This window comes from Stenotrophomonas veracruzanensis (genome assembly GCF_032911525.1).
GTDB lineage: Bacteria > Pseudomonadota > Gammaproteobacteria > Xanthomonadales > Xanthomonadaceae > Stenotrophomonas > Stenotrophomonas africana.
This window is the reverse complement of sequence record NZ_JAWJTI010000007.1, coordinates 55,493-111,361: the sequence shown is the minus strand read 5'-3', so window position 1 is coordinate 111,361 and position 55,869 is coordinate 55,493. Positions and strand designations below refer to the sequence as shown.

Here is a 55,869-nt window from a genome sequence, read left to right as displayed (position 1 = left end):
GATCACGCATTCCACGCCGCTGACGCGGCCGATGCCGGCCACCACGCCCGCGGCAGGCACGGCGTCTTCGTACATGCCATGCGCGGCCAACGGCGCGATTTCCAGGAAGGCGCTGCCTGGGTCGAGCAGGGCGTCGATGCGGTCGCGCACCAGCAGCTTGCCGCGCGCGGTGTGCTTGGCGCGTGCGGCCTCGCTGCCGCCCAGTGCAGTGCGGGCAAGCGTGGCGTGCAGGGCATCAACCACGGCCTGCATGGCCGCGCGGTTGCTTTCAAACGTTTCGCTGCCCGGTTGCAGCTGGCTGTTCAGGACGGTCATCGCGGTGGCCTTACAGGGTGCGCTGGAACAGTTCGCGGCCGATCAGCATGCGGCGGATCTCCGAGGTGCCGGCGCCGATTTCATACAGCTTGGCGTCGCGCCACAAACGGCCGGTCGGATATTCGTTGATGTAGCCGTTGCCACCCAGGATCTGGATCGCCTGGCCGGTCAGCCAGGTGGCCTTCTCGGCGGCGTACAGGATGGCACCGGCGGCGTCCTGGCGGGTGGTGCGGCCCTGGTCGCAGGCGCGCGCCACGGCATAGACATACGCACGGCAGGCGCCCAGGCCCACGTACATGTCGGCGATCTTGGCCTGGATCAGCTGGAAGCTGCCGATCGCTTCACCGAACTGGTGGCGCTCGTGCACGTACGGCATCACCACGTCCATGGCCGCGGCCATCAGGCCCAGCGGGCCACCGGACAGCACCACGCGCTCATAGTCCAGGCCGGACATCAGCACGCGCACGCCACCGCCGACCTGGCCCAGCACGTTCTCTTCCGGCACTTCGCAGTCCTGGAACACCAGTTCGCAGGTGGGCGAGGAGCGCATGCCCAGCTTGTCCAGCTTCTGCGCGGTGGAAAAGCCCTTCATGCCCTTCTCGACCAGGAAGGCGGTGATGCCCTTGGCGCCGGCCTCCATGTCGGTCTTGGCATAGACCACCAGCACGTCGGCGTCCGGGCCGTTGGTGATCCACATCTTGTTGCCGTTGAGCACGTAGCGGTCGCCGCGCTTGTCGGCGCGCAGCTTCATCGACACCACGTCCGAACCGGCACCCGGCTCGCTCATCGCCAGCGCGCCGACCAGGCTGCCATTGCAGAGGCCGGGCAGGAAGCGCTGCTTCTGTTCTTCGTTGCCGTTCTTGCGCAGCTGGTTCACGCACAGGTTGGAGTGCGCGCCATAGGACAGGCCGATGCCACCGGAAGCGCGCGAGATTTCTTCCATCGCCACCACGTGGGCCAGGTAGCCCATGCCGGTACCACCGTATTCTTCCTCCACGGTGAGGCCGAGCAGGCCTTGTTCGCCCAGCTTCGGCCACAGAGCCAGCGGGAACTGGTTGGTGGCATCGGCCTCGGCGGCCAGCGGTGCGACCTCGGCGGCGGCAAAATGGGCCACGCTCTGGCGCAGCAGGTCGATGTCTTCGCCAAGGTCGAAGTTCAGGGATGGCACGTGCATTGTGGTGGCTCCACGGCGGGATGGCAGGAAATGGACGCACCCGGCGGGGGAGCGGGCGGCGGTCTGCAGGACCGCTGCCCACACGGGCGATTGGACCCCAGCGTAGCGGGGTTCAGGCAAGAAGTGAATACAAATTCAAAAATTGAAAATAGAATCAAAACATGGCCTATAAACGCTCTGCACTGATGGAAGAACGCCTGGCGGGCGCCCGTGAACGGATCCTGCTGGCCACTCGCGAGCTGGTCGCCACCGGCGGCTGGCGCAATGCCCCGGTGACGGCCGTAGCGACCCAGGCTGGGGTGTCCACCGGCCTGATCTACCGCCACTTCCCGTCCAAGGCCGAGCTGTTCGTGGAGGTGCTCAACGCCGCCGTGGCCCACGAGGTCGCGATCATGGAGCGCATCGCCAGTGGCCCGGAGGTGGCCAGCGAGCGCCTGCGGCTGGCGATCACCGCCTTCGTCCGCCGCGCCCTGGCCGGGCCGGGGCTGGCGCATGCCTTCATCGTCGAACCGGTCGACCCGGATGTGGAAGCCGAGCGCATGCGCGGTCGTCGCGCCTTCGGCGACGTGTTCCTGCGGCTGGTGGAGGAGGGCGTGGCGGCCGGTGAGCTGCCGGCGCAGGACGCGCATGTGGCCGCCGCCTGCCTGGTCGGTGCCTTCACCGAAGCGATGGTCGGCCCCACCGCGCCCAGCCGCGAAGCACACCGCGACGAGGACGCGCTGGTGGATGCGATCTGCAGCTTCTGCCTGCGCGCGATCGGCGCCCGGTAATTTGGTAGAGCCGGCCGCTGGCCGGCTTCTGCACGATCTATCCGGCGGGATGGCGATGCCGGCCAGCGGCCGGCACTACCGGGTGGGCATGCTGCGCCGCACCAGCGGTGACGCCTGTTGTCGCACGCAAAGCGCGTTCTATACTCGGCCCATCACGCAGTCGCTCAGCCGTGGTCCAACGACTATCAGCCAGGGGTAACGAAGAGTGCGGAATTACGATCTGGAGTTCCTGAAACGCTTCTCCATGGTGATCGCGCTGCTGGCGACCATCACCCTCGGCCTCATCCTCCTTGCCGCCTACATCCACACCCGGATTCCGCCCGAGGTGTCGCCGACCGCGGCCAAGCGCACCGAGCAGCGCATCTCGCCCACCGGTGCGGTCTATGCCGGCAGCACCGGCGCCGCCGCGCAGGCAGCGGCCAAGGCCGCCGCGCTGGCCAAGGCCGCGTCGCAGGTGGCCTACGGTGGCACCAAGGACGGCAAGGTCATCTTCGACAACCTGTGCACCGCCTGCCACACCACCGGTGTGGGCATGGCGCCGACGCTGGACCATTCGCACTGGGACAAGCGCATCGCACAGGGCAAGGACACCCTCTACAAGCACGCCATCGAGGGCTACACCGGCCCCGACGGCGGCATCATGCCGCCCAAGGGCGGCAACCCGGCGCTGACCGAGGAACAGATCCACGCCACCGTGGACTGGATGCTGGGCAACCTGAAGTAGGCGGCGAACGGCGAAACCGCGAAACCGCCGGTAGAGTCGACTGTCAGTCGACTGCTCTTCCCAACGCCGCCGAAAAACCCGCGCTGCGCGCGATAGTCGACTGACAGTCGACGCTACCCGCCGATCGCCCAATCGCCCCGGTCGTTCTCCGTCCGCCGCCGGGGGCTTTGCCGGCCAAGGCCAAAACCGCGCGCGTCGCTGGGGTTTCGCATTTCAGGGTTAGTCTGTGCGCCTCTTCCATGGAGTCGCCCGTTGATGCGCCGCCGTTCCCTCGCCCTTGCCCTGTCCCTGCTGCTGCCGGCCGGCGCCTTTGCCCAGGCCCAGGCCCAGCCGCAGGCCGCACCGGTCGCGTCGCCCTCCACCGCGCGCAGCAGCGCCACCGTGGTGCTGACCGCCGCGCCGGCCGACTGGCGTGCGCTGGATGGCCAGCGCGTGCGCATCGCCGCACCGCTCACCCTGGCCGGTACCGACGGCCTTGAGCGCTTTGGCCAGCTCACCGTGGCCTTCGATGGCCGCCTCTGGCAGCCCACCGAAGTGGCCGCGCCGGGTACTGCCGGCTACGAGCAGGTGATGGCCGACAACCAGCGCCGCCGCCTGGTGCTGGACGACGGCAGCGATGCCCGCGACCCGGCCAGCGTGGCCTACCTGCCGGCCCACCCGGTGCTGCGCACCGGCATGCAGCTGCGCAATGTGGAGGGCATCGTGCGCGTGGACGCACAGGGCCGTCCGCGCCTGCAGGTCGAAGGCGTGCTGAAGCTGCCGGAGCTGAAGCGTCCGGCGGTGCCGACCGTGCCGGGCAGCCTGCACGTGGCGGCCTTCAACCTGGAGAACTTCTTCAATGGTGACGGCCAGGGCGGTGGCTTCCCGACCCTGCGCGGCGCACGCACCCTGGACGAGCACAAGGCGCAGGTGGCCAAGCTGGTCACCACGGTCAACGCGCTGGGCGCCGATGTCGCCGCGCTGATGGAGCTGGAGAACGATGGCTATGGTCCGCAGTCGGCCATCGCCGAACTGGTCGATGCACTCAACCGCGACCGTGGCGCGCAGGGCGACTGGCGCTTCGTCGATGCCGGCAACGGCCCGGGCGACAACCCGATCCGGGTTGGCATCATCTACCGCAGCAGCCGCCTGCAGCCGCTGGGCAAGCCGGCCACGCTGACCGGTGGCCCGTTCGTCGAGCACAGCCGCGTGCCGCTGGCGCAGGCCTTCCAGGGCAAGCAGGGTGCGCCGTTCGTGGTGGTCGCCAACCACTTCAAGTCGAAGGGCTGCCGCGACGCCGCCGGTGCCGACGCCGACCGCAATGACAACCAGGGCTGCTGGAACGCGACCCGCGTGACCTCGGCGCAGCAGCTGCATGCCTGGCTGCAGACCGACCCGACCGGTACCGGAGCCAAGGACGCCGTGCTGCTGGGTGATTTCAATGCCTACGCGATGGAAGACCCGATCCGCGCCCTGCATGACCTGGGCTGGCAGGATGCTTTCAAGGTGGCCAAGGTCGAGCATCCCTACAGCTACGTCTACAACGGCTACAGCGGCCGCCTCGACCACGCGCTGCTGAGCCCGGGCATGGCCAAGCGCCTGCGCGGTGCCGCCGAATGGCACAGCAACGCCGACGAGCAGGACGCCAGCGGTTACCAGGGTCGCAACGTGCAGGGCCCGTGGCGCAGCTCCGACCACGACCCGCTGCTGCTGGGTTTCGACAGATAAGGTTCGCCAGGCCACGCCCGGCGACTCTACAGAAGGCAGGATCGTTCCGGGCTTACCCCCAGGCGATCAACCCGATCGCCAGCACCGCCAGCGCCAGCCCGGCGCGGTTCCACTTCGTGGTGGCCTCGCCGAAGGCGAACACGCCCACCAGCGCGCCCAGCACCACCACGCCGATGTTCATCCCGGCGAACACGGTGGCCGGGCTGTCCGGCATCGACTGGTGCGCGTGCACATAGAAAAGGATGTTGCCGCCATTGAGCAGGCCCAGCAGTGCACCCGCGCCGAGGTTGCGCCAGGCCAGTCGGCTGCGGCCACTGGCGTGCCGCCACAGCTGCACTGCCAGCATCAGCACGAAGGCGACGCTGAAACTGGCCAGCACCGCCGCCATCGACGGTGTGCCCGACAGCGCCACCTGCTTGAGCAGCACGTCCACCACCGCGAACCCGGCCCAGACGCCCAGCAGCCAGCCCCAGCCACCGGGTGAGGACGCCACGGCCGGGCCGCGCGGGCGCAGGCTGATCGCCACCATCGCCAGCAGGCCCAGGCCAAGCCCGGCCAGCTTCCAGGGCGTGGCGGTCTGGCCGAAGAACAGGAAGGCGGCGGCCAATGACAGCAGCAGCGACAGCCGCTGCGCCACGTCGCTGCGGACGATGCCGGCCACCGCCACCGCGCGGCCCAGCACCAGGAAGATCGACGGCAGCACCACCGCCAGCGCCAGCAATGACAGCCACGGGGCATGCGGCGCGCGCAGTGCGTCCAGTGGCGGCTGCAGTACCACGGCGGTGAGCGTTGCGGCCACCAGATAGTTCCAGGTGACCATCTGCGCAACATCCAGCTGGCGGCGTCCGGCCACCTTCAACACCACCGAAACCAGCACGCTGCAGATCACGGCCAAGGACAGGTAGAGCATGGGGCGGGCACAGGGCAGGGGCGGGGGACGGTATCATGGTGCCATGCACAAGCCTTCGTTCCCCGTCACCCCCGGCGAAACCGCCTGCCTCGAACTGGACGGCCCGGCCGGCCCGCTGGAAGTGGTCGTCGACCTGCCCAAGGCCGATGTGCCGGTGCAGCCGATCGTGGCCATCGTCTGCCATCCGCTGTCCACCGAGGGTGGCACGCTGCACAACAAGGTGGTCACCATGACCGCCACCACCCTGCGCGAGCTGGGTATCGCCACGGTGCGCTTCAACTTCCGCAGCGTGGGTGGTTCGGCCGGTGAGTTCGACCACGGCGTGGGCGAGCAGGATGACCTGAAGGCCGTCGCCGCCTGGGTGCGCAGCCAGCGTCCGGACGACCGCCTGTGGCTGGCCGGTTTCAGCTTCGGCGCGTTCGTTTCGTTGAAGGCCGCTGCCGCGCTGCAGCCCGAAGCGCTGATCTCGATCGCGCCGCCGGCCGGCCGCTGGGACTTCGATGGCATCGCGCCGCCGGCGCGCTGGCTGGTGATCCAGGGCGAGCAGGACGAGATCGTCGACCCGCAGGCCGTCTACCAGTGGCTGGACACGCTGGATTTCCCGCATGAGCTGGTGCGCATGCCCGAGACCAGCCATTTCTTCCACCGCAAGCTGATCGATCTGCGCGGCGCACTGACCCACGGCGTCAAGCACTGGCTGGGCGCGGCGGCATGAGTGCAACCGAGTTGACCCCGTCGCAGCGGTACGCGGAAGGGGTTGCCCGTGGCGACTGGCAGAACGACCCGGCCCAGCATGCGGCGCTGGCCGAGTTGGACCGCATCCACCTGGGCCTGCTGGACAGCGCCGAGGACGGCTGGCTGGACCGCCTGTCCTCGTTCTGGAAGAAGCCCGAGCCGGTCAAGGGCCTGTACTTCTGGGGCGGCGTCGGCCGCGGCAAGACTTTCCTGGTGGACCTGTTCTACGACGGGCTGCCGATCAAGCAGAAGTACCGCACCCATTTCCATCGTTTCATGCGCAGCATCCACGAGCGCCTGCGCGAGCACCAGGGCCAGAGCGACCCGCTGGCGAAGATCGCCCAGGAATGGCGCAGCAACCTGCGCGTGCTGGTGCTGGATGAATTCTTCGTCACCGACATCGGCGATGCGATGCTGCTGGCGCGGCTGCTGGAGCGCCTGTTTGCCGAGGGCGTGACCCTGGTCACCACCTCCAACACCGCGGTGGAGAACCTGTACCTCAACGGCCTGCAGCGCGAGAGCTTCCTGCCAGCCATCGGCCTGCTGCAGCGCTTCTGCGTGGAGCTGTACGCCGAGGGCACCGAGGATTACCGGATGCGCGCGCTGACCCGCTCGCCGGTGTACCGCGCCCCTTTGGCGGCCGACAGCGACGACTGGCTGGCCACGCGTTGGAACGAATTGAGCGGCGGCCAGCCGGCCAAGCCCGGCAACATCGAGATCGAGGGCCGCAAGATCCCGGTGCGTGGCCGCGGCAAGAGCATTGCCTGGTTCGATTTCGCCGCGCTGTGCGAAGGCCCGCGCGGGCCCTCGGATTACATCGAGATCGCGCACGAGTTCAACACGGTGCTGCTGGGCGGCATTCCCGCCTTCGACCGCCTGAACGAAGATGCCGCGCGCCGCTTTGTCAACCTGATCGACGAGCTGTACGACCGCCACGTCAACCTGGTCTGCACCGCCAGCACCTCGCCGATCGAGCTGTACACCGGCCAGCGCCTGCAGGGCGCGTTCGAGCGCACCGCCTCGCGCCTGATCGAGATGCAAAGCGCCGAGTACCTGGGCACCCCGCACCGGGCGTGAGGGGTTCTGCTGGTTGTAGAGCCGAGCCCACGCTCGGCTGCTTCTGCATGATGTGCCGAAAAGGAGCCGAGCATGGGCTCGGCTCTACAGCAGCGCCGCGCAGTTATCGGGAGGGTGCAACGACATTCCCGCGCGGCCGCTCATCCGGCCCGGCCGACACATGCAGGCCCGAACCGCTGCCGTGCTCCACCCGTACGCTCTCGCCGCGCTCCAGCAGCCGCAGCGGCTGTCCCTGGTAACGCACTTCCAGCGCATCGTGGGCCTGCGCCAGTGACTGCACCAGCGGGCACAGGGCCATTGCTTTGGCTTCCAGCTGCTGGCTGCGCGCTTCCATGCGGCGGTCGACTTCGGCATCGAGGCGGTCGGCGCGGCGCTCCATGGCGCCGGCGCGGCCGGTGAACACCTGCCACAGCACGCTGCGGGTCATCGACCCGGCCATTGTCTCGGCCATCTGCTCGATGTGCGCGTCGAAGCCGTCGCCGAACGTCTCCTGCTCCCAGTAGCCTCGGCCCAGGCTGGCGTCGATCCAGGTCTGCATCTCGCCGCGCATCGCACGCATCTGGCGATTGCGGGACGTGCCGGTGATGGCCTCGAAGGCCGCGTCCAACGCATCGAAGGTGACCCCGGAGACTTCGTGGGCCAGCGCGGTGGCCGCCGGCATCAGCTGGCGGGCACCGGCCTCCATCTGCCGCAGGCGGGCGGCGTCGGCGGCGCTGACCGTGACCATCCTGCCGTCCAGGCTCAGCTCGCCGTCGTGGAACACCACTTCATGCGGCGCCTGCGGGCCATGCCGCAGCCAGATGCCGCCGCTGTCCACCAGCACGTCGTAGTCGGTATGGATGCCGCACTGGTCCGAACGCAGGTCCGGCCCTTCGGCGGCCAGCGCCGGGGCAATGAACAGGGCAGGCAGCAGGGCCAGCGCGGGCAACCGCAGGTGCATCGGAGCGTCCTTTTCCGGGAGCGAGCGGCCAGCATCCGCCGCCCGTCCGAGCGCGTCACCGGCCGGAAGTCACCCGTCCACCGGATTCCCACCGGCTGCCCACCACCTATCCACAGGGTTGTCCCTAGCCAGTTTCATCACTGTCATGTGAAGCTGTCATTGTTCCGTTTTCGCGGTGCGTTGTACCACCGCAATGACGCCTTTCGGGCTTGACTGCGCAGCCCGTTCCGGCAGGTCTGAAGCGTCTGATCCGGGCGCCGATGGCACGATCCTTGCGGCGCAAGGGATTGCCGAATTTCACTACATTTGGCGTTGACGGACCCCTTTACCCCCACTATCTTGTGGCCGTCGGTCGCAGCAACCCCAATTCCAGGGGTTGCCCGGGGTTCCCATCCGCGGTCGTCAACGGCAGTGGCAGGCGCAGGGTCTCATCCCCTGCGACGCCGTCCTGCCATCCTGGGCCGTCATGTCCCGGGCTGCGTCACCCCGATGCATCGAGCACCCCCAAATCACGCCAAGAGGACATACGCCGTGAGCACCGAATCCAGCGCCACCATCGAGAAGGAAAGCGAATTCCTGTTGACGTCGCCGCCGACGGCCAACGCGATGAGTGTGACCAAGCGCAACGGGACCACCGAACTGGTTGACCTGAACAAGATCGTGCGCGCGGTGCAGCGTTCCTCCGAAGGCCTGCACGCCGTCGATCCGATGCGCGTGGCCACCCGCACCATTTCCGGCCTGTACAACGGCGCCACCACCCGCGAGCTGGACGAACTGTCCATCCGCACCGCCGCCCTGCTGATCGGTGAAGAGCCCGAGTACGGCCGCCTCGCCGCGCGCCTGCTGGCCAACTACATCGCCAAGGAAGTCTCGGGCCAGGAAATCTATGCCTTCTCGCAGTCGGTCAGCCGTGGCCATGAAGTCGGCCTGATCAACGACCGCCTGCTGAACTTCGTGCAGACCAACGCACGCAAGCTCAACGATGCCATCGACATCTCGCTGGACCTGAACTTCGATTACTTCGGCCTGCGTACCCTGTACGACCGCTACCTGCTGCGCCACCCGCACACCCGCAAGGTGATCGAGACCCCGCAGCAGTTCTTCCTGCGCATCGCCAGCGCGCTGAGCGAGGACGTGTCCGAGACCCTGGCGCTGTACAAGCGCATGGGCAACCTGGACTACCTGCCGTCCAGCCCGACCCTGTTCAACTCCGGCACCACCCACGAGCAGCTGTCCTCGTGCTTCCTGCTGGATTCGCCGCAGGATTCGCTGGAGTCGATCTATTCCAAGTACGGCGACATCGCCCAGCTGTCGAAGTTCTCCGGCGGTATCGGCGTCAGCTACACCCGCGTGCGTTCGCGTGGCTCGCTCATCAAGTCGACCAACGGCCACTCCAACGGCATCGTGCCGTGGCTGAAGACCATGGATTCGTCCGTGGCCGCGGTGAACCAGGGCGGCAAGCGCAAGGGCGCGGCCTGCGTGTACCTGGAAACCTGGCACGCCGACATCGAGGACTTCCTCGAGCTGCGCGACAACACTGGTGACGAAGCCCGCCGTGCGCACAACCTGAACCTGGCCAACTGGGTGCCGGACCTGTTCATGAAGCGTGTCGAGGCCGACCAGGAATGGTCGCTGTTCGATCCGCGCGTCGTGCCGGAGTTCACCGACCTGTTCGGCGAAGCCTTCGAGGCCGCCTACCTGCAGGCCGAAGCCCAGGGCAAGGCCAACCGCACCATCTCCGCCCGCAAGCTGTACGCCCGCATGATGCGTACGCTGGCCGAGACCGGCAACGGCTGGATGACCTTCAAGGACAAGTGCAACCGCGCCAGCAACCAGACCCTGCGTCCGGGCAACGTGATCCACCTGTCCAACCTGTGCACGGAAATCCTGGAAGTCACCTCCAACGATGAAACCGCGGTGTGCAACCTGGGTTCGATCAACCTGGGCAACCACTTCGACGAGCACAACGAGTTCGACTTCGAGAAGCTGGCCGAGACCGTGCGCCTGGCCGTGCGCCAGCTCGACCGCGTCATCGACCTGAACTTCTACCCGATCGAAACCGCCCGCCGCGCCAACCTGCGCTGGCGTCCGGTCGGCCTGGGCTGCATGGGCCTGCAGGACGTGTTCTTCCGCAAGCGCCTGCCGTTCGACAGCGCCGAGGCCCGCGCCCTGTCGAAGAAGATCGCCGAAGCGATCTACTTCCACGCGCTGGAAACCTCCTGCGAGCTGGCCCAGGAACGCGGCAAGCACCCGTCGTTCAACGACACCCGTGCCGCCAGCGGCGAACTGCAGTTCGACGCCTGGAACGTGGTGCCGGAAGACACTGCACGCTGGGATGCCCTGCGCGCCCGCATCAAGGAACACGGCCTGCGCAACTCGCTGATGATCGCGATTGCACCGACCGCGACCATCGCCTCGATCGCCGGTTGCTACGAGTGCGTCGAGCCGCAGGTGTCCAACCTGTTCAAGCGCGAGACCCTGTCCGGTGACTTCCTGCAGGTCAACCGTTACCTGGTGAACGAGTTGAAGAAGCTGGGCCTGTGGACTGCCGACATGCGCGACGCCATCAAGCTGGCCGAAGGTTCCATCGCCGGCGTGGCACAGATTCCGGAAACGCTGCGCGAGGTCTACCGCACCGCGTGGGAGCTGCCGATGCGTTCGCTGATCGACATGGCCGCCGAGCGCGGCGCCTTCATCGACCAGTCGGCCTCGCTCAACCTGTTCATGGAAAGCCCGAACATCGGCGCGATGTCCTCCATGTACATGTACGCCTGGAAGCAGGGCATCAAGACCACCTACTACCTGCGTTCGCGCCCGGCCACCAAGATCGCCAAGACCACGGTGAGCGCTGCCGCGCCGGCCAAGGTGTTCAGCCCGGACGAAGCCATCGCCTGCTCGCTGGAAAACCCGGAAGCCTGCGAGGCCTGCCAGTAACACACCGCGCGGTGGGTGCCGACCGTTGGTCGGCACTCGAACATCTCGCACCTGTAGAGCCGAGCCATGCTCGGCTGCGGAAAAACACCCACGGTAGCGCCGGGCCATGCCCGGCGGCTCACCCAGGAATTCAAGGAAACACCCATGGCCGACAAGCCCAAGCAGATGCTGCTCGATCCCGGTTTTGAACTGACCCTGCGCCCGATGCGCTACCCGCAGTTCTATGACATGTACCGGAACGCGATCAAGAACACCTGGACGGTGGAAGAGATCAACTTCCAGATCGACATCACCGACCTGCACAGCAAGATGTCGCCGGGTGAGCGTCACCTGATCCACCGCCTGGTCGCGTTCTTCGCCACCGGCGACTCGATCGTGTCCAACAACCTGGTGCTGAACCTGTACCAGCACTTGAACGCGCCCGAAGCGCGCATGTACCTGTCGCGCCAGCTGTATGAAGAAGCGCTGCACGTGCAGTTCTACCTGACCCTGCTCGACAACTACCTGCCGGATCCGGAAGAGCGCGTCAAAGCCTTCGCCGCGGTAGAGAACATCGACTCGATCAAGAAGAAGGCCGATTTCTGCTTCAAGTGGATCGACTCGATCCAGGACCTGAAGCGCATCGAGACCCGTGCCGAGCGTCGCCAGTTCCTGCTCAACCAGATCTGCTTTGCCGCCTGCATCGAAGGCCTGTTCTTCTTCGCGGCGTTTGCCTACGTGTACTACTTCCGTTCGCGCGGCCTGCTGCCGGGCCTGGCCTCGGGCACCAACTGGGTGTTCCGCGACGAGAGCGCGCACATGGAGTTCGCGTTCGAATCGGTGCGCGTGGTGCGTGAGGAAGAGCCGGACCTGTTCGATGACGAGATGAAGCAGCAGGTCTACGACATGCTGGCCGAAGCTATCGAATGCGAAGTGCAGTTCGCCGAGGACGTTCTGTCCGGCGGCGTGGCCGGCATCTCGACCCGCGACATGCGCCAGTACCTGCAGCACTGCGCCGACCAGCACTTCGCCAAGCTGGGCATGGAAAAGAAGTACAACGTACGCAACCCGCTGCCGTTCATGGAACTGCAGGACGTGCAGGAACTGACCAACTTCTTCGAACGCCGCGTCTCGGCCTATCAGGTCGGCGTGCAGGGCGAAGTCGCCTTCGACATGAACTTCTGATCGAACCGGTCAGGCCTGTCGCAACGAAAAACCCCGGCCAACGCCGGGGTTTCTTGTTTCTGTAGCGTCGAGCCATGCTCGACTGGTCTTCGCAAACAGCAGTCGAGCACGGCTCGACTCTACAAGGAGCGGCTAGCGCCGCCCTTCCACCGCCATGCGCACCGCCAGCCCGGCCAGCACGGTGCCCATCAACCAGCGCTGCACCATCTGCCAAGTGGGGCGCGCGGCCAGGAATCCGGCGATGCTGCCGGCGGTCAGCGCGATCACGCCGTTCACGCTGACACTGACCAGGATCTGGGTGGAGCCCAGCACGATCGATTGCATCAGCACGCTGCCTTCGCTGTCCGGGTGCAGGAACTGCGGCAGCAGCGACAGGTACATCACCGCCACTTTCGGGTTCAGCAGATTGGTCAGGAAGCCCATGGTGAACAACTTGCGCGGGCTGTCCTGCGGCAGGTCACGCACTGCAAACGGCGAACGGCCGCCGGGCTTGAGTGCCTGCCAGGTCAGGTACAGCAGGTACAGCGCGCCACCGATGCGCAGCGCGTCGTAGGCGAACGGCACAGTCATCAGCAGGGCGGTGATGCCCAGTGCCGCACACAGCATGTAGAACACGAAGCCCAGCGCCACTCCGCCCAGCGAGATCAGGCCGGCCATCGGCCCCTGGCAGATCGAGCGCGAGATGACGTAGATCATGTTCGGCCCAGGGGTGAGCACCATGGCCAGCGAAACCAACGCAAAGGCCAGCAGGTCGGAAGTGGCGGGCATGGGCGGTCCTGGCAGTGGGCGTGGCGCAGTGTAACGCCTGCCGCAGGCGCGGCCTGCGCGGGCACCGCTGCCGGGTGACCGTTGTACGTGCATTCCGATGGCCATCACGCCGGTCGCTTAGAATCCGCAGCACCCCACACCGAAGCACCCCCATGACCCCGATCGCCGAGACCGTGCCGCCCACCGAAGTGCGCATGGCCGAAATCGTCTTTCCCAATCACACCAACCACCTTGGCACCCTGTTCGGCGGCCAGGCGCTGGCCTGGATGGACAAGGCCGCCTTCCTGGCCGCCGCCCGTTACTCGCGCCGTACCGTGGTGACCGCGCGCAGCGACCAGGTCGACTTCAAGCTGCCGATCCGCATCGGCCAGATGGTGGAAACCATCGGCCGCATCGTCGAAGTCGGCCGCAGTTCGATGAAGGTCGAGGTGGAACTGATCGCCGAAGACCTGCACAGCGGCGAGCGCAAGCTGTGCACCCGCGGCCACTTCGTGATGATCGCGCTGGACGAGGAAGGCCACCCGATCGCGGTGCCGCCGCTGCCGGCGGCCTGATGCGCCGGCTGAACCTGCGCTTGCGGGGGCACGGCCGCGCCCCCATCTGGCAGCCATGACCCCGCCACTGACCGACTTCATCGACCGCGCCCAGCGCCTGTTCGTGCTGACCGGCGCCGGCTGCAGCACCGCCTCGGGCATTCCCGATTACCGCGATACCGACGGTCAGTGGAAACGCACGCCGCCGGTGACCTACCAGGCCTTCATGGGCGAGGCGGCCACCCGCCAGCGCTACTGGGCGCGCAGCCTGCTGGGCTGGCCGCGCTTCGGCCTGGCCCGGCCCAACGGCACCCACCAGGCCCTGGCTGCCCTCGAACGCCGCGGCAAGCTGCAGGTGCTGCTGACCCAGAATGTGGACGGCCTGCACCAGCGTGCCGGCAGCCGGAACGTGATCGACCTGCACGGGCGGCTGGACCTGGTGCGCTGCATGGGCTGCGAGCGCCGCAGTGGTCGCGAGGAGTTCCAGCAGCGGCTGCTGGACGCCAATCCCGGCTGGGATGTGCTGGAGGCCGGCGTCGCCCCCGACGGTGATGCCGACCTGGAGACCGATTTCTCCACGTTCGTGGTGCCCGACTGCCCGCATTGCGGCGGCGTGTTGAAGCCGGACGTAGTGTTCTTCGGCGAGAACGTGCCGCGCGAACGCGTGGCGACGGTGCATGAGCACCTGCAGCAGGCCGACGCCGTGCTGGTGGTGGGCTCGTCGCTGATGGTCTATTCCGGCTTCCGCTTCGTGCAGGCCGCGGCCAGGGCAGGGCTGCCGGTGGCGGCGCTGAACCGTGGCCGCACCCGTGCCGACGACCTGCTGCAGTTCAAGGACGAGCGCGATTGCGCCGAGGCGCTGGCGTCGGTTATCGAACCACCGGCGGGGTAGAGTCGACTGTCAGTCGACTATCGCGCGCAGCGCGGGCCTTTCGACAGCCGTTGGAAAAGCAGTCGACTGTCAGTCGACGCTACCGACAACCCGTCCCCGCGAAACAGCGATCCATCCAGACGGTTGATCCAGGAGCCGCGCAGCGGTGCAATACGCACCCCCTACGTCGTTCATCACCGCCTTGAGCCAGCTGTTTTCGCCGATCTCGTTCGGTCCCCTGACCCTGTCCAACCGCATCGTCATCGCGCCGATGTGCCAGTATTCCGCCGAAGACGGCCGCGCCAGCGACTGGCACGCCATGCATCTGGGCAACCTGGCGCAGTCCGGTGCCGGCCTGCTGATCCTGGAAGCCACTGCCGTCGAACCGCGCGGCCGCATCAGCTGGGCCGACCTGGGCCTGTGGGATGACGGTACCGAAGCCGCACTGGCTCAGGTGCTGGCCAGCGTCCGCCGCTGGTCGCCGATGCCGCTGGGCATCCAGCTGGGCCATGCCGGCCGCAAGGCCTCTGTGAACCGCCCGTGGGACGGTGGTGGCCAGCTGCCGGCCGATGATGTGCGTGGCTGGGCCACCGTGGCGCCGTCGCCGCTGCCGTTCCATGCCGCCGACCCGGCACCGCAGGAACTGGATGAGGCCGGCATCGCCGAGGTCATCGCCGCCTTCGCCGCCAGCGCGGTGCGCGCCGAGCGCCTGGGCTTCGAGCTGATCGAGCTGCATGCCGCGCACGGTTATCTGCTGCACCAGTTCCTGTCGCCGCTGAGCAACCACCGCACCGATGGCTACGGTGGCTCGCTGCCGAACCGCCTGCGCCTGCTGGTGGAAGTGTTCGATGCGGTGCGTGCGGCGGTGTCCGACAAGGTCGCGGTGGGCGTGCGTATTTCCGCCAGCGACTGGGTCGATGGCGGTTGGGATCTGGTGCAGAGCGAAGCGCTGGCCCAGGTGCTGGACGCGCGCGGCTGCAATTTCCTGCATGTCTCCAGCGGCGGCCTGGACGAGCGCCAGAAGATCACCGTCGGTCCGGGCTACCAGGTACCGTTCGCAGCAGCGATCAAGGCCAAGGTGCGCATGCCGGTCATCGCCGTGGGCATGATCACCGAGCCCGAGCAGGCCGAATCGATCCTGCGCCATCGCCACGCCGATGCTGTGGCCCTGGCGCGCGGCATTCTCTACGACCCGCGCTGGCCGTGGCATGCCGCCGCCGCGCTGCGCGACAGCGTGGAACCGGCGCCGCAGTACCTGCGCTGCGAGCCGCGCGATGCGCGCGGCGTGTTCAAGACGCGCTGAGGTTCACACCCGCCAGGCCGGCGCCATGCCGGCCTGCAGGTGCTCGAACAGCGCGCGGATCTTGGCGGTGAAATCGCGGCGGTCGCTGACGCAGAAATAGACCTCCATCGGCTCCGGGCGCCATCCAGTGTCGGCGCCGAACACCGCCTGCAGGCGACCATCGCGCAGGTACGGCTCGGCCACGAAGGCGGCCAGCCGGGTGATGCCGGCACCGGCCGCGGCCAGCGTTGCCAGTGCATCGATGTCATCGCAGACCATGCTCGGCGGCAGCGCGGCGTCCACGCGCTGTCCATCCTTCAGCAGGCCCCAGCGCAGCGGCCGGCCATCGGTGGGGAAGCGGTGCAGCAGCCCGCGATGACCGCTCAGCTCGGAGGGCTGCTTCGGCGTGCCGTGTGCCTTCAGGTAGGCCGGTGAGGCACAGAACACGAAGGGCACGCGTGCCAGCTGCCGTGCGACAACGCCGTCCTCCAGCTGCGCCCCGATGCGGATGCTGGCGTCCACCGCCTCAGGACCATGCTGCACGGCGCGGTCGGTCAGGCGCAGCTCCAGCTGCAGCTGCGGGTAGCGTTGCTGCAGCGAAGGCAGCAACGGTGCCAGCACGTGGCGACCGAAGGCGCTGCTGCTGGCGATGCGCAGCGGCCCCGCCGGTTCGATGTCACCGGAGGTGACCATCGCCTGCGCGCGCGCCAGGTCGGCTTCGATGTGGCGCACCTGCGCCAGGTACAGCGCGCCGGCCTCGCTGAGGGCCAGCTGACGCGTACTTCGGTTCAGCAACCGTACGCCCAGGTGGGCCTCCAGACGGTTGATGTTCTGACCGACTGCGGTGGCGCTGATGCCAAGGATGCGGGCCGCGGCGGCAATGCTGCCGGTCTCTGCGGTGCGGGTGAAGCTGCGGATCAGTTGCAACAGGTTCATGACCGACCAGCTTGCCACGGGGAGTCCAAAGTATCGCTTGGGACTGAACCAAGCAGGTCGGTTGCATCCGTGATCATCCGGCCGCTGGGCAGGGCGCTGCCCTACACTGTGGCGATGCGCCCCGATTCCATTCTTACCCTGTCCTGCCCCGACCGCACCGGCATCGTCTACCGCGTGTCCGGCATGCTGTTCGACCACGGCTGCAACATCCTCGACGCCCAGCAGTTCGGTGATGAGGAAAGTGGCCGCTTCTTCCTGCGCGTGCACTTCGACCGCGATGCCGGCCTGCCGCTGGAGACCGTGCACGCGGCCATGGCCACGCTCGCCGAGGGCTTCGGCATGGATTGGCAGCTGCACGATGGCCGACGCCGCGCGCGCCTGCTGGTGCTGGTCAGCAAGCAGGGCCACTGCCTCAACGATCTGCTGTTCCGCGCCCACAGTGGCCAGCTGAAGGTGGACATCGCGGCGGTGGCGTCCAACCACGCCGACTTCGCGCCGCTGGCGGCGTCCTACCATGTGCCGTTCCACCACCTGCCGGTGACCGCCGATACACGCGCGGTGCAGGAGCAGCAGATCATCGACCTGGTCGAGCGCGAACGCATCGACCTGGTGGTGCTGGCGCGCTACATGCAGATCCTGTCACCCACGCTTTGCCGCGCGCTGGCTGGACGCGCGATCAACATCCACCACAGCTTCCTGCCCAGCTTCAAGGGCGCGCAGCCGTACCACCAGGCACACGCGCGCGGGGTCAAGATCATCGGCGCCACCGCGCACTACGTCACCGAGGACCTGGACGAAGGCCCGATCATCGAACAGGACGTGGCCCGCGTGGACCACGCGATGGCACCGCGCGAACTGGTGCGGCTGGGCAGCGATACCGAATCACTGGTGCTGGCACGCGCGGTGCGCCGCCATGTGGAGCACCGCATCCTGCTCAACGGGCATCGCACGGTGGTATTCCGGTAGGTGCCTTTCTGTAGAGCCGAGCCATGCTCGGCTGCAGTTCGGCCCAATGCCGTGAATCTGACGGATGAGCCGAGCATGGCTCGGCTCTACAGGGCAACTCAGACGATCGCGATCCCCGCCTTGCCCAGCGCCTCGCGCACCATCGCGTCGTTGGCTTCGGTCACCGGCCGGGTCAGCTCCCACAGGAACTTCACCCGGAAGCCGGACTTCACCGCGTCCTGCGCGCTCCACAGCACGCAGTAGTCACGGGCCAGGCCGCATACGTGCACTTCGCGAATGCGGCGTTCGTGCAGCCAGCCGGCCAGGCCGGTGGCCGGGCGCTCGCCATCGGGGCCATGGTTCTCTCGGAAGGCACTGTACGAATCCACCTGTTGGCGCGTGCCCTTGCGCAGGATCAGGTCGGCCACGGTCCAGTCCACGTCCGGGTGCAGGGCGGCACCGGCGCTGCCCTGCACGCAGTGGTCCGGCCACAGGGTCTGCGGCTGCGCATGCAGCAGGATGGTCTCGAAGGGGCGTTGGCCGGGGTGCTGGCTGGCGAACGAGGCGTGGTCGGCCGGGTGCCAGTCCTGGGTCGCCACCACGGTGCGGTAGCGGCGCTGCGCCAGCAGATCGGCAATCGGTGCCACCAGCGCATCGCCCTGATCGCAGGCCAGCGCACCGCCGGGCATGAAGTCCGGCTGCAGGTCGATCACCAGCAGGGCGACATCGGCGGGCAGGGCGGTCATGGCAGTTCCGGTACAACAGAAGGGGCGACCAGCGTGGCCGCCCCATGCCTGCACGTCAATCGCCCTGCGGCGTCTCAGCGTCCTGCCCGTAGTACAGCAGGCCGATCTTGATCCGTTCGCGCCCGTTCTCGCGGCGATGGCGGTTGGCATCGCGCAGTGAGTACACGCAGCCGCAGTATTCCTGCTGGTAGAACTGCTCGCGCTTGCTGATCTCGATCATGCGGCTGGCACCGCCGCCCTTGCGCCAGTTGTAGTCCCAGTACTGCAGGCCTTCATAGCGCGACGCGGCACGGATGCCGCAGTCGTTGATCTGCGCCATGTTCTTCCAGCGCGAGATGCCCAGCGACGAACTGATGGTGTCGTAGCCGTGCTCGTGCGCGTACAGCGCCGTGCGCTCGAAGCGCATGTCGAAGCACATCGTGCAGCGGATGCCGCGTTCGGGCTCGTTTTCCATGCCGCGGGCACGGCTGAACCAGTTGTCGGTGTCGTAGTCGCAGTCGATGAAGGGAATGCCCTGCTGCTCGGCGAAGCGGATGTTTTCCTGCTTGCGCAGTTCGTATTCCTTCACCGGATGGATGTTGGGGTTGTAGAAGAAGATCGCGTAGTCGATCCCGGAGGCGGTGATCGCCTCCATTACCTCGCCGGAGCAGGGCGCGCAGCACGAATGCAGCAGCAGGCGCTTGCCGTCGGCGGGCAGGGTCAGGGTGGGGCGTTTGAGCTCGGTCATCGTCAGGTACCGCATGGACCGCCGGCAACGGCGGTGGCCCATGCATCAGCGCGTGGGTGAACAGGTCTGGCCGGATACCGTGAACAGGACGCACGCGGCCGCATCGCCTGCACGCGCAGGACAACGACGGCCCCGGCAACCTCCCCGCGGAGATTCCAGGTCGAGTCAGGGGACGGTCGTGTCCCCCGGCCGGGGCCGGTATTCGGGCTGATGGACACGGGCCGCAGCCCACCTACTACCTGCCGCTTCCCAGGCGCGAGCCCAGTGCTGTTGGCAGGATTCGTTTCCATTCACCGCTGCGGGGCAGCTCCGGAATGGGCGCGCGAGGCGTCTTCACCGGATTCCCGTTTAAATCCCTGCCGCCATCAATGCCACGGCAGGGATACCTTCGGCGTGCCCACGGTGGACGCGTTGTGGGCGTGGGTCAAGGGGAACCATGCTTGACCCTATTGCCACCTACTCAAATCAGAGGTGCGGGAGTTGCGGGCAACGCAATCTGTACGGTGCCGGGTTGCGGAAGGCCCGCATATCGTGGATCGAGCTGCACCCCTTTCTCCCACACCCACTTCCCAAGTTCAGTTTGAGCGTGTGTCATATACGTTGCGATGTCATCGATCTCGCCAAAGGGGCCGTGAACATCCGAGTGCTGCAACTCTTGGAAAAGCTTTTGAATGATGGATTTGGCCTCCTCTGAGGCCTTTACCTGCAAGTACACGTTCAAAGGCTTGTCCTTATCAGCCTCATCTCCGTGGAGCAGCCGTTCAAAGTCAGGAATGCTAACGCGATGCCTGACTAGTATTCCAGCCTTCTGAGTGTTCCGTACCTCGTTCCATATCTTCTCGTTCTCTGTCCACATGCCATTCCCCTTGCCATTCTTGTTCTTCGGAGAGTCCAGGTCGTGAAGCACGCCGAAGTGAATCTTGAAATGGCGAAGAACTTTAATGATGGGAACGATGAGAGCTTTTCCTCTTGCGCGGATCGGCGTGACTTGGCTAGCAATTGCAGCATCTTCTTCGGTGGCCGCAGCTAGGAAGGCTGCATGCTCGGTATCGCCTTCAACGATAACGGGGTATGAGCCGAAGAAGACCTCTGAAAAGCTCGGGTCCATTTGCTGAAGTGCTTGCAGCCTGGACTTTTCATCTGCGTCAAATTCAATTTCATCCGAGCGGTATGTCTTTGTAGAGAGCGATCCAAGCTCACCTGCTGAGCGCTCTAGCCGCACGATAGTCGTGTGATCCTCAAATGGATTTACGAAGTATGGAGAGTGCGTTGTGAGCATCACCTGCCAGTCCTGACTCTTGGCAAGCTCATACAAGTATTTCTGAGCAGCGCGTGCTGCCATCGGGTGAAGCGCGTTCTCAGGTTCATCGATCAACAATAGGTATCCGGGGAAGGCGACGTCTTCCTTGTCCTCCGGAAGTGGAGCACCTTGCCCGTGTGCATCAATCTCAATCGATACTGCAGCAAGCCGAGCTTCCAAGTCAGCGACAACATCGCCCTTCTTTGGCTTTGCAATCGATTTCTTAAGGGTATCTCGCTCCTTCTCAAGGGTAGAGAGATGCTCGTTACGAGACCTATTCTGTCTCTCTAGTTCATTGTGAACCTGGAGGACTGCCCAAAAGAGGGCTCTCCTGGCGCCCGTTCCCTGAAGAGCTGCGCCAGTCCTAGTCTCGCCATCTAGAACGCTGATCTGCGATCCATTCTTCACCAGGTCGAAGAACTTGATGCTTGGAACTGCTGGTTTCAGATCGAGGCTAACGCCCAGATCAGGGAAGATTCCCTTGAATCCAGTGCTGACCCGGTCTGCGATAGAACCAAAATGCTCCATGTGGCTACTCGCCATTGCTTCCACTTGCCCTTGGATGCTCTTGACGGCAGCGCTTAGCGGAGATGACGGATCCTTGCTGGCGCGCTCAAGCTCGCGTTCAAGAGGGATCAACGCAAGCTTCAGAAGTTGATCCTGAGCACTAGTTGCATCATCGAGGGAGCCAATTCGAATTGGCTCCGGCAAGCGTGAACCAAAGACTGTGTCCAAGCCGGAAGCCTTCTCCACTTGATCCCAGTCGCCCTCGCCATTTGCAAGCTCGGGATTCCATGTCTGCCGGTTGGCATCATAGTTCGGTCCGGACCATTGCCAGCGGCTCTTTACAACTAGGTGTTCACCTTCTTTTGTCTTCCACTTCGAATGAACATTTCCAAGCCCGTCGGGAATGTGAACCCTTAGAACAACTTCCGACAATTGATCCGATGACGCGTGCTGGTGCCGGTCTGCATCAACACGAAACTTCCGGCCCTTTGCCAGTTCGTATGCATTGAGAACGGTCGACTTGCCGGCGTTATTGCGACCGACCAGACATACAATGTCGTCCAGATCTACGGTGACTCCATCGTTGCCGATGCAGCCGATGTTTCGGACTTCGATGCTTAAGAGTTTTGAGCGATTTTCCATAACAACTCCATGTAGTGGATTGAATTAGATGCTGTTGTTCTGAATCAGTGTGTAGCTTTGCCAGAGATTTGTTGTGTATATCACAGGAACACGAAGGCTTGGCCGTCCCCCGTGTTAGACCATTGTTGCAGCCGCCATTGGGAAGGAAGGCAAAACAAACCCTGCGCTAGGCGGTTTGCTGTGTGCTCTAAAGTCGGGCAATTCCACTCGATGCATGGTTCTTCGAAAGTCCCGCAGCACATTCATCGCTGGCCGAGCCGGAACACGCCCTCAAGACCCCGCCGCCGCCCGCGTGCGGATGTCGTCCATCCGCTGATCGTGCAGCAGGCGGCCGTTCTCCCACACGGTCACCATCGCGTCTTCGAAGCCGGTCGGCAGCGTTTCGTCACCGCTGGGAGGCAATGCCACCGTATGCAGGCTGCCGTCATCCAGGCGCCGCAGCAGGCGCATGCGGCCGCGCTTGCTGGCCTTGCCGGCGTCGGTGACCGGATCCTTGTAGACGTCGATCCACTCACCCTCGACCCTCGCCGCCGAGCACTTCAGTGCGAACTTCTGCGTATCGCGGTCCAGCCGCTGCAGCAGCGCACCGCCCATGCCGAAGGCTACGTTGTCGGCGGCGTAGCCGTCGTCGGTGATGCGCTGCAGGATTGCGCGGATGGTGTCCGGATTGATGCCATCGCCCTGGATCACCCGCACGTGGTTGAGCACGCGATAGCCCTTGCCGTTGATCAGGTGGCCGAAGGCTTCATCCAGCCGGCGCAGGCTTTCAGCCACCACCTCCACCGGGTCACCCGAGTCGGGACGGATGACCAGGGTAGCGCCCGAGGCGATCACTTCATCGCGCAGGGTGGTGCCCCAGTGCTCGCTGATGGCGCGGTAGATGTCATAGCTGTCCGACACCACCGCGACGATCGCACCGGGCTTGCCGAACTGGCGCAGCATGTTGCGGTAGGCGTCCACCTCGCGCTCGCGGCCCCAGCTGGTGATCGTGCTGTGCTCGGCGGCGGGAATCGAATAGCCGGCCATCGGCGCGTGATAGTGCGCGCGCGCCAGGCACAGCGCCGAGACCGTATCGGTGCCGAGGAAGTTGACCAGGTGCGCGGCACCGCCCAGCGCGGCCGATTCCAGGCTCGAGACACCGCGCGCGCCGAAGTCGTGCAGCTTGAACGGCAGCTGCCCCTGCGGGTCGTCGCTGGTCTGCTGCAGGAACGCGGCAATGGTCTGCCGTGCGTGCCAGCTGATGGTGGCCACGGTGACCGGGTACCACACGCGCAGCAGCAGCGTTTCCAGGTACGACGGCACCCAGAACGCGGCCGGATCGGTCGATTCGATGGTCATCAGGGCCTGGTGGGTGGGCACCACGCTGCCCTCGGGCACGGCGCGGATGCGCACCGGCAGGTGGCCGCCAAGCCGGTCGACGATATCGCGCCAGCCGTCCTGGTTGAACGGTTCGCCATGCGCGGCGAACACCGCAGCGGCGTCGTCGATGTCGGCGTGGGTGACCGGCCGTGCCAGCGCGTCCTTGAGGATCGCCTGCAGGCCGAAGAACACCGTGCGATCGTGCAGGCCGCCACGTGATTCGACGTAGAAGAACGTGGCATCGGTACCCGGCGGGTACTGCAGCCAGTGGCTGGCCTTGTAGCTGTCGGTGTTGAGAAGAAGATTATCGAGGTAGTGCATGACGGAAGCTCCTTCGCGTCGAGTGACACCAGCGGTCTATCCGCCAGTGGGGAGGCCGGGCCTGTCAGCCGCGGCCGAGGAAATACTCCAGGATGTGCAGGTGGTCTTCGAACAGCTGCGGGCCCATGTCCAGGGCTTCGCTTACCGGTATCCAGCGGGCCTTGTCGGCATCGTCGCCACCGCGCACCGGGGGCAGGTCACCGGCCGGGAATTCGAAGTGGAAACCGTGCGTAATGGTGCGGCCGCGCTGGCTGCGGTCGGGATGGTCGAAGACCTGCTGTCCCTTCAGCGAACCCTTCAGCACCGGCAGCGGAATCTTCAGCCGGGTCTCTTCGCGCAGTTCGCGCAGGCAGCTGTCGAGCAGGCTCTGTTCCTGGCCAACGAAGCCGCCGGGCAGCGCCCACAGCCCCTTGCCGGGTTCCGAGCGGCGCCGCACCAGCAGCACGTGGCCCGAATGCACCACCACCGCATCGGTGGTGACGAAGGTGGGCGCGTAGGGCGCATCCTTCCAGGCGGCCTTGTACTGTTCGATGAAGCGGTACTCGGCCACCAGCTGGCCATAGGCAGGCGCGCTCTTGCGGAACGCTTCGAGCATGTCGTACACCGGCGCCGGCACGTTGCCACGCAACATCAGCAGCGCGCCGTGGAAGTCGACGTCGCCGGCTTCGAACAGGTAACGCCGCAGCTCGGTGGCCGACAGGGTGGCGGTGTGCTGCACGTCCACCAGCGGCCACTGCGGGAATTCGCGCAGGTAATAGCTGGAGGCATCCTTGTCCATGCCGATCAGGCCCACCTTCGCATCGGCGGCGGCACCATCGTTGCGCAGGGCCTCGGCCACCTGGCGCTGCACGTTGGCGATCCACTGCGCTTCGTTGTAGAGGTGGTCGCGCAGCGGGCGGATCAGCAGGCGGTCGGTGTGGCCATCGAGGGCAGCCTGGATCATCACGGCGCGTTCGGCCACGGTCCAGGGATTGCGGAGGCTGCGGGGAGTATCGGCAGAACCGACCAGGAAGATCAGCTTGCGGGCCCGGCTCAGGGCCAGGCGGGCAACGGCGGCGTGGCCGTTGTGGAAGGGCTCGAATCGCCCGATGAAGACGAGATAGTCGAATTCCATGAGAATCCCTCATGTCGTTGTGGCAGCCGCGGGTCTGTCCCTTGGCTTGCTGCAGATGCTACGCCGATGGCGGGACGGGTCAAGCCTGCAGGCATGCCATCGGCTGAACGCCGCAGATTCCTGCCCGGACTGCGGTGGTGTTCTCAGGCCCTGAGAAGCCTCTGCGCCATACTGGTACCCACGCGGCGGACGGCATGCTCGGGGGCAAGACAGTGGCGGACAAGTACTGCGATCTGGTCATGAAAGGCGGCATCACCAGCGGCATCGTGTATCCCAATGCGGTACTGGCGCTGGCGCGCGAGTATCGCTTCAAGAGCATCGGCGGCACTTCGGCCGGCGCCATCGCCGCGGCGGTGGCGGCTGCGGCAGCGTGTGGTGATCGCCGTCAGCAGGCCGGCGAGCACCTGCCCGGCGATGCCGGCTATGGCGGGTTGTCGGCGGTATCGGCGCAGCTGTCGCGGCGCGGCTTCATCTACAGCCTGTTCCAGCCGGCGCGCGGCGCGCGCGCGGCCTATCGGCTGCTGGTGGTGCTGACCGGCAATGCCAGCCTGCCGCACAAGCTGCTGTGCCTGGCCGTTGCCGTGTTCGAGATCGCGCCGCTGGAAGTGCTGGTGTCGTTGGCGCTGCTGCTCGGCCTGGGCTGGTGGGGCGGTGGTTGGAGCGGCGTGGCGGCCACGCTGCTGCCGTCGCTGCTGTGTGCATATGGTGCCGGCGTAGCCGGTGCCGCGCTGCGGGTCGCGCGTGTGGCGCGGCGCAACCTGCTGGGCCTGTGCAGTGGACTCGGCCGCGATGCACGCACGCCGGCACTGACCGAGTGGCTGCACGAATGCCTGCAGCAGTTGTCCGGCAAGCCGCTGGATGCACCGCTCACCTTCGCCGACCTGCACGACGCGCCGCGCTATGCCGGCGAGCCGGACAGCCCGCATGCGATCAGCCTGCAGATGATCACCACCTGCGTGTCGCACAACGAGCCGCGTACGCTGCCGCTGGGTGGCGCGCAGTTCTGGTTCCTGCGCGAGGAATTCGAGCAGCTGTTCCCGGCCAGCGTGGTGCAGTGGCTGGTGACGCAGGCCGGCCCGCCGTTGGAGGTGGAAGGGCGGCAGTACTACCACCTGCCGCCGGGCCCGCAGCTGCCGGTGCTGGTGGCCACGCGCATGAGCCTGAGCTTCCCGCTGTTGATCAGCGCAGTGCCGCTGCACGAGCCCTCGCGGCGCGAGCGTCGCTGCGAACCGACCGCGCCGGCGGCCGACCCCGAGCACAACGTGGCCGACAGCATGGAAGGACTGACCAGCGCCGGGCAGGCTTGCGGTCCGGTGATCACCGCCTTCCGCATCTGCTGGTTCTCCGATGGTGGCATCAGCAGCAACTTCCCGATCCATCTGTTCGATGCCGCGTTGCCACGCTGGCCGACCTTCGCCATCAATCTGGTCTACCCGCAGCACGCCGAAGAGGTGAACCACGGCAGCAGTGGCCGCCAGTCGCTGGAACACGCCGTGTTCCTGCCCACCGAAAACCGACACGGCTGGCAGCGCACCTACCAGTCGATCGCCACACCGCTGGCGGCCGCCGAGCTGGGCCGCTTCCTGTTCGCGGTGGTGGCGACCATGCAGAACTGGCGCGATCTGCTGCAGGCGCGCGCGCCGGGCTACCGCGACCGCATCGTGCACGTCAGCCTGCAGGGCGACGAAGGTGGCATGAATCTGGACATGCCGCAGGAGGTGCTGTCCCGCATCGCCGACAAGGGCAGCCTGGCTGGTGCGCGCTTCTGTTCGTTCTCGTTCGAGAACCACTACTGGATCCGCTGGCGCAACCTGGCGTCGGCCTATCAGCGTTACACGCTGGAAGTGGCGCGAACCGACGACCCGGCGCAGCAGGTGCTGGCCTACCGCGCGGCGTACTCGATGGTTGCCCGCGGTGAACCGTCTCCGCCCTCGTACAAGCTGGGCTCGGAAGACAAGCGGCTGGCCTCGCAGCAGCTGTGGGGGTTGATGGTCGAGCAGGGCCGCAGCTGGGAGGACCTCGGCCCCGACCTCACTGACGGTGCACCACGCCCGCTGCCGCAGATGAAGGTGACGCCGATCTACTGACCCGGTAGTAGATCCACGCCATGCGTGGATGAATGTCCATCGAAATCGGATATTTCGAACATTCATCGAAGAGCATCCACGCATGGCGTGGATCTACCGTGTCGACCAAGGTCGACACCTACCAGGGCAATACGTCGTTCCGACAGATGGCAGGAAACTGTCGAAGGCGGGGTGGGTCCGGTTGCGGGGGTGTCCGCGGCATGGATGCCGCGGCCAAGCCCCCAAGGACGGGTTTACGGCGTCCCCCGCAACCGGATCCACCCTGCCATCCCACGGAAAGCCCGCTGTTGCTTTTGGTGTTGCCTTGGATTGAAGCAGGTGCAGGGCGCAGCCCTGCCGAACCAACCCTACCGCCCCGGCAACTGCGCGAACGCGCGCTGCATGCAGTCCTCGCGCGGGCACACCCGGCAACCCGGCCCGATCGAAACCGAATTGCCCGGGCTCTGCACATCCAGCCCCAGTGAGTACACCAGCCGCTCGGCATGCTGCAGGTCGCAGCCCAGCGCTACCGCGAAGGTCTTGCGTGGCTGGCCATGGCCGACCGGACCACTGCTGACCTGCCGCGCCAGCCAGAAATGCCGCCGCCCGTCGGGCATGCGCGCCGTCTGCGTAAGAATGCGGCCGGGCTGGTTGAACGCCTCGTAGACGATCCACAGCGGGCACGAACCACCCACCTGCGAGAAATGGAAATCGGTGGCCGAATGGCGCTTGGACACGTTGCCGGCGCGGTCCACGCGGATGAAAAAGAACGGCAGGCCGGGCGCACTGCGCCGCGCCAGCGTGCTCAGCCGATGGCAGACCGCTTCAAAGCCCACGCCGAACTGGTGAGCCAGCAGCTCGATGTCGTAGCTGCTGGCTTCGGCCGCCCGCAGGAAACGCATATACGGCATCACCAACGCACCGGCGAAGTAATTCGACAGGCCAATCCGCGCCTGCGCGATGCGTGCCTCATCGGTGAAGCCGGCACGTGCCACCACCGCATCGATCTGCGGCAGGTAGCCGTGCAGGGCCAGCTCGGCGGCCATCTGGAACGCCTGCTGGCCCGGCTCCAGGTAGTCCGGCAGCCACAACCGGCGCGTGCCCGCGTCGTACTGGCGTTTTTCGCGCCCGGCCTGCAGCGCGGCCACTTCCACCAGCACGCCATGGCGGTCGGCCAACAGCTGGCGCAGGCGCGGCGCCACGTGCCCGGGCGACAGCCCCCACTCGGCGAACAGGCGCTCGGCCAGCTCATCCAGCTCGGGAATGTGGTTGTGCATGCGGTTGAAGAACTCACGCACCTGGTCACCGGCGGGCAGGATGCTGCCGGCGCCGGGTTCACCCAGCTGGAACTCCAGGGCGGCGGCATGCTCACGCAGCGCCAGGTGGCGGCGGTGCAGGTCCAGCAACGCGCGGCTGACCTGCGGCAGGTTGCCGGCCAAGGCGCGCAGCTCGGTCGCGCTGACATCGGCCAGGCCGAGGTCGCGCAGGGTCTCGCCCAATGACTCCTGCAGCGCGGCGGGCTCATCTTCGTCGAACAGTGCGGAAACATCGCCCAATACCTCGCCCAGCTTCTTCTGCACGGCCGGGGTTAGCGGGCGCTTGTTGCGCTCGATCTGGTTCAGGTAGCTGGCCGATAGGCCCAAGGCGCGGGCCAGGTCCACCTGGCTGTAGCCACGCTGCTCGCGCAGCCGCAGCAGGCGCAGGCCAAGTTGCCGCTGTGTGGCTGAATAATTCACAGAATTAACATGAATCGTCTGGCGTGTTGGCCAGATTAAGCGGATTCAGCCCGGAAATCGAGGTGGGTGCTGTGAATAATGCCAAGCATCTTTCGCACCCCGTGGGATTTGTCGTCATGACTGTTGCAGCGCCCCGTATCCGCATGCTGATCGATGGCCAGTTCGTTGAATCGGCCACTTCCCACTGGCAGGACGTGATCAATCCGGCCACCCAGGACGTGCTGGCCAAGGTGCCGTTCGCCACCACCGGCGAAGTGGACGCCGCCGTCGCCGCCGCCAAGGAAGCCTTCAAGACCTGGCGCAAGACCCCCATCGGTACCCGCGCGCGCATCTTCCTGAAGTACCAGCAGCTGATCCGCGAGAACATGAGCGAGCTGGCCCACATCCTCACCGCCGAACAGGGCAAGACCCTGCCGGACGCCGAAGGCGATGTGTTCCGTGGCCTGGAAGTGGTCGAGCATGCCGCCGCCATCGGTAACCTGCAGCTGGGCGAGCTGGCCAACAACGTGGCCAATGGCGTGGATACCTACACGATCATGCAGCCGCTGGGCGTGTGCGCCGGCATCACCCCCTTCAACTTCCCGGCGATGATCCCGCTGTGGATGTTCCCGATGGCCATTGCCACCGGCAACACCTTCATCCTCAAGCCGTCCGAGCAGGACCCGATGGTCACCATGCGCCTGGTCGAGCTGGCGCTGGAAGCGGGCATTCCGAAGGGCGTGCTGAACGTCGTCCACGGTGGCGAGGAAGTGGTCAACGCGATCTGCGACCACCCGGACATCAAGGCCGTGTCGTTCGTCGGTTCCACCCGCGTCGGTACCCACGTCTACAACCGCGCCTCGCTGGCCGGCAAGCGCGTGCAGTGCATGATGGGCGCCAAGAACCACGCCGTGGTGCTGCCGGACGCCAACAAGGAGCAGACCCTCAACGCGATGGTCGGCGCCGCCTTCGGTGCGGCCGGCCAGCGCTGCATGGCCGCCTCCACCCTGGTGCTGGTCGGTGAAGCGCGCAACTGGGTGCAGGATCTGGTGACCAAGGCCAAGACCCTCAAGGTCAGCGCCGGCACCGTGTCCGGCACTGATGTCGGCCCGGTCATTTCCTGCAGCGCCCGCGAGCGCGTGGAAGGCCTGATCGCCTCGGGCGTGGAGCAGGGCGCCAAGCTGGTACTGGATGGCCGCAAGCCGCAGGTGGATGGCTTCGAGAAGGGCAACTTCGTCGGCCCGACCATCTTTGCCGGTGTCACCACCGACATGCGCATCTACCAGGAAGAAATCTTCGGGCCGGTGCTGGTCATCCTCGAAGCGGAAACGCTGGAAGACGCCATCGCGATGGTCAACAGCAACCCGAACGGCAACGGCACCGCCCTGTTCACCCAGTCCGGCGCCGCCGCGCGCAAGTTCCAGGAAGACATCGACGTCGGCCAGGTCGGCATCAACGTGCCGATCCCGGTGCCGGTGCCGCTGTTCTCGTTCACCGGCTCGCGCGCGTCCAAGCTGGGTGACCTGGGTCCGTACGGCAAGCAGGTGGTGCTGTTCTACACCCAGACCAAGACGGTCACCGCGCGCTGGTTCGATGACGAAACGCTGAGCCATGGCGTCAACACCACGATCAGCCTGAAGTAACGGCAGGAGCAGCCATGAGCCACTCGATGACGACGGAACTGGAAGAAGCACAGCAGGCGTACCGCGAGGCGGCGCGCGACTTCGCGCAAGCCGAACTGGCGCCGCACGCCGCGCGATGGGATGCGGAGGGCATCTTTCCGCGCGAGGCGATCGCCAAGGCCGGTGAACTGGGCTTCTGCGGTCTGTACATGGACCCGGAAGTGGGCGGCAGCGGCCTGAGCCGACTGGACGCCGCCGTCGTCATCGAGGAGCTCGCCAACGTTGATCCGTCGACCGCGGCCTACATCAGCATCCACAACATGGCCTCGTGGATGGTGTCCACGTGGGGCCAGCCGGCGCTGCGCGATGCGTGGGGCACCGATCTGTCCTCGGGCAACAAGCTGGCCTCGTACTGCCTGACCGAACCGGGTGCCGGTTCCGATGCGGCGTCGCTGAAGACCACGGCCGTGCGCGATGGCGACTTCTATGTGCTGAACGGTTCCAAGGCCTTCATCTCCGGCGCCGGTGCCACCGAGCTGCTGGTGGTGATGGCGCGTACCGGCGGTGCCGGTGCCGGCGGTGTCAGCGCGATTGCGGTGCCGTCGGACCTGCTGGGCATCAGCTTCGGCCGCAAGGAAGAAAAGATGGGCTGGAACAGCCAGCCCACCCGCGGCATCACCTTCGAGAACGTCCGCGTGCCGGTCAGCCACCTTCTGGGAGAGGAAGGCGGCGGCTTCAAGCTGGCGATGAAGGGGCTCGATGGCGGCCGCATCAACATCGCCGCCTGCTCGCTGGGCGCCGCGCAGGGCGCGCTGGACGCCGCACGCCGCTACATGGGCGAGCGCCGCCAGTTCGGCAAGGCGTTGGCCGAATTCCAGGCGCTGCAGTTCAAGCTGGCCGACATGGTCACCCAGCTGGTCGCCGCACGGCAGATGGTGCATACCGCCGCGCGCAAGCTCGATGCCGGTGCCAGCGACGCCAACGTGTGGTGCGCGATGGCCAAGCGCTTCGCCACCGATGCCGGTTTCAACGTCTGCAACGAAGCGCTGCAGATCCATGGTGGCTACGGCTACATCCGCGAATACCCGATCGAGCGCCTGCTGCGTGACTGCCGCGTGCACCAGATCCTGGAAGGCACCAACGAGATCATGCGGGTGATCGTTGCCCGTCACCTGCTCAACACCGAAGAGGAACTGCGATGAAGGATTGGCGTACCCAGGAGCACGTGGGCCTGAAGCTGGAGGTCGATGGCCACACCGCCGTGGTCACCCTGAACAACCCGCCGGCGCACACCTGGACCGTGCACAGTCTGTCAGCGCTGCGCGACCTGGTCGGCGCGCTCAACGCAGACCGCGACATCTACGCGCTGGTGATCACCGGTGACGGCGAGAAATTCTTCTCCGCCGGTGCCGACCTCAACCAGTTCGCCTCCGGTGACAAGGCCGCTGCACGTGAAGCCGCGCGCCGTTTCGGTGAAGCCTTCGAAGCGCTGTCCGGTTTCCGTGGTGTGTCGATCGCCGCGATCAACGGCTACGCCATGGGCGGTGGCCTGGAATGCGCACTGGCCTGCGACCTGCGCATCATCGAAGACCACGCCCAGGTGGCGCTGCCGGAGGCCACCGTCGGCCTGTTGCCGTGCGCCGGTGGCACCCAGAACCTGCCGCGCCTGGTCGGCGAGGGCTGGGCCAAGCGCATGATCCTGCTGGGCGAGCGCATCAATGCCGAGACCGCACTGCGCATTGGCTTGGCCGAAGAAAAGGTCGGCAAGGGCGAATCCAAGGCACTGGCCCTGGAATGGGCGAAGAAGGCCGGCAAGCAGAGCCCGACCAGCATCGCCGCCTGCAAGACCCTGGTGCAGTCCACCCGCACCGGCACCCACGCCTCGGCGCTGGTGGCCGAGCGCGAAGCCTTCGTCGACCTGTTCGATACCGCTGATCAGGTCGAGGGCGTGACTGCCTTCCTGGAAAAGCGCGCCGCGCAGTGGAAGAACGCATGAGCACCGACACCGCTGCCGACGACGCACCGGTGTTGTTCGAAGAGCGCGTGGCCAGCAACGGCACGCGCATCGGCATCGCCACGCTCAACGCGCCGCGCACGCTCAATGGTTTTTCGCTGCCGATGGCGCACCTGTTGCTGAAGCAGCTGAATGCCTGGGCCGATGACGACGGCATCGCCATGGTAGTGCTGCAGGGTGCCGGTGAGAAGGCGTTCTGCGCCGGCGGCGACCTGCACAGCCTGTACAAGAGCATGGTTGCCTTCCGCGAGGCCGGCCGCAGCGACATCCGCGAGAACGACTACGCAGCCGAGTTCTTCGACGTCGAATACCGCGTCGATTACCTCATCCACACCTACGCCAAGCCGATCCTGTGCTGGGGCCATGGCATCGTGATGGGCGGCGGCATCGGCCTGATGTCCGGCGCCAGCCACCGCGTGGTCAGCGAGCGCTCCAAGCTGGCTTTCCCGGAAATCACTGTTGGTTTGTTCCCCGATGTCGGTGGCAGCTGGCTACTGCCGCGCGTGCCGGGCAAGGGCGGCCTGTTCCTGGCCCTGACCGGCGCACTGCTCAACCCGGGCGATGCAATCTACGCCGGCCTGGCCGACGTGCACGTGGCTGAAGAACGCCGCAGCGCGGTGTTCGATGCGTTGCTGCAGGTGGCCTGGTCCAGTGATGCCGCACACAACCACGAACGCCTGACGCATCTGCTGCAGTCGCATGCCAGTGATGCTGCGACCGGTCCGCTGCTGGCCAATGCAGCGCAGGTCGAGGCGCTGTGCGAAGGCGATGATCTGCAGACCATCGTGGCGCGCATTGCCGGTCTGCAGACCGACGATGCCTGGTTGCAGGCGGCACAGAAGACCCTCGCCGCCGGCGCACCGGGTTCGGCACGGTTGGCGTACGAACTGCAGCGCCGCAGTGCCGGCCAGGACCTGGCCGCGATCTATCGCCTGGAATACATCGTCGCCCTGCATTGCGCCGCCCACGGTGATTTCGCCGAAGGCATCCGCGCGCTGCTGATCGACAAGGACCGCAATCCGCAGTGGAACCCGGCCACCCTGGCCGAGGCCACCGGCGCGTGGGCCGACACCTTCTTCGCTTCCCCCTGGGCCGATGCCGCGCACCCGCTGGCTGACCTGGGCACTCCCCTTGTTGAAAGGAGCCTTGCATGAGCCGCATTGCATTCATCGGGTTGGGCAACATGGGTGGCCCGATGGCCGCCAATCTGGTCAAGAACGGCCACACCGTGCGCGTGTTCGATCTGGTCCCGGCCGCGGTACAGGCCGCCGTCGATGCCGGCGCCAGCGCCGCCGCATCGGCGCGCGAAACCTTGGTCGACGCCGAAGTGGTGATTTCGATGCTGCCGGCCAGCCGCCACGTCGAAGGCGTGTACCTGGGCGAGGACGGCATTCTTGCCGCGATTCCGGCGGGCGCACTGGTCATCGACTGCAGCACGATCGCGCCGGCCAGCGCCCGCAAGGTTTCGGAAGCCGCGGCCGCGCGTGGCCTGCAGATGATCGACGCGCCGGTATCGGGCGGTACCGCCGGTGCCCAGGCCGGCACCCTGACCTTCATCGTCGGTGGCGAAGAGGACGCGCTGGAACGCGCCCGCCCGGTGCTGCAGGCAATGGGCAAGAACATCTTCCATGTCGGCGCCAGCGGTGCCGGCCAGGTCGCCAAGCTGTGCAACAACATGGCGCTGGGCGTGATCATGGCGGTGACCGGTGAAGCCATCGCCCTTGGCGTGGCGCACGGGCTGGACCCGAAGGTGCTGTCGCAGATGATGGCGGTCAGCACCGGCCGCAGCTGGGCCACCGAAGTGTGCAACCCGTGGCCGGGTGTGCTGGAAAACGCCCCGGCCTCGCGCGGCTACAGCGGCGGTTTCGGCAGCGATCTGATGCTGAAGGACATGGGCCTGGCGGTGGAAGCGGCGATGAGTGTCGGCGCTTCGATTCCGCTGGGCGAAGTGGCCCGCAACCTGTACTCGATGAACCACCAGGCCGGCCGCGGCAAGCTGGATTTCTCCAGCGTCGTGCAGCTCATCACGAGCGAGAAATAAGGCTTGGGTAGGTAGAGCCGAGCCCATGCTCGGTTGCTTTTCCGCCGGATGTTCCAGCGCCGGACGGATCAGCCGAGCATGGGCTCGGCTCTACAGAAGCAAATGCGTCCCTGGCGCGCTCCGGGGCCCACCCGAGGTGGGATGGGCGGATGCCCGGTTTCGACCGGCATCCGCCCATTTTTTTTGCCCTGCACGCGGGTAGTGCCGGCCGCTGGCCGGCATCACCGCATCAGGCAACGATCAGCGTCACGTCGATGTTGCCGCGGGTGGCATTCGAGTACGGGCACACGATGTGCGCCTTCTGCACCAGCTCTTCGACCTGCTCGCGCGGCACGCCCGGCACGTTGATGGTCAGCTCGGCCTCGATGCCGAAGCCGGTCGGGATCTGGCCGATGCCGACCTTGCCGGTCACGGTGGTGTCGGCCGGCAGCGCGACCTTGGCCTGGCCGGCCACGAACTTCAGCGCGCCCAGGAAGCAGGCCGAGTAGCCGGCTGCGAACAGCTGCTCCGGGTTGGTGCCCGGGCCACCGGCGCCGCCCAGCTCGCGCGGGGTCGACAGCTGGATGTCCAGCACGTTGTCGGAGGAGACGGAACGGCCTTCACGGCCGCCGGTGGAGGTGGCCTGGGCGGTGTACAGAACCTTTTCGATGGACATCGGGATGCTCCTGGTCGGTGGGTGGGTGTTTCGTTGGAGCCTACTTTGCCCGGTTTCCGCGTACGTTGGGTTGCAAGGCGTACGAAAAACTTGATCGATCGTCCTGCGGGCCTAGATCGTCCACTCGCGGTCGGTGGTGAACATGATGGTCAGCCAGCGGTCCGGCGAAGCCTCGCCCAGCGCATCGCCGATCTCGTCGCGCAGCTGGTCCCATTCCACCAGCGGCCGCGGCGGGTCGTCCTCGCGGACCACGAAGAACAGCTCGATCTGCTCGCCACGGCCCACCTGGGCCACGTAGCTGCGGTGCTCGACGAAGCCATGCTTGGCCACGATCGCGCGTGCCACTGCATCCACGTGCGCCTGCAGCTCCGGCGGGGTGACCAGCAGGATGCCGGCCAGCGCCCGGCGCACGGTGCCGAGCGGGGCAATCATCACCAGCACGCAGACGAAGGCGAGGATGGCCGGGTCGATGTACGGCCCGATCCAGGCCCACGAGGTGCCCTGTACCAGCACGCCGCCGAGGAAGGCGACCATGTAGCAGGCCGACATGCTGGCTGCGATCACCCAGTTCTTGGCATCCAGCGCCATGAATTCCGAGCCGATACGGCGGTTGGCGCGCAGCACGAACCAGCCCAGCGCGCTCTCGGCCACCAGTGACAGGCCGGCGAAGATGATCGCCGGGCCCAGCGCGATGTGGCGGCCACCGGACATCAACGCGTCCACCGCATTGACCAGGGCATACAGCGCCGCGCCGATCATCAGTGTGCCGCTCACCCCCAGCACGATCGGCTCCAGGTGCCAGAAGCCCATGGTGAAGCGCTGGTTGAGCCGCGACTGGAGGGCGTCGGTCTGCGTGGACAGCGCGATCAACCGCGCCACCAGCAGCGACAGCCAGGTCATCACCACGTCGATCAGACCGTAGATGCCGTCGAAGATGATCAGCGAGGAATTGGCCAGCAGGCCGAACACCACTGCGGCGGCGGCCAGCAGCAGCGAGGCGGCGATCGACAGGCGCAGCACGCCCTGTTCGGTGGCGGGATCGAAGAAGCGGGGGGAGGCTAGGGCCATGTCCGCATTCTAACTACCTCTGCTGATCAAAATATGTTAGATGGCTTCAAATTCGGTTGGGCCGTGTCGCCATGCACGATCCCGGCCCACGCGGTGACGAATGAGATAAATTGACGATATGAATCTACAAAAAGGGGGATGCTGTGAGGGATGATTTAAGGGCGCTGCACGAGCTGATCGATTCATTCGGAAGTCTCTTGGGTAGCCCGGGTGCACGACATGCAGTGGAAGTTAATTTGGCCGTCGACCCTGACGACCTCATGTCATTGTTTAATGACTGGATGATAATTCTCGAGAGCGACACTCTCTATAGCCGCGCAAGCGCTGCAGAATCGGCATTTCGAAGAAAGTCTTTGATTAAGAAATTGACCAAAGCTCGAGCTGCAATTGCAAACAGTCGAAGTAATGGGGGGATGGGGTGGCTGCTGGGATCAAGTGCATTTGTTGATACTCTTTCAGCAGTATCGCTCGATATGCGGTCACTTGCCACTGTTGAGTCTGATTTGCGTAGCCACCTCGCGAAGGATCTCAGAAGTAGCGGCGCAGATGCCGTGGCGCAGGCATTGAAAGCCGGCCGTGCAGCAAGATCAATTCTTTCCCAAGAGAGCTCCATCGGAAGCGCCGCGACCAGAGTGGCTGAGAGTGAGAAAACCGCGGATGAAGCGGGGAGGCGTCTCCGTTTGCTGGTCGCAGAGTCCGAGGCAGGACGAGTGACGGTTGCTAATATTGCGACAATGATTACTCAGCAATCAGTTGAAGCAGAGAGAATGCACGCTGAAATGATCTCGATGAGGGAGGTCACAGAGGCAAAGAAGGATCATTTTGAAAGCGTTCTTGAATCTGTTCAGGCGAAATCTCTTGAGGCGGGGGCTGCAGTGGAAAGGTCCACTGTTGAGTTGAAAGACGCATTGGAGAGCGTAAAGAGGCTGGGGCTTGCTGGTGCATTTACAACTAGGGCCGGCGCGCTCCGCCTTGAATGGAGGGTTTGGATCGTTGTTTTTGTACTTGCACTATCCGCGCTGTCATTCGTTGCCTTTAAGTTCGGCGAAGGAATGAATTCGCTGACCTATGAATCTCTGGTTGTTGGCCTTCTTCGGAGAGTCGCACTTGCCGCTCCACTAATTTGGCTTGGCTGGTATTCAGCCAGGCAGCTAAGCTTGATCGCCAAAATTAAGGAGGACTATGAGTATAAGGCTGCGACAGCATTGGCGTTTGAGGGCTATCAGCGCGAGATGCTCGCCTCGGGGAATGAAAGTTTGCGGGCCGAGCTTCTAAGTGCCGCAATTGCCACATTTGGGTCGAACCCTGTCCGGCTTTATCCAAGTTCGTCTGATGACTCGAGCTCTCCTGCTGAGCAACTCATAAAAAAACTTCCTTCATTAGACGTTGACTCTGCGATTGGGATTTTGCGAGGAAGAGGGAATAAGTAGAGGGATAGGAATCTTGGAACGATGGCGACGCTTGTACAGGCATCGCCATCGAAATTATGATGCACCCCTCCCACGTACCGACGCCCGCCTGCAGTGATCACGCCACCCTGACCCTTGCCGCACATCGGCAGCCGGCCTGCCCGGCTCAGGAACCCGTGTCTTTCCACTGCAGCGCCATGCGGCCACGCCCGCCTGTGCGCGGAGTTTTCCCATGCAAACGTCCTACCCCCTGCGCCAGCAATGGCTCGGCAACATCCGTGGCGACCTGCTGTCCGGCATCGTCGTCGCCCTGGCCTTGATTCCCGAGGCCATCGCCTTTTCGCTCATCGCCGGCGTCGACCCCAAGGTCGGCCTGTATGCCGCGTTCTCCATTTCCGTCATCACCGCCATCGCTGGTGGCCGCCCCGGCATGATCTCTGCCGCCACCGGTGCAATGGCGCTGGTGATGGTCGACCTGGTCAAGGACCACGGCCTGCAGTACCTGTTCGCGGCCAGCATCCTGGCCGGCCTGCTGCAGGTGCTCGCGGGCGTGTTCAAGCTTGGCTCGTTGATGCGCTTCGTCTCGCGCTCGGTCATCACCGGCTTCGTCAACGCGCTGGCGATCCTGATCTTCCTGGCACAGATGCCGGAACTGATCGGCCGTGGCCCGACGGTGTACGTGCTGTGCGCCGCCGCGCTGGCGATCATCTACCTGCTGCCGCGCGTCACCCGCGCCGTGCCGTCGCCGCTGGTGGCCATTGTCGTACTCACTGCCGTGGTGATCGGCTTTGGTGTGGACGTGCGCAGCGTTGGTGACATGGGCCAGCTGCCCGACAGCCTGCCGCACTTCCTGCTGCCTGATGTGCCGCTCAGCTGGGAGACGCTGCGCATCCTGCTGCCGGTGTCGGCCACGCTGGCGGTGGTCGGCCTGCTCGAATCGATGATGACCCTGCAGATCGTCGAGGACATCACCGAGACGCCCAGCGAGCGCAACCGCGAATGCGTCGGCCAGGGCGTGGCGAACACGGTCACCGGCTTCCTCGGCGGCATGGCTGGCTGCGCGATGATCGGCCAGTCGGTGATCAACGTGACCTCCGGTGGCCGCGGCCGCCTGTCCTGCCTGGTGGCCGGCGTGTTCCTGCTGGTACTGGTGGTGTACGGCAGCGACCTGGTGCGGCAGATCCCGATGGCTGCGCTGGTGGCGGTGATGATCATGGTCAGCATCGGCACCTTCAGCTGGCGCTCGCTGCGCGACCTGCGCACGCATCCGCGCAGCTCGTCTGCCGTCATGCTGCTGACCGTGGTGGTCACCGTGGCCACCCACGATCTGGCCAAGGGCGTGCTCAGCGGCGTGCTGCTGTCGGCCCTGTTCTTCGCGCGCAAGGTTGGCCGCATGCTGGATGTGCAGCGCGACGATGCCGGTGACACGCAGGTCTACCGCGTGCGTGGGCAGGTGTTCTTTGCCTCGGCGGGGCAGCTGGGAGCGGCGTTCGATTACCAGCACGTGGCGCCGAAGGTGCAGATTGATCTGCGCGATGCCCACCTGTGGGACCTGACCGCCGTGGCCGCATTGGAACGCGCGCAGGAAAAGCTGGCCGCACATGGGGCGGAGGTGACGGTGGTGGGGCTCAACGCCGCCAGCCAGACGTTGATCGAGCAGGTGGGTGGTGCGCGCGCGGGGCATTGAGTCTGCATCGCGCCCCAGGTAGCGCCGGGCCATGCCCGGCGAGCGCAGTGGCTGCGATCAGGCGGTGCCAGCGGGTTGCTTGTCGGCTTGCACGATGAGATGCACGCCAAGCGCCGACAGCACACGTTGCACGGTATCGAAGCGTGGGTGTGCTCCGGGGCGCAGCGCCTTGTACAGGCTCTCGCGTCCAAGACCGGAGACCTCGGCAACGCCGCCCATGCCGCGGGCGCGCGCCACTGTTCCGAGTGCCTCCTGGAAGTGGCCCGCATCACCTGCTGCCAACGCCTCGCTTAGATAGGTGGCGATTGCGACGTCATCATCCAGATAGTCTGTGGGATCGAAGGGAATCGTCTTCAGCTTGCTCATCTGCGTGAACGTCTGTGTCGCTTGGAGGAATGCCATCGACTGATCGTATCCAGAGAGATACATCTTTCAATTGGCATCTGCGACGATCCTCGACGTACCTCAGCCAACGCCCCCGTCGGCCTCAAGCCGACGAGGGGGCGAGTAAGGCAATGGCATTCGCAGGCCCATGGGCCTGCATTCCTCACGCCATCATGGCCCGCGGGCCGTGCTGCTGGGTCTGCTGGTCGATCTTCTGCTGCTCGCGCTGCTGATCGCTCACCTGCAACGCCCGCTCGCTGTTCTCCTGCACGCTCTGGCGCATCGCGTCAGCGGTCAATACCGGCGCGGTATTGCGGTTCAACGCGCTTTCGTCATGCAGCGCATTGGCCTGCACCGCGCGCGCCATCGAGCCATCCTGGTTCAGCTCAACGCGATCAACCCGGTACAGGCCGGCACGCGCAGCTTCCACGGTGAGGGCAGCGGCCAGCTTCTCGCTGTGCTCGCCGGAGGGCAGGCCACGCGCTTCCTCGGCGAACTTCACCTGCACCAGGGTCTCGGTGTACAGCCAGTTCTGCGGGCTGCGCGGGTCGGACATCGGGTATACCGTCTCGCGTGCAGGCTCGGCCGCTGCCTGCTGTTCCGGGGTGTTGCCCTGCGCCTGCGCACGCTGCTGCACTTCATTGGCCAGCGCCTGGCGGGTTTCCGCATCGGCAATGCCGGTCGCAGGCAGGCCATGCTGCTGCTGGAAAGCATTGATCGCATGGCGGCTGCCACCGCCCAGATAGCCATCGCTGCCGATGGCCTGGCCCTTGGCGTCGGTCAGCCCCAGCGCGGCCAGGTTGCCCTGGAGTTCGCGCGCGTCGCGGTCGATCGCGGCCAGCGTGGCTGGCCCGGCCTTGCCGTCCACCGGGTCCAGATTGTGCGCGCGCTGGAAGTCTTCCACCGCCTTGCGGGTGGTGGCATCGAAGCGCCGGTCCGGATTCAGTGTCTGCTGGCCGTCAGCACTGGCATAGCCCAGCGTGACCAGGTTGCTTTCCAGCTTCAGCACGTCACGGCCGCTGGACCCTTCCTTCAACGTCTGCGAACCGGCCTGCTGGCGCGGTGCGCCGATCTGGTCCAGCGCCACCTTGATGTCCGCATCGTTGTGCTCACCGGCGGGCGAGTAGTCGCGGCTGCTGACCTTGGCGTGGGCACGGTCCATCGCCTCTTTGTTGCTGGCGTAGGCGTCTTCGTAGCGCACGGCGATGTCGCCGGCCTTGGGCGCGTCGAAGTACTGGTACGTCTCGCGGATCTGCCCGGCCTTCGCGCGCAGCGCCTCGTAGTCACCGCCTTCTTCCAGCACCTTCTGCAGCTTGGGCAGTTGGCTGGGCAACTGGTTGGCGGTCTTGGCGATCAGGCTGATCGCTTCGAACCGGTTCTCCTCAGCGATGTTGCTGCCGTGCGTGTCCACCATCGTCATGCCGATCCGGGTGGCGTTGCGCACCTGCGGGTAGTCGATGTTGGCGTGGATCCACTGCTTGCCCTCGGCCGAACCGGCCCAGGCATTGATGCTGTCGCGCGTGTGGGTGTCGATGAACTGGATCGAGCTGCGCCCGCTGAGCCCATTGCCGTGGCTGAGCAGGTCGCGGCGCAGGTCGGCGTGGTCCTGGGTGAAGGGCAGGTTGTGCGCCTTGGCGTAGGCGCTGGCCTGATCGATCACCGCGTCGACATAGGTCGTCTCGCCCGGCTTCAGGGCATGGCCGTCGATGGCACCCAGCGCCCATTCGCCACGCTGGCCGAAGTCGACCTGGATCGCGCCCAGGCTGTAACCGCTGTTCTGCGCGACCTTGTTCACCGTACCCCAGTGCGGTTCGGTCACGCCCTGGGTGATGCCGGCGATGGCCAGGTGGTAGGAGGCGGGGCCACCTTCGGTACCTCGGCCGACGGCGAAATACACCGCGCCGGAGGTGGCGTCGAGATCGTGGGTATCGATGTTGGTTGGCATGTCTTACATCCTTGTTCAGTCAGAGGGTCCGCCCCTCCTGGGTCAGTCCAGCAGCTGGAGATACTTCTGCAGCTGGTCGGCACGCGCGCTCAGGCGCATCACATCGTTCAGCTCGCCCTGCAGGTTGCCCGGCTGCGAATCGTCGTACAGCGCGGCATCCAGTTCGCCATCGCGGCTGCGCGACTGCAGCCACGCGCGCTGGGCATTGACCAGCTTGGTCTTCTTCGCGCCACTCAGCTTTGCCTGCAGCTGACGGTACGCCTGGTTCAGGCGCTGGTCCTGACGGGCGCTTTCCGAGGTCAGGCAGGCGGCCTGCTCGACAGCACCCTGCGCCTTGTCCCGGCAGGTGGTAAAGGTCGGGCTCAGCCCGCTGGCAGCCGGTGCTGCGGTTGCCGTGCCGACGGCCAGGGCGGCAATCGCCAGCGCGGCGGCGAGGGTCCTGCTCATGCGCTTGTGCTGCATCATCTGCTCCACACGTCCAATCCATTGCGAGCGCTGGACTATAGCGGCGTCACTATTTCGTCGTCGTCAACGATTCACGACAAATGTGACCGGTTGCCCTCTAGGCCGGACTTCAGCGGCGGCATCGGTGCAACATGAATCCAGTCAGGTACCGGGGCGGAAGGCTGCCTTAGGATGGCGCGCGTGATGGGGACCGATGGACGGCCCCGCTTGGGCCGGCACCCGCCGGCTGCACGCCAGGGAGACGCACGTGAGTGAAGCAATGGCACCCCGCAAGGGCAATGTAACGAAGAACGCTGGCCGCCGGCACTGGGTGGCGCTCGGTCTGTGTGCGGTACTGGCCGCCTGCCAGGCCCCTTCTTCCCCCGCATCGGCCGAATCCACCGCCGCTGCGTCAGCGCCGGCCGCGCTGGCGCCGGCAGGCGGCACGCCCACCGGTTACCCCGACAGCTCCTACAGCGAAGGCCGCCTGCGGCCCGCCTACGGGTGGTGCGTGGATGGCGTGGAAGACGCAGGCAAGCTGCAGGCCTGCGGCGAGGATGAACTGGCCTACCAGCAGGCGCGCCTGCAGGAGGGCACCGCCAAGGCGGTGGCCGGACTCGACGCGGCTGCCACATCTGCATTCCGCGCCGGCGAGGCGGCCTGGCGCAGCGATACCGACCGTCATTGCGCCGCAGCGGCCGATGCCGGCGTGGATGCGCTGCAGAGGGCGCAGGAATGCCGCCTGTTCCGCGTTGCCAATCGTGCCGATGCGTTGCTGGCACAGAGCGCTCCTCCCGACACCTCCCATGCGAAGGCGCCGTTGCGCGATGAATACACCCGCTGCGTGCAGGACGCCCGCGGCATGGACGACCAGCTTGAAGCGTGCGACGCCGCCGAGTTTGCCTATCAGAAGCAGCAGCTGGAGGCGCAGGTAGCGCGTCTGATGGCGAGCCCGGACAGTCCGGCCAAGGACCGCTGGATGGACGAGCAGGCCAACTGGGTTGAAGACACCGACAAGCGCTGCGCGCCTGCCAGTGACCATGTGGGGGCGATGCTGGATGCACAGTCGTGCCGCATCAACCGGTACGCCAACCGCGCCATCGAACTGCAGGGGCGCGTGCTGGCCCGCTGAGCCAGCGCTGTCCGCGCCCGGTCACTCTCCAAGGACAAGGAACTGAGCCATGCCTACCCATATCGATACCCGCAATCTTGATGCCACCGCCGGTGCAGTGTTCTTTGCCGTCGGCCGTGGCACCGAAGGCGGTGGGTCGTCGTACCATCTTTCCATTGCCGGCATCACCAAGGGCCTGCATGAGCCGAAGTGGGGCACCGTCGGCGCGGTGGCCGAGAACAGCGGCTATTCGCTGGGCACCATCCAGGTCGACTTCGGCCAGCGCGGTACGTGGCCGCTGGGCGCGACAGAGCGCCGCACGCTGAAGCCGGGCGAGAAGACCTACGTCGATGCCGTGATCGACCAGGCCAGTGCCTATGCCAGCGCACACGGCTTGCCGTTCACCCACGATCGCGCCGATCTGCGTGCGGACCTGCTCAGCCATGGGGATGGACGGGAGAAGCGGCCGTCCATCCGTTTCATCGATGCGCCCACCCGCGACAGCATCAATGCCTGGGCCGGCTCGCCGGAAGGCAAGCAGTGGATCCACACGCACATCGACTACCCGCAGGTACGCAACGCCACGCACATTGCGATGAACATGCTGGAAAAGCATGGCAGCGGCATTGCCGAAGACAAGCGCTTCGAGGCCATCGCGTTGATTGCCAAGACGGCCAACCAGCTGCCGGGCCGGCTGGATGATCTGGAAGCTGTGCTCAAGCGCGGCGGTGATTACCAGGACCTGCGCGACCAGGCCGCCGCGATCCGCCACAGCAGGAAGTTCTATGCCGGGCTGACCGCTGCCGACGTCGCTGCCGGGTATGAAGACGCCTACGCCAGCAACAAAGAGGCGATGGACCGGGCGCATCTGAAGGTGGGGCGCCGCGATTTCGCACCTGCCACCGAAGGCAGTGACCCGGACATCCGGGTGGCGCTGCAACAGGCGCGAACGCATGGACACGGTGGCGGTGGTCCGCAGGTGCTGAAGGAAGGCTCCAGTGGCCGCGCGGTGGAAAAGCTGGAGCACAACCTGCACGCGCTGGGTTATGGCGGGACGGGGGCGCAGGCCATCCATCCCGACCGCCAGTTCGATGCCACCACCCGGCAGGCCGTCGAGGCCTTTCAGCGTGACCATGGCCTGACCCCGGTGGATGGCAAGGCCGGGCCGGCCACATTGAGCGCGATCGACCGCGAGGCACGCGCGCTGCAGGCTGACATGGCGGCACTGGGGCTGACCGATGCACGGGGCAAGGTGATTACCCCCGACGGTTACCTGGGGGCGGGGAGCCAGCACGCCATCAATACCTTCCAGCAGCAGCACCATCTGCCGGCCACCGGCATGGCCGACGCATCCACGCGCCGCGCGATCGATGCCGAAGCCGCACAGCACCGCCCTGCAACGCCATCACCGGCTGCACCCGCTGCACCCGCTGCACCCGCAGCGGCCCCTGCGCCCGAGCGCCGCAGCGGGCCTGCCGCCGCTGCACCCGGCGGCGAGCGCATCACGGTGGTCGAGCCCTACGGCAATGGCGGCAGCAACCGCACCCTGCGTCACGGCATCAGTGGCGAAGAGGCGTTCCGCGAACTGAAGATCCACCACCCCAACACCAACGCGGCCGCCGTGCGCGCGGGCGACGCCAGCAGGGTCGACCGTACCGCCGAAAAGGTCGAGGGCGAGCTGGAGGCGGTGCGCAGACGCGAAGACCGCAACGGCATTCCGCTGGTGCAGAAGGACCTGATCCTGACCGATCGGTCAGGCGGGCGCAGCCTGATGGTTCCCAGTCCGGTGGCCGGCTACGTCAAGCTCAACGACGACGACACCAATTCCATCAGCATCTACAGCCATCCGGTCGGCGATGCGCGTCGCGAGCTGGTGGGCCAGGTGCTGCACGGCGCGCGCGGGTCCATTCCGTACAAGACCGGGGATTTCGTCGAGTACGGCGCACCTTTGGTGCGGCAGTCGGATGTTGGGTCGCCGGGCGCGATACACGCGCACATCGAAGTCGAGCCGGACCAGTATCGGCGCTATCTGGGGGACATTCTCAACGACCGCATCACTCTGGGCGGCAAGGTGCAGGCACAGGGCCCTGAAGCCGCGCAGGCCGCACGCGACGCGCAGCAGGCACCGATGGCTGATGGCATGCTGGTGAAGGGCGAGCGCGGTGACGAGGTCAAGGCCCTGCAGGGCAAGCTGGCGGCGCTGGGCTATACCGCCGCCGACGGCACCGCGCTGGGCACCGATGGCATCTTCGGCAAGGACACGCTGGCGGCGCTGAAGCAGTTCCAGGCCAACAACGGCCTGGACGATGACGGCAAGGCGGGCCGTCTCACCCTGGCCCGCCTGGCAGATCCGGCCGCGCTGAAGGCCGGTGCGCAGACCGCCGCCGTCCCGGTACACACCGAACCGGCCGCGTCGCCAGCACCTGCAGCACCGGCCAGCATGCGCGACACCGGGCATGCCGAAAACCCGCGTTTCGCCCAGGCACTGGAGAAGCTGCAGGGGTTGGAACAGCAGCGCGTGCAGGCGGGGCTGTCCCCCTTGTTCGCCAACCCGCAGGAAGCCGAGCGTGCGGCCGGCCAGCTGGCCTACGAGAGCAAGGTGGCCGGCATGCGCCAGATCGACCATGTGGTGGCACGCCCGGATGGCACCGGCCTGTTCGCGGTGCAGGGAACGCCGGGTGATCCGGCGGCGCAGCGCATCTTCGTCGATCGCCAGCAGGCGGTCTCGCAGTCGGTCGAGGCCAGTACCCGGCAGAGCGCGGAACTGGAGACCCAGTTCAACGCGCAGGCGCAGGACGCGCAGCAGGAACAGGTGAAGGGGCGCGTGCAGTAGGGCGGGCCGCGGCGTTCCCCGCAGGGCGGGTGCACCGGCCCCAGGGGGGCGCCCGCCGCCATTCAGCCGGCCGGTGTAAACTATTGATCTCACTGGCAATGCCAGTCTCCACGATCAATGCCCCGATGACGTCCGCCACCGCCCGTTACGCCGATTCCCTGCGCCTGTCCGTTGCCCCGATGATGGACTGGACGGATCGCCATTGCCGCGTGTTCCATCGCGTTCTGGCGCCGGGCGCACGCCTGTACACGGAAATGGTGCACGCCAATGCGGTCATCCATGGCGATCGCGAGCGCCTGCTCGGTTTCGATGCCAGCGAACAGCCGCTGGCGCTGCAGCTGGGCGGCAGTGATCCGGCCCTGCTGGCGCAGGCCGCGCGCATCGCCGCCGAGTGGGGTTACGACGAGGTCAACCTCAACTGCGGCTGCCCGTCCGACCGCGTGCAGGCTGGCCGTTTCGGCGCCTGCCTGATGCGCGAGCCGGTGCTGGTGGCCGAGTGCGTGGCGGCCATGGTCGATGCGGTGGATATCCCGGTGACGGTGAAGTGCCGGCTGGGCGTGGACGAGGACAACGACTACGACGTATTTGCCGCCTTCGTCGACCGCCAGGTTGTCGCCGGTGCGGCAATGGTGGTGGTGCACGCCCGCAATGCCTGGCTGAAGGGCCTGTCGCCGAAGGAGAACCGCGAGGTTCCGCCGTTGAAGTACGACTGGGCCTACCGCCTCAAGCAGGAGCGTCCGGCGCTGCCGGTGGTGATCAACGGTGGCCTGGCCAGCATCGAAGCGGTACAGGCGCAGGCTGCGCACGTCGATGGCGTGATGCTGGGCCGCGCGGCCTACCACGACCCCTACCTGCTGCATCAGCTGGAGGCGCTGCACACCGGCGCTCCGCTGCAGGCCCGTGGTGACCTGCTGCGCGCGCTGCGCCCCTACATCGAGGCGCGTCTGGGCGAAGGCCTGGCGCTGAAGCACATCACCCGCCACCTGCTCGGCCTGTTCCACGGCCAGCCCGGCGGCCGCGCATTCCGTCAGGTGCTGAGCGAGGGCGCACACCGCCCGGGCGCCGACTGGAGCCTGGTCGAACAGGCCTTGGCGGTCACCGAACGCGAAGCTGATCGCGCCGCAGCGTGACCGCAGTCACATTCCTGACTTGACAAGCAGCGGCGATTCGTCCCGAATGTTCACTTAGCTGAACAACCCGGACGCTGGACCGGAAAAGTTCAGACCGGATTCACTGCCCCAAACCAAGAATTTGCAAAGGATTTGTAAAACACCGGGCCCCGAACCCGGCACCCGGATTTACGACTTTTGAACGAATCGCCGTGCTCGGCTAGGATCGCATCGATGTCTTCCGCTCCCTTCCATTGCCGCATTGCCCTGGCCACCTGCGTGGTGCTGTCGGCTGTGCCGGTGTCATCGGCGCTGGCGCAACAGCCGCCGCGTGGCGATCAGGGGCGTTCAGAGATGATGGAGCGGGGCGAGCGCGGCAACCGCGGCGACGAACGTTCGCTGTCCGATGCCGTGCGCCGCGTGCAGCGCAGCACCGGTGGCCACATCCTCGGCGCCGAGCGCGTTCCGTTCGACGGTCGTGACATCAACCGGGTGAAGTACATGGACGACCGGGGCCGGGTCCGCTACATGGACGACCCCGCCCCGTCGCGTTCACAGCCGCGCACGCCGCGGTCGGATATGTCATCACTACGCGGCGATAACCCCTGAACAGGGATAGTCGCTGTTATCAACCCGTACCCCACAGGCCTCCGGGCCACACCCAGGACACTAGGGAGAGTTCATGCGTATCCTTCTGGTCGAAGACGAAGCCCCGCTGCGTGAGACCCTGGCAGCCCGGCTCAAGCGCGAAGGCTTTGCCGTCGATGCTGCGCAGGACGGCGAGGAAGGCCTCTACATGGGGCGCGAAGTCCCGTTCGATGTCGGCATCATCGACCTTGGCCTGCCCAAGATGTCGGGCATGGAGCTGATCAAGGCCCTGCGTGATGAAGGCAAGAAGTTCCCGGTGCTGATCCTGACCGCGCGTTCGAGCTGGCAGGACAAGGTCGAGGGCCTGAAGCAGGGCGCCGACGACTACCTGGTCAAGCCGTTCCACGTCGAAGAGCTGCTGGCCCGCGTCAACGCGCTGCTGCGCCGCGCTGCTGGCTGGAGCAAGCCGACGCTGGAATGCGGTCCGGTTGCCCTGGACCTGGCTGCGCAGACCGTCAGCGTCGCCGGCAGCAATGTCGACCTGACCAGCTACGAGTACAAGGTGCTGGAGTACCTGATGATGCACGCCGGTGAACTGGTCTCCAAGGCCGACCTCACCGAGCACATCTACCAGCAGGACTTCGACCGCGACTCGAACGTGCTGGAGGTCTTCATCGGCCGCCTGCGCAAGAAGCTGGACCCGGATGGCGAGCTGAAGCCGATCGAGACCGTGCGCGGCCGCGGCTACCGTTTCGCGATCCCGCGCAACGAGGGCTGAGCCGGCTCACCCTGGCGATTACACGATGTCCGGCCGTCTGTGGTTCTTTCGACGCTGGCGGCCGCGCTCACTGCAGGCGCGCCAGATGTTCGCCGCGTCCGTGGGCCTGGTCGCGTTCCTGGCGCTGGCCGGTTACGCACTCGACGCCGCCTTCGCCGATACGGCGAAGGCGAACCTGCGTGAGCGCCTGAAGAACTACGCCACCGCCTACGCGGCCGGCATCGACTTCACCCGCGACCGCTCGCTGTACATCCGCGAGCAGCCGCCGGATTCGCGCTTCGACGTGCCGGGCAGTGGCCTGTACCTGCAGGTAGTGATGCCGCACGGCAAGGGCAATTCGATGTCCGCCGAAGGCCCGATGCTGCCCACCGTCGGCGGCGGCCTGCTGGCACCGCGCCAGGAAGTGTTCGAAGGTCCGCTGCCGATGATCCAGATCGATGGCAGCCAGGGCTCGGTGTACCGCTATGGCCTGGGCCTGGTGTGGGATGCCGACGCCGATCCCGCCACCGAATTCCCGTACACCATCTATGTGATGGAAGACTCGCGCGCGCTGGGTGCGCAGCTGCGGGTGTTCCGCAGCCGGGTCTGGTTCTACCTGGGTGGCATCGGCCTGATCCTGCTGCTGCTGCAGACCGTCATCCTGCAGTGGAGCCTGAGGCCGCTGCGTCGCGTGATCACCGAGCTGACCAAGGTGCAGCGCGGCGAAACCGAGCGCATGAGCGAGCGCCACCCGCGCGAGCTGGAGCCGCTGACCGACAGCATCAACGCCTTCATTGAAAGCGAGCGCGAGAACCTCGAGCGCCAGCGCAATACCCTGGCCGACCTGGCGCACAGCCTGAAGACGCCCATCGCCGTGCTGCGCACGCAGATGGACAGCGGCGCCGGCGATGGCGCCCTGCGCGAGGAGCTGGACGTGCAGCTGCAGCGCATGAACAACCTGGTCTCCTACCAGCTGGCACGTGCTGCGTCGTCGGGCCACAAGCTGTTCTCCGCGCCGCTGCCGATTGAATCCAACGCCGAGGAGATCGTGCGTGGCCTGGAAAAGGTCTATGCCTCCAAGGGCGTGCTGTGCGAATTCGACATCGACCCGGCCGCGCGCTTCCACGGCGAACCGGGCGATCTGCAGGAACTGCTCGGCAACCTGCTGGAAAACGCCTTCAAGTGGGCCAATCGCCGCGTGCTGCTGACCGCGCAGCCGCTGCCGGCACCGAACGCGCGTCGCGCCGGCCTGCTGCTGGCGGTGGACGACGATGGCCCGGGCATTGCCCCGGACGACATCGGCAAGGTGCTGCAGCGTGGCGTGCGTGGTGACGAGCGCGTGCAGGGCCACGGCATCGGCCTGTCGATCGTGCAGGACCTGATCAAGGACTACCGCGGCGAACTGACCGTCGGCCGTTCCAGCGAACTGGGCGGCGCCCGTTTCGAAGTGCGCCTGCCGCCGGGGCCGTAGCCTTGTGTAGAGTCGAGCCATGCTCGACTGCTCCGTAAAAAGCAGCCGAGCATGGCTCGGCTCTACATAAGCTGCGGTAGTGAATCAGCCGACTATCGCCGGCGGCTCTCCATAGAACCGCCGCAGCTGCGCGGCCACTTCCGGCAATGCCTGCTGCAGCAGATCCGGCGCCGAGAAGTGATACTCGCTGGCCACCGCGAAGAACTCTTCCGGTGCTTCGGCCGCATACGGATCGATCAACGTTTCCGCGCCTGCGTCCACCTGTGCACAGAAGGCGTCGTAGGCGCGCTGGAAAATGCCCGCCCATTCGCGCTGCCATTCGCGCGGCAGTGGTGGCGTGCCGTCCATCGCACCATCCAGCGCATCCAGCTTGTGCACCATCTCGTGCACCGCCACGCAGTAGCCCTCGTGCGGCGTCGCCAGGTCGGCCTGCACATCGGCCCAGGACAGGATCAACGGACCGCTGTCCCACGACTCGCCAATCAGTTCGTCATCCCATTCGTGCAGTACGCCGGCTGCATCCATGTGGCTGCGGTGGACGCGGAACGCATCGGGGTAGACGATCAGCTGCGACCAGCCTTCCAGGCCCACTTCGCCGAACTCCAGCAGCGGCAGGCAGCACAGCGCCGCCAGCAGCACGCCATCGCCGGCCTGCAGCTGCAGCTCGCCGATCGGCGTGATGGTCTTCTCGTGCAGGAAGCGCGTGGCCAGCACGCGCAGGCGTGCGCGGCGCTCGTCGTCCAGACCGCGCAGCCAGGCCGCGCGGCGGCAGGCGTCTTCCCAAAGTGCATCGTCAATCGGCCGCGGCGCAGGCCGCAGCCACCGCAGCAACGAGTTGATCAGCGGAACATTCCCGGCAGGTAGCTGTGCCACTTCGGCGCGCGGATGCGCTGCAGCACGTCGTCGTCGCTGCCGCCGCCGCCGGTGCTGGTGGCACTGCTGGCGGCCGGGCGAACCGCAGCCGGCTTGGTGGTGGCCGCCGAGGCGGTCGCGGTCGGTGCGCGCTGTGAGGCGGCATCACCGTTGGACGACACGCAGGCGCCGCGGCTGTCGTCCAGCGCTGCTGTCGCAGACGCCGCGAAGGGCATCATCAGCAGGATCAGGCAATGGGCATAACGGCGCATTGACGACATCCACGTTAAGGGAAGGTGAGTTCCCGATTCTAGCCCGAACTCGCCGCCCCGTTGGAAGCCCTTGCGGAACCCAGCGTGGCGGGCGTCGCTGGCGGCTTTCCCGCATAATTCCTTTCTGACTTCGTGGAAGCTGCCGTGGACGATCGCCAATTGCTGGCCAAACTCGCTGCCGGTCGCCTGTCCGGCGACGCCCTGGCCCGTGAGCTGGGTCAGACCCGGGCGGCCATTTGGAAGCGTATTCAAGGACTTAGGGCCGCTGGTGTGGACATCGAGGGCCGCGCCGGCGAGGGCTATGGCCTGACCCGCCCGGTCGATCTGCTGGACCCGGACGCGATCCGCGCCGGCCTGCCTGCCGACGTCCAGGCCCTGCTGCACGACCTGCAGGTGGCTTGGACGGTGGACTCGACCAACGCCGAATTGCTGCGTTGCAGCGCGCCCCAGCGCGGGGTCAGCGTCCTGCTGGCCGAGCGCCAGACCGGTGGTCGCGGCCGTCGTGGCCGCACCTGGGCCTCGCCGCTGGCCGCGCATATCTACCTGTCGGTGCTGCGCCTGTACTCCGGTGGCCTCGGCCGCCTGGCCGGGCTGAGCCTGGTGGCCGGCATCGCCGTGGCCGAAGCGCTGCACGATCTGGGCTACACCCAGGCGCAGCTGAAGTGGCCGAACGACCTGATCGTCGATGGCAAGCGCAAGCTGGTCGGCCTGCTCGCGGAAGGCGGTGGCGAATACGCTGGCCCGGCGCGCGCGGTGATCGGCATCGGCATCAACACGCACATGCCGCCGTCGTTCGCCGAGCAGATCACCCAGCCGTGGGTGGACCTGGATACGCTGGCCGGCAAGCCGGTGGACCGCAACGTGGTCGTTGCTGCCGTGCTGACGCGCCTGCTGCCGGCGCTGGAAGAATTCGATCGCGAAGGCCTCGCTCCGTTCCTGCCGCGCTACGCCGCCTTCGACATGCTGGCCGGCCGCGAAGTACGCGTGGAACTGGACGGGCAGTGGCAGCACGGTACCGCGCTTGGCCTGGCCGATGACGGCGCATTGCGCGTGCGCATCGATGGCCAGGAACGCCTGCTGCACGCCGGCGAAGTCAGCGTGAGGGCAGCATGAGCGATTGGTTGTTCGACCTGGGCAACTCGCGCTTCAAGTTCGCGCCGTTGCAGGGCGACCGCGCCGGTGACGTGCAGGCCTGGGCGCATGGCGCCGAAGGCATGGCCGGGCAGCCGCCGCACAGCCTGCCCAGCGGCCGCACCGCGTTCGTGGCCAGCGTGGCCGCCCCCTCGCTGACCAGCGCCATGCTGGACCAGCTGCAGCGCCGCTTTGAACACGTGCATGTCGTGCGCACCAGCGCCGAATGCGCGGGCGTGCGCATTGCCTATGCCAAGCCGGAAAAGTTCGGTGTCGACCGCTTCCTGGCCCTACTGGCTGCGGCCAAGGCGCAGCGCCCGGTGCTGGTGGTCGGCGTGGGCACCGCACTGACCATTGACCTGCTCGACGCTGATGGCCAGCACCACGGTGGCCGCATTTCCGCATCGCCCACCACCATGCGCGAAGCACTGCACGCGCGTGCAGTGCAGCTGCCGGCGACCGGCGGCGACTACAGCGAATTCGCCAACGACACCGCCGACGCGCTGGCCTCTGGCTGCGACGGCGCGGCCGTGGCGCTGATCGAACGCAGCGCACAGCAGGCGCACACGCTGCTGGGCGTGGCGCCGTCGCTGCTGGTGCATGGTGGCGGCGCACCGGCGCTGATACCGCTGCTGCCTGGCGCCGACTACCACCCATCGCTGGTGCTGGATGGCCTCGCCCGCTGGGCGGTGCACCAGCCCGCAGGCTAGTATCCGCGCATGCTGACCCGTGCCCTGATCGTCGTACTGGCCATCCTTAATCTTGGCGTCGCCTGCTGGTGGCTGCTGCGCGATGCGCCGCACAAGCCTGCGCCGCCGCCGCAACCCGCCGGCGTGGCCGAGCTGCGCTGGGTGCCCGGTGGCGTGGATGCCGCTGCGGCTGCCGACGCCACCGCTGCCGCGCCGACCGCGCCGTTGGTGGAGCGCGAACCGGCGGAGAAGACGGCTGTGGCTGCCACGCCTGCGCCAGCCGCGCCGGCCCAGCCGGAGGTCGCCAAGCCGCAGGTAGCTGAGGCTACGCCGCTTGCTGCCGCTGCCAAGCCGGCAGCAACACCGCCTGCACCCGTACCGGCACCGGAAAAGCCCGCAACCCCGCCCGTGGCCGCCGAGCCGCCGCGCTGCGTCGCGCTGGGCCCGTTCGCCGACCGTGCCGCCGCGACCAGCGCGCAGGGCAAGGCCGGCGCTGTGCTCAGCCAGGTGCGCCTGCGCGAACAGCCCGCTGCCAGTGGCAGCGCCCGTTTCCGGGTGATGCTGCCGGCCGCCGCCAACCGCGACGAAGCCCAGGCCACGGTGAAGCGCATTGTCGCCGCCGGCCTGAGCGACTACTACATCATCAGCCAAGGCGAGGACACCAACGCCGTGGCGCTGGGCCAGTACCGCAACCGTGAAGGCGCCGAGCGACGCATGGCGGCAGTGCAGGCCGCCGGCTTCCAGCCGCGCCTAATCGCCAGCGGCGACGCTGGCCAGTGGTGGCTGGAAGGGCAGCTGGCGGCGGGTACGCAGCCGGCCCAGGCCCAGCAGCGCAGCGGCGCGACACAGAGCCGGTCGCTGGAATGCACGCGGTTGCGCTAGAATCCCCGGACCGCGGCGCTGCCGCCGGTGAACCACCCATGCCGCTTTAGCTCAGTTGGTAGAGCAACTGTCTTGTAAACAGTAGGTCATCCGTTCGATTCGGATAAGCGGCACCACATGGGAAGCGCCGAAACGCCTTGAAAATAGGGGTTTCAATAGAAAAGGCCAGCGCGGGGCGCTGGCCTTTTTACCTCTACCGGGAAAATTGCCGGGAAAATTAGCGACTCTTTTTTGGCTTCACGGCTGCTTTGACCACCGGCACAGAGTGGTCGTACAGCTGCCGCGTGGCCTTGATCACCTGGCCACCGGATGCCTTGTCCTCGCTATCGGTAGCGCTACGCGAGAGGCGGTGGCCATCGGAGGGCAAAGCCCTGGTACTGCTGCTCCGTGTACTTGATTGCATCCCTTGCCTCATCTGGGAGGGTATGCGCTACCTCTGTTGCCGCAAGGAGAGCAAGCCATGCAAAAACGGCCGCATGGCTTACCAACTCCTGCATGCCTTCGTTCTGAGAGTGCCATCCCATCGGCAGATGCATTCCATCGGAGCCCCGAAACCTGGCGCCGCCATACATACCGACCACGTTCACTCCACCATGGACGATGCCGTTCCATTGGTTCCAGTCAGCCTGGACTGACTCGACTAGCCTCCCCCGAGGTTCGAACGCGTATGCATGGTCAACGATTTCCGCGAGTTCGCCTGCAGACAGCTTCGTCTTCTTCGAACCGAACTTCGCGCGCATCGGCGCTCGCTGTGGCATGAGGTCTTTCGTGCGGAAATATTGGATCTCGTCATCAGTAGCGGGCTTGGCAAAGAACGCTCCACGCAACAGTGTCTCGGTCAGCGATCTGTAGAGCGATACGGCACCGAACTGGCCCAACTCTGGCTCGGTCGCCAGAAGGTGGCTGAAGGCCCACGCTTGATCCATGGCCGCAAGCAGCAGTGGAACGGCAGTACGCCCTCTATCGTGCGCATGAAACGTGACTTCTGCCAAAGCGCTGCGGGCCAAGGTGATGAGGCGCCGTGCTTGGTGCGCACATTCTTTGAGTTCTTCTCTGGGCATCGCGCTAGGCGCGGTTGCTCGCTGTTGCGCCACGATGCGAGCGATTGCGTCGGCCAACGAAGTCATTAATTCCCCCCGGTCGATCTATAGAATACCGGCAGCGGGCTCGCAGACGAATTAGTCTCAGTGCCAGACCTGCGTGCCTTATGGAATGCCTCTTCTGCATTGCCCGTAGCAGCGCTAATCCCTGACCCTACACGGCGTTCATTGACACTGCTAGTTATTGGCGGGCCTACCGCTTCCTGTGCGCATTCCTGACGATGGGATACTCCCGCACGCGATGTTGGAAAGTGTAGCCTGTAGGCTACACTCAACGAAGCTGAAGGGAAATTTTCTGGTCGGAGGCGACAAGGGTTCACAGCAGCGCGATATAGAGAAGGCGAGGGAAATGGCGCGCGCCCTGTGAGCATCGAACTGGCTGTCCGCGAAACGACTCAATACCGAAGTTCCGGAGGTGTCCCATCATGGCCATCAAGAGAAAAGTCGAACTCAAAGCATTTGATGTGGCCGAGCACCTTCGAACGCCGAAGGAAATGGCCGCCTATCTCGAAGCCTGCATCGAAGAAAGCGACGGCGATTCTGCATTCATCGCCAAGGCGCTCGGCGATATTGCCCGCGCTCAGGGCATGAGCAAGGTTGCGCGTGCGGCGGGCTTGTCGCGCGAGAGTCTGTATCGCGCACTGTCGGGCGAGCGCAGCCCGGATTTCGCGACCATCCTGAAGGTGACCCGTGCCCTGGGTGTGCGCCTGCATGCCAGCGCTGAGTGAGCGTACGTGCGGACCTTGATGCGTTGGCACGTCGCTGGATGTAAAGCGCACGGAAAAGCATGAAAAAACCGCCTTTCGGCGGTTTTTTCGTCCCAAGCCGGTGAGTCAACTCAATGACGCGGCAAAGGAGGAGTCGTTTGGCCATTCTGGCTCGATGCAGCTTGTGTGCCACGCGGCGCATTGATGCATCACGCGTCTGCCGTTGCCAGATCAAGGCATTCGGCGCGAACAGGTTCAATCAAACCGGATGATGCGGATCAACCCCTTTGTCGATGATCCGTCTCCGAAGGCGGCCACCCTGCCACAGGGGAATACCTCTTTCGCACCGTCGTGGTTGATGAATGAGATCGTGCAGTGTGCCCGCGTTCCTGGCATGATCCGGGTGATGCCGCGGTCATTCAAGACGAAGCCGTACCACATAAGTTCAGGGCTTATGGACAGCGCCATTGGGCGCGCGGTGGAGGCGATCATCTCGGCAACAGCGCCGCCGCGCGAATCCACTTCGTCCAGCCGCAGCTCAACGAGAACAGGCTTCAGGTTTGGATAGGGTTTGCTCATTCCAGCAGCGGGTCTGCCTGATTCGCTAGCCGGGGAGTGACGTTGTGAACCTGTGCATTGGGGATCTCAATGTTCTGCATTACTGAGCCCCACCCACCTGCAACGCCACATACTCCGCCAGCCCCCGGCAGGCCAGCATCAGCCCTTCGCGCGTGCCGTCGCCGATATCGTCCTTCTCATCCCCATCCACACGCACGCGCTCGACGGCGTGGTACAGCTCCAGCAACGACACCAGGC

51 protein-coding genes, 1 tRNA gene and 1 riboswitch (2 of these 53 only partly in view) are annotated in these 55,869 nt (G+C 66.0%); of the genes, 30 read left to right on the top strand and 22 right to left on the bottom strand.

Features of this window, described 5'->3' with window-relative positions; genetic code table 11:
* Both R1H25_RS07875 and R1H25_RS07870 read right to left on the bottom strand, forming a co-directional pair.
* On the bottom strand, window positions 1-315 hold the beginning of the coding sequence (locus tag R1H25_RS07875; protein ID WP_317223256.1) for a carboxyl transferase domain-containing protein. Its footprint begins 1,296 nt before the window's first position; 315 of the gene's 1,611 nt are visible here — the first part of the coding sequence; the start codon lies at window positions 313-315; the stop codon falls past the left edge of the window.
* 10 nt (window positions 316-325) lie between these two features.
* Window positions 326-1,489 (bottom strand): isovaleryl-CoA dehydrogenase, encoded by a 1,164-nt coding sequence (locus R1H25_RS07870; protein WP_057500055.1) that lies wholly within the window; start codon window positions 1,487-1,489, stop codon window positions 326-328.
* 161 nt (window positions 1,490-1,650) lie between these two features.
* Between R1H25_RS07870 and R1H25_RS07865 the strand changes: the two genes are divergently transcribed.
* The 3 genes from R1H25_RS07865 to R1H25_RS07855 all read left to right on the top strand — a co-directional run bounded on the left by R1H25_RS07865 (window position 1,651) and on the right by R1H25_RS07855 (window position 4,690).
* Window positions 1,651-2,259 carry a TetR/AcrR family transcriptional regulator gene (locus R1H25_RS07865; protein WP_005407661.1) on the top strand — a complete coding sequence of 203 codons (609 nt, stop codon included), beginning with the start codon at window positions 1,651-1,653 and terminating at the stop codon, window positions 2,257-2,259.
* 205 nt (window positions 2,260-2,464) lie between these two features.
* Window positions 2,465-2,983, top strand: a complete 519-nt coding sequence (locus R1H25_RS07860; RefSeq protein ID WP_005407662.1) for a cytochrome c5 family protein — start codon at window positions 2,465-2,467, stop codon at window positions 2,981-2,983.
* Window positions 2,984-3,238: 255 nt separating this feature from the next.
* Window positions 3,239-4,690 (top strand): ExeM/NucH family extracellular endonuclease, encoded by a 1,452-nt coding sequence (locus R1H25_RS07855; protein WP_317223255.1) that lies wholly within the window; start codon window positions 3,239-3,241, stop codon window positions 4,688-4,690.
* A gap of 52 nt (window positions 4,691-4,742) precedes the next feature.
* On the opposite strand, the gene R1H25_RS07850 is transcribed toward R1H25_RS07855, so the two are convergent.
* Window positions 4,743-5,600, bottom strand: coding sequence for an EamA family transporter (locus tag R1H25_RS07850; protein ID WP_317223254.1), 858 nt, complete (start codon window positions 5,598-5,600; stop codon window positions 4,743-4,745).
* A gap of 43 nt (window positions 5,601-5,643) precedes the next feature.
* Here R1H25_RS07850 and R1H25_RS07845 point away from each other — a divergent pair, with 43 nt between their 5' ends.
* Together R1H25_RS07845 and zapE are read left to right on the top strand one after the other, a co-directional pair.
* Window positions 5,644-6,315, top strand: a complete 672-nt coding sequence (locus R1H25_RS07845; RefSeq protein WP_317223253.1) for a CocE/NonD family hydrolase — start codon at window positions 5,644-5,646, stop codon at window positions 6,313-6,315.
* Window positions 6,312-7,412 (top strand): cell division protein ZapE, encoded by a 1,101-nt coding sequence (zapE, locus tag R1H25_RS07840; RefSeq protein ID WP_057500051.1) that lies wholly within the window; start codon window positions 6,312-6,314, stop codon window positions 7,410-7,412. The genes R1H25_RS07845 and zapE overlap by 4 nt, the downstream gene beginning before the upstream one ends.
* Before the next feature lie 103 nt (window positions 7,413-7,515).
* Here zapE and R1H25_RS07835 read toward each other — a convergent pair whose 3' ends face one another.
* Window positions 7,516-8,352, bottom strand: coding sequence for a DUF2884 family protein (locus R1H25_RS07835; RefSeq protein WP_317223252.1), 837 nt, complete (start codon window positions 8,350-8,352; stop codon window positions 7,516-7,518).
* 531 nt (window positions 8,353-8,883) lie between these two features.
* On the opposite strand from R1H25_RS07835, the gene R1H25_RS07830 reads away from it, so the two are divergent.
* Together R1H25_RS07830 and R1H25_RS07825 are read left to right on the top strand one after the other, a co-directional pair.
* The gene (locus R1H25_RS07830) at window positions 8,884-11,286 is read left to right on the top strand and encodes a ribonucleoside-diphosphate reductase subunit alpha (RefSeq protein WP_099589792.1); all 2,403 of its coding nucleotides are present in this window, start codon (window positions 8,884-8,886) and stop codon (window positions 11,284-11,286) included.
* A 144-nt stretch (window positions 11,287-11,430) separates the two neighbouring features.
* Window positions 11,431-12,450, top strand: coding sequence for a ribonucleotide-diphosphate reductase subunit beta (locus R1H25_RS07825; protein WP_008264781.1), 1,020 nt, complete (start codon window positions 11,431-11,433; stop codon window positions 12,448-12,450).
* A gap of 132 nt (window positions 12,451-12,582) precedes the next feature.
* Here the strand turns inward: R1H25_RS07825 and R1H25_RS07820 are convergent, their stop codons facing one another.
* A complete protein-coding gene (locus R1H25_RS07820; protein ID WP_317223251.1) occupies window positions 12,583-13,218 on the bottom strand; it encodes a LysE family translocator in 636 nt (211 codons plus the stop codon).
* Between the two features lie 152 nt (window positions 13,219-13,370).
* Here R1H25_RS07820 and R1H25_RS07815 point away from each other — a divergent pair, with 152 nt between their 5' ends.
* From R1H25_RS07815 to R1H25_RS07805, 3 genes are all read left to right on the top strand, one after another.
* Entirely contained in the window at window positions 13,371-13,772 is a 402-nt protein-coding gene (locus R1H25_RS07815; RefSeq protein ID WP_049443640.1) for an acyl-CoA thioesterase, read from the top strand.
* 55 nt (window positions 13,773-13,827) lie between these two features.
* A complete protein-coding gene (locus R1H25_RS07810; RefSeq protein ID WP_317223250.1) occupies window positions 13,828-14,643 on the top strand; it encodes an NAD-dependent protein deacetylase in 816 nt (271 codons plus the stop codon).
* A gap of 181 nt (window positions 14,644-14,824) precedes the next feature.
* On the top strand, window positions 14,825-15,925 hold the full coding sequence (locus tag R1H25_RS07805) for an NADH:flavin oxidoreductase/NADH oxidase (RefSeq protein WP_317223269.1): 1,101 nt from the start codon (window positions 14,825-14,827) through the stop codon (window positions 15,923-15,925).
* Between the two features lie 3 nt (window positions 15,926-15,928).
* Here the strand turns inward: R1H25_RS07805 and R1H25_RS07800 are convergent, their stop codons facing one another.
* Window positions 15,929-16,840 carry a LysR family transcriptional regulator gene (locus tag R1H25_RS07800; RefSeq protein ID WP_317223249.1) on the bottom strand — a complete coding sequence of 304 codons (912 nt, stop codon included), beginning with the start codon at window positions 16,838-16,840 and terminating at the stop codon, window positions 15,929-15,931.
* Between the two features lie 114 nt (window positions 16,841-16,954).
* Here R1H25_RS07800 and purU point away from each other — a divergent pair, with 114 nt between their 5' ends.
* Window positions 16,955-17,806 (top strand): formyltetrahydrofolate deformylase, encoded by an 852-nt coding sequence (gene purU, locus R1H25_RS07795; RefSeq protein WP_049443651.1) that lies wholly within the window; start codon window positions 16,955-16,957, stop codon window positions 17,804-17,806.
* 98 nt (window positions 17,807-17,904) lie between these two features.
* Here purU and pncA read toward each other — a convergent pair whose 3' ends face one another.
* The 5 genes from pncA to R1H25_RS07770 form a co-directional block, all read right to left on the bottom strand.
* Complete coding sequence (gene pncA, locus R1H25_RS07790) at window positions 17,905-18,531, bottom strand: bifunctional nicotinamidase/pyrazinamidase (protein WP_317223248.1); 627 nt, start codon at window positions 18,529-18,531, stop codon at window positions 17,905-17,907.
* 55 nt (window positions 18,532-18,586) lie between these two features.
* Window positions 18,587-19,273 (bottom strand): epoxyqueuosine reductase QueH, encoded by a 687-nt coding sequence (locus R1H25_RS07785; RefSeq protein ID WP_373695555.1) that lies wholly within the window; start codon window positions 19,271-19,273, stop codon window positions 18,587-18,589.
* Between the two features lie 160 nt (window positions 19,274-19,433).
* Window positions 19,434-19,649, bottom strand: a riboswitch (cobalamin riboswitch).
* A 69-nt stretch (window positions 19,650-19,718) separates the two neighbouring features.
* Complete coding sequence (locus tag R1H25_RS07780; RefSeq protein ID WP_317223246.1) at window positions 19,719-21,707, bottom strand: AAA family ATPase; 1,989 nt, start codon at window positions 21,705-21,707, stop codon at window positions 19,719-19,721.
* 270 nt (window positions 21,708-21,977) lie between these two features.
* Entirely contained in the window at window positions 21,978-23,387 is a 1,410-nt protein-coding gene (locus R1H25_RS07775; RefSeq protein WP_317223245.1) for a nicotinate phosphoribosyltransferase, read from the bottom strand.
* A 64-nt stretch (window positions 23,388-23,451) separates the two neighbouring features.
* Window positions 23,452-24,501 carry a bifunctional nicotinamide-nucleotide adenylyltransferase/Nudix hydroxylase gene (locus R1H25_RS07770; protein ID WP_005411941.1) on the bottom strand — a complete coding sequence of 350 codons (1,050 nt, stop codon included), beginning with the start codon at window positions 24,499-24,501 and terminating at the stop codon, window positions 23,452-23,454.
* A 194-nt stretch (window positions 24,502-24,695) separates the two neighbouring features.
* Here R1H25_RS07770 and R1H25_RS07765 point away from each other — a divergent pair, with 194 nt between their 5' ends.
* Window positions 24,696-26,588, top strand: coding sequence for a patatin-like phospholipase family protein (locus R1H25_RS07765; RefSeq protein ID WP_317223244.1), 1,893 nt, complete (start codon window positions 24,696-24,698; stop codon window positions 26,586-26,588).
* Window positions 26,589-26,935: 347 nt separating this feature from the next.
* Here the strand turns inward: R1H25_RS07765 and R1H25_RS07760 are convergent, their stop codons facing one another.
* On the bottom strand, window positions 26,936-28,303 hold the full coding sequence (locus R1H25_RS07760; protein ID WP_088480262.1) for a short-chain fatty acyl-CoA regulator family protein: 1,368 nt from the start codon (window positions 28,301-28,303) through the stop codon (window positions 26,936-26,938).
* Between the two features lie 116 nt (window positions 28,304-28,419).
* Here R1H25_RS07760 and R1H25_RS07755 point away from each other — a divergent pair, with 116 nt between their 5' ends.
* From R1H25_RS07755 to mmsB, 5 genes are read left to right on the top strand one after another with little or no spacing between them, the layout of a single operon-like run.
* Complete coding sequence (locus tag R1H25_RS07755; RefSeq protein WP_317223243.1) at window positions 28,420-29,925, top strand: CoA-acylating methylmalonate-semialdehyde dehydrogenase; 1,506 nt, start codon at window positions 28,420-28,422, stop codon at window positions 29,923-29,925.
* A 14-nt stretch (window positions 29,926-29,939) separates the two neighbouring features.
* Complete coding sequence (locus R1H25_RS07750) at window positions 29,940-31,106, top strand: acyl-CoA dehydrogenase family protein (protein ID WP_317223242.1); 1,167 nt, start codon at window positions 29,940-29,942, stop codon at window positions 31,104-31,106.
* The gene (locus R1H25_RS07745; RefSeq protein WP_049448190.1) at window positions 31,103-31,900 is read left to right on the top strand and encodes an enoyl-CoA hydratase; all 798 of its coding nucleotides are present in this window, start codon (window positions 31,103-31,105) and stop codon (window positions 31,898-31,900) included. The genes R1H25_RS07750 and R1H25_RS07745 overlap by 4 nt, the downstream gene beginning before the upstream one ends.
* Window positions 31,897-33,072 carry an enoyl-CoA hydratase/isomerase family protein gene (locus R1H25_RS07740; protein ID WP_317223241.1) on the top strand — a complete coding sequence of 392 codons (1,176 nt, stop codon included), beginning with the start codon at window positions 31,897-31,899 and terminating at the stop codon, window positions 33,070-33,072. Before R1H25_RS07745 ends, R1H25_RS07740 begins: the two co-directional genes overlap by 4 nt.
* Window positions 33,069-33,959 (top strand): 3-hydroxyisobutyrate dehydrogenase, encoded by an 891-nt coding sequence (gene mmsB, locus R1H25_RS07735; RefSeq protein ID WP_049448195.1) that lies wholly within the window; start codon window positions 33,069-33,071, stop codon window positions 33,957-33,959. The genes R1H25_RS07740 and mmsB overlap by 4 nt, the downstream gene beginning before the upstream one ends.
* Window positions 33,960-34,188: 229 nt before the next feature.
* Here mmsB and R1H25_RS07730 read toward each other — a convergent pair whose 3' ends face one another.
* Both R1H25_RS07730 and R1H25_RS07725 read right to left on the bottom strand, forming a co-directional pair.
* Entirely contained in the window at window positions 34,189-34,614 is a 426-nt protein-coding gene (locus R1H25_RS07730; protein ID WP_004153735.1) for an organic hydroperoxide resistance protein, read from the bottom strand.
* A gap of 111 nt (window positions 34,615-34,725) precedes the next feature.
* Window positions 34,726-35,682: a cation transporter gene (locus R1H25_RS07725; protein ID WP_317223240.1), complete on the bottom strand. Its 957-nt coding sequence runs from the start codon at window positions 35,680-35,682 to the stop codon at window positions 34,726-34,728.
* A 236-nt stretch (window positions 35,683-35,918) separates the two neighbouring features.
* On the opposite strand from R1H25_RS07725, the gene R1H25_RS07720 reads away from it, so the two are divergent.
* Window positions 35,919-37,112, top strand: a complete 1,194-nt coding sequence (locus R1H25_RS07720; RefSeq protein WP_317223239.1) for a hypothetical protein — start codon at window positions 35,919-35,921, stop codon at window positions 37,110-37,112.
* 211 nt (window positions 37,113-37,323) lie between these two features.
* Window positions 37,324-38,778 carry a SulP family inorganic anion transporter gene (locus R1H25_RS07715; protein ID WP_317223238.1) on the top strand — a complete coding sequence of 485 codons (1,455 nt, stop codon included), beginning with the start codon at window positions 37,324-37,326 and terminating at the stop codon, window positions 38,776-38,778.
* Between the two features lie 57 nt (window positions 38,779-38,835).
* Here the strand turns inward: R1H25_RS07715 and R1H25_RS07710 are convergent, their stop codons facing one another.
* The 3 genes from R1H25_RS07710 to R1H25_RS07700 all read right to left on the bottom strand — a co-directional run bounded on the left by R1H25_RS07710 (window position 38,836) and on the right by R1H25_RS07700 (window position 41,554).
* Window positions 38,836-39,144, bottom strand: a complete 309-nt coding sequence (locus tag R1H25_RS07710; RefSeq protein WP_125428843.1) for an addiction module antidote protein — start codon at window positions 39,142-39,144, stop codon at window positions 38,836-38,838.
* Window positions 39,145-39,325: 181 nt separating this feature from the next.
* Window positions 39,326-41,107, bottom strand: coding sequence for a peptidoglycan-binding protein (locus tag R1H25_RS07705; protein ID WP_317223237.1), 1,782 nt, complete (start codon window positions 41,105-41,107; stop codon window positions 39,326-39,328).
* A gap of 42 nt (window positions 41,108-41,149) precedes the next feature.
* A complete protein-coding gene (locus tag R1H25_RS07700; RefSeq protein ID WP_317223236.1) occupies window positions 41,150-41,554 on the bottom strand; it encodes a lysozyme inhibitor LprI family protein in 405 nt (134 codons plus the stop codon).
* 265 nt (window positions 41,555-41,819) lie between these two features.
* Between R1H25_RS07700 and R1H25_RS07695 the strand changes: the two genes are divergently transcribed.
* From R1H25_RS07695 to R1H25_RS07670, 6 genes are all read left to right on the top strand, one after another.
* Window positions 41,820-42,683, top strand: coding sequence for a lysozyme inhibitor LprI family protein (locus tag R1H25_RS07695; protein ID WP_317223235.1), 864 nt, complete (start codon window positions 41,820-41,822; stop codon window positions 42,681-42,683).
* A 49-nt stretch (window positions 42,684-42,732) separates the two neighbouring features.
* Window positions 42,733-45,495 (top strand): peptidoglycan-binding protein, encoded by a 2,763-nt coding sequence (locus R1H25_RS07690; protein ID WP_317223234.1) that lies wholly within the window; start codon window positions 42,733-42,735, stop codon window positions 45,493-45,495.
* A gap of 98 nt (window positions 45,496-45,593) precedes the next feature.
* Window positions 45,594-46,625, top strand: coding sequence for a tRNA dihydrouridine(20/20a) synthase DusA (gene dusA, locus R1H25_RS07685; RefSeq protein ID WP_241881272.1), 1,032 nt, complete (start codon window positions 45,594-45,596; stop codon window positions 46,623-46,625).
* A gap of 213 nt (window positions 46,626-46,838) precedes the next feature.
* On the top strand, window positions 46,839-47,213 hold the full coding sequence (locus tag R1H25_RS07680; protein WP_317223233.1) for a hypothetical protein: 375 nt from the start codon (window positions 46,839-46,841) through the stop codon (window positions 47,211-47,213).
* A 73-nt stretch (window positions 47,214-47,286) separates the two neighbouring features.
* Window positions 47,287-47,970 (top strand): response regulator transcription factor, encoded by a 684-nt coding sequence (locus tag R1H25_RS07675; protein ID WP_004136763.1) that lies wholly within the window; start codon window positions 47,287-47,289, stop codon window positions 47,968-47,970.
* Window positions 47,971-47,995: 25 nt separating this feature from the next.
* Window positions 47,996-49,420 (top strand): sensor histidine kinase, encoded by a 1,425-nt coding sequence (locus R1H25_RS07670; RefSeq protein WP_049448209.1) that lies wholly within the window; start codon window positions 47,996-47,998, stop codon window positions 49,418-49,420.
* An 84-nt stretch (window positions 49,421-49,504) separates the two neighbouring features.
* On the opposite strand, the gene R1H25_RS07665 is transcribed toward R1H25_RS07670, so the two are convergent.
* Together R1H25_RS07665 and R1H25_RS07660 are read right to left on the bottom strand one after the other, a co-directional pair.
* Window positions 49,505-50,251: a zinc-dependent peptidase gene (locus tag R1H25_RS07665; RefSeq protein WP_317223232.1), complete on the bottom strand. Its 747-nt coding sequence runs from the start codon at window positions 50,249-50,251 to the stop codon at window positions 49,505-49,507.
* An 8-nt stretch (window positions 50,252-50,259) separates the two neighbouring features.
* Entirely contained in the window at window positions 50,260-50,544 is a 285-nt protein-coding gene (locus tag R1H25_RS07660; RefSeq protein ID WP_014035646.1) for a hypothetical protein, read from the bottom strand.
* Between the two features lie 144 nt (window positions 50,545-50,688).
* Here R1H25_RS07660 and birA point away from each other — a divergent pair, with 144 nt between their 5' ends.
* The 4 genes from birA (at window position 50,689) to R1H25_RS07640 (ending at window position 53,362) form a co-directional block, all read left to right on the top strand.
* Window positions 50,689-51,657, top strand: coding sequence for a bifunctional biotin--[acetyl-CoA-carboxylase] ligase/biotin operon repressor BirA (birA, locus tag R1H25_RS07655; RefSeq protein ID WP_317223231.1), 969 nt, complete (start codon window positions 50,689-50,691; stop codon window positions 51,655-51,657).
* On the top strand, window positions 51,654-52,385 hold the full coding sequence (locus R1H25_RS07650; RefSeq protein ID WP_014035648.1) for a type III pantothenate kinase: 732 nt from the start codon (window positions 51,654-51,656) through the stop codon (window positions 52,383-52,385). Before birA ends, R1H25_RS07650 begins: the two co-directional genes overlap by 4 nt.
* A gap of 9 nt (window positions 52,386-52,394) precedes the next feature.
* Complete coding sequence (locus tag R1H25_RS07645; RefSeq protein WP_317223230.1) at window positions 52,395-53,246, top strand: SPOR domain-containing protein; 852 nt, start codon at window positions 52,395-52,397, stop codon at window positions 53,244-53,246.
* 40 nt (window positions 53,247-53,286) lie between these two features.
* Window positions 53,287-53,362: transfer RNA gene (locus tag R1H25_RS07640), tRNA-Thr, on the top strand.
* 219 nt (window positions 53,363-53,581) lie between these two features.
* Here the strand turns inward: R1H25_RS07640 and R1H25_RS07635 are convergent.
* On the bottom strand, window positions 53,582-54,364 hold the full coding sequence (locus R1H25_RS07635) for a hypothetical protein (RefSeq protein WP_317223229.1): 783 nt from the start codon (window positions 54,362-54,364) through the stop codon (window positions 53,582-53,584).
* 407 nt (window positions 54,365-54,771) lie between these two features.
* Between R1H25_RS07635 and R1H25_RS07630 the strand changes: the two genes are divergently transcribed.
* Complete coding sequence (locus tag R1H25_RS07630; protein ID WP_317223228.1) at window positions 54,772-55,074, top strand: addiction module antidote protein; 303 nt, start codon at window positions 54,772-54,774, stop codon at window positions 55,072-55,074.
* A gap of 234 nt (window positions 55,075-55,308) precedes the next feature.
* Here R1H25_RS07630 and R1H25_RS07625 read toward each other — a convergent pair whose 3' ends face one another.
* Both R1H25_RS07625 and R1H25_RS07620 read right to left on the bottom strand, forming a co-directional pair.
* Entirely contained in the window at window positions 55,309-55,632 is a 324-nt protein-coding gene (locus R1H25_RS07625; protein ID WP_317223227.1) for a hypothetical protein, read from the bottom strand.
* Window positions 55,633-55,711: 79 nt separating this feature from the next.
* Window positions 55,712-55,869: the final stretch of a hypothetical protein gene (locus tag R1H25_RS07620; RefSeq protein ID WP_317223226.1), read on the bottom strand. 250 nt of this gene lie beyond the right edge of the window; the window shows 158 of its 408 coding nt (coding positions 251-408); the start codon falls outside the window, past its right edge; its stop codon occupies window positions 55,712-55,714.

What these genes read in the sequence shown, in the direction of transcription:
- R1H25_RS07800 (WP_317223249.1), bottom strand. Translation starts at nt 16,840, where the DNA reads ATGAACCTGTTGCAACTGATCCGCAGCTTCACCCGCACCGCAGAGACC.
- R1H25_RS07725 (WP_317223240.1), bottom strand. Translation starts at nt 35,682, where the DNA reads ATGGCCCTAGCCTCCCCCCGCTTCTTCGATCCCGCCACCGAACAGGGC.
- R1H25_RS07660 (WP_014035646.1), bottom strand. Translation starts at nt 50,544, where the DNA reads ATGCGCCGTTATGCCCATTGCCTGATCCTGCTGATGATGCCCTTCGCG.
- R1H25_RS07845 (WP_317223253.1), top strand. Translation starts at nt 5,644, where the DNA reads ATGCACAAGCCTTCGTTCCCCGTCACCCCCGGCGAAACCGCCTGCCTC.
- R1H25_RS07810 (WP_317223250.1), top strand. Translation starts at nt 13,828, where the DNA reads ATGACCCCGCCACTGACCGACTTCATCGACCGCGCCCAGCGCCTGTTC.
- purU (WP_049443651.1), top strand. Translation starts at nt 16,955, where the DNA reads ATGCGCCCCGATTCCATTCTTACCCTGTCCTGCCCCGACCGCACCGGC.
- R1H25_RS07825 (WP_008264781.1), top strand. Translation starts at nt 11,431, where the DNA reads ATGGCCGACAAGCCCAAGCAGATGCTGCTCGATCCCGGTTTTGAACTG.
- R1H25_RS07740 (WP_317223241.1), top strand. Translation starts at nt 31,897, where the DNA reads ATGAGCACCGACACCGCTGCCGACGACGCACCGGTGTTGTTCGAAGAG.
- R1H25_RS07730 (WP_004153735.1), bottom strand. Translation starts at nt 34,614, where the DNA reads ATGTCCATCGAAAAGGTTCTGTACACCGCCCAGGCCACCTCCACCGGC.
- R1H25_RS07705 (WP_317223237.1), bottom strand. Translation starts at nt 41,107, where the DNA reads ATGCCAACCAACATCGATACCCACGATCTCGACGCCACCTCCGGCGCG.
- mmsB (WP_049448195.1), top strand. Translation starts at nt 33,069, where the DNA reads ATGAGCCGCATTGCATTCATCGGGTTGGGCAACATGGGTGGCCCGATG.
- R1H25_RS07765 (WP_317223244.1), top strand. Translation starts at nt 24,696, where the DNA reads ATGCTCGGGGGCAAGACAGTGGCGGACAAGTACTGCGATCTGGTCATG.
- R1H25_RS07710 (WP_125428843.1), bottom strand. Translation starts at nt 39,144, where the DNA reads ATGAGCAAGCTGAAGACGATTCCCTTCGATCCCACAGACTATCTGGAT.
- R1H25_RS07865 (WP_005407661.1), top strand. Translation starts at nt 1,651, where the DNA reads ATGGCCTATAAACGCTCTGCACTGATGGAAGAACGCCTGGCGGGCGCC.
- dusA (WP_241881272.1), top strand. Translation starts at nt 45,594, where the DNA reads ATGCCAGTCTCCACGATCAATGCCCCGATGACGTCCGCCACCGCCCGT.
- R1H25_RS07780 (WP_317223246.1), bottom strand. Translation starts at nt 21,707, where the DNA reads ATGGAAAATCGCTCAAAACTCTTAAGCATCGAAGTCCGAAACATCGGC.
- R1H25_RS07775 (WP_317223245.1), bottom strand. Translation starts at nt 23,387, where the DNA reads ATGCACTACCTCGATAATCTTCTTCTCAACACCGACAGCTACAAGGCC.
- R1H25_RS07745 (WP_049448190.1), top strand. Translation starts at nt 31,103, where the DNA reads ATGAAGGATTGGCGTACCCAGGAGCACGTGGGCCTGAAGCTGGAGGTC.
- R1H25_RS07715 (WP_317223238.1), top strand. Translation starts at nt 37,324, where the DNA reads ATGCAAACGTCCTACCCCCTGCGCCAGCAATGGCTCGGCAACATCCGT.
- R1H25_RS07645 (WP_317223230.1), top strand. Translation starts at nt 52,395, where the DNA reads ATGCTGACCCGTGCCCTGATCGTCGTACTGGCCATCCTTAATCTTGGC.
- R1H25_RS07785 (WP_373695555.1), bottom strand. Translation starts at nt 19,273, where the DNA reads ATGCGGTACCTGACGATGACCGAGCTCAAACGCCCCACCCTGACCCTG.
- R1H25_RS07690 (WP_317223234.1), top strand. Translation starts at nt 42,733, where the DNA reads ATGCCTACCCATATCGATACCCGCAATCTTGATGCCACCGCCGGTGCA.
- R1H25_RS07820 (WP_317223251.1), bottom strand. Translation starts at nt 13,218, where the DNA reads ATGCCCGCCACTTCCGACCTGCTGGCCTTTGCGTTGGTTTCGCTGGCC.
- R1H25_RS07630 (WP_317223228.1), top strand. Translation starts at nt 54,772, where the DNA reads ATGGCCATCAAGAGAAAAGTCGAACTCAAAGCATTTGATGTGGCCGAG.
- R1H25_RS07700 (WP_317223236.1), bottom strand. Translation starts at nt 41,554, where the DNA reads ATGAGCAGGACCCTCGCCGCCGCGCTGGCGATTGCCGCCCTGGCCGTC.
- R1H25_RS07680 (WP_317223233.1), top strand. Translation starts at nt 46,839, where the DNA reads ATGTCTTCCGCTCCCTTCCATTGCCGCATTGCCCTGGCCACCTGCGTG.
- R1H25_RS07870 (WP_057500055.1), bottom strand. Translation starts at nt 1,489, where the DNA reads ATGCACGTGCCATCCCTGAACTTCGACCTTGGCGAAGACATCGACCTG.
- R1H25_RS07770 (WP_005411941.1), bottom strand. Translation starts at nt 24,501, where the DNA reads ATGGAATTCGACTATCTCGTCTTCATCGGGCGATTCGAGCCCTTCCAC.
- pncA (WP_317223248.1), bottom strand. Translation starts at nt 18,531, where the DNA reads ATGACCGCCCTGCCCGCCGATGTCGCCCTGCTGGTGATCGACCTGCAG.
- R1H25_RS07675 (WP_004136763.1), top strand. Translation starts at nt 47,287, where the DNA reads ATGCGTATCCTTCTGGTCGAAGACGAAGCCCCGCTGCGTGAGACCCTG.
- R1H25_RS07670 (WP_049448209.1), top strand. Translation starts at nt 47,996, where the DNA reads ATGTCCGGCCGTCTGTGGTTCTTTCGACGCTGGCGGCCGCGCTCACTG.
- R1H25_RS07750 (WP_317223242.1), top strand. Translation starts at nt 29,940, where the DNA reads ATGAGCCACTCGATGACGACGGAACTGGAAGAAGCACAGCAGGCGTAC.
- R1H25_RS07855 (WP_317223255.1), top strand. Translation starts at nt 3,239, where the DNA reads ATGCGCCGCCGTTCCCTCGCCCTTGCCCTGTCCCTGCTGCTGCCGGCC.
- zapE (WP_057500051.1), top strand. Translation starts at nt 6,312, where the DNA reads ATGAGTGCAACCGAGTTGACCCCGTCGCAGCGGTACGCGGAAGGGGTT.
- R1H25_RS07815 (WP_049443640.1), top strand. Translation starts at nt 13,371, where the DNA reads ATGACCCCGATCGCCGAGACCGTGCCGCCCACCGAAGTGCGCATGGCC.
- R1H25_RS07850 (WP_317223254.1), bottom strand. Translation starts at nt 5,600, where the DNA reads ATGCTCTACCTGTCCTTGGCCGTGATCTGCAGCGTGCTGGTTTCGGTG.
- R1H25_RS07755 (WP_317223243.1), top strand. Translation starts at nt 28,420, where the DNA reads ATGACTGTTGCAGCGCCCCGTATCCGCATGCTGATCGATGGCCAGTTC.
- R1H25_RS07835 (WP_317223252.1), bottom strand. Translation starts at nt 8,352, where the DNA reads ATGCACCTGCGGTTGCCCGCGCTGGCCCTGCTGCCTGCCCTGTTCATT.
- R1H25_RS07625 (WP_317223227.1), bottom strand. Translation starts at nt 55,632, where the DNA reads ATGAGCAAACCCTATCCAAACCTGAAGCCTGTTCTCGTTGAGCTGCGG.
- R1H25_RS07650 (WP_014035648.1), top strand. Translation starts at nt 51,654, where the DNA reads ATGAGCGATTGGTTGTTCGACCTGGGCAACTCGCGCTTCAAGTTCGCG.